At 59.5% G+C, this 57,671-nt stretch carries 55 protein-coding genes (2 of these 55 cut by a window edge); 10 read left to right on the forward strand and 45 right to left on the reverse strand.

The genetic code is table 11. The features are described from left to right. From AC54XV_RS17570 to hemN, 8 genes are all read left to right on the forward strand, one after another. Nucleotides 1-94 carry the final stretch of a type II toxin-antitoxin system prevent-host-death family antitoxin gene (locus AC54XV_RS17570; protein ID WP_003370228.1) on the forward strand. 158 nt of this gene lie to the left of the window's left edge, so only the last 94 of its 252 coding nucleotides appear in the window; the start codon falls outside the window, past its left edge; its stop codon occupies nt 92-94. Continuing rightward, nucleotides 94-546 carry a type II toxin-antitoxin system VapC family toxin gene (locus AC54XV_RS17575; protein WP_060405856.1) on the forward strand — a complete coding sequence of 151 codons (453 nt, stop codon included), beginning with the start codon at nt 94-96 and terminating at the stop codon, nt 544-546. The genes AC54XV_RS17570 and AC54XV_RS17575 overlap by 1 nt, the downstream gene beginning before the upstream one ends. 64 nt (nt 547-610) lie before the next feature. Beyond that, nucleotides 611-2,023 carry a cytochrome c oxidase accessory protein CcoG gene (gene ccoG, locus AC54XV_RS17580; protein ID WP_060409360.1) on the forward strand — a complete coding sequence of 471 codons (1,413 nt, stop codon included), beginning with the start codon at nt 611-613 and terminating at the stop codon, nt 2,021-2,023. A gap of 10 nt (nt 2,024-2,033) precedes the next feature. Then, nucleotides 2,034-2,570 (forward strand): FixH family protein, encoded by a 537-nt coding sequence (locus tag AC54XV_RS17585; protein WP_004408114.1) that lies wholly within the window; start codon nt 2,034-2,036, stop codon nt 2,568-2,570. Between the two features lie 2 nt (nt 2,571-2,572). Then, nucleotides 2,573-5,047 carry a heavy metal translocating P-type ATPase gene (locus tag AC54XV_RS17590; RefSeq protein ID WP_240845848.1) on the forward strand — a complete coding sequence of 825 codons (2,475 nt, stop codon included), beginning with the start codon at nt 2,573-2,575 and terminating at the stop codon, nt 5,045-5,047. After that, on the forward strand, nt 5,026-5,229 hold the full coding sequence (gene ccoS / locus AC54XV_RS17595; protein ID WP_004408106.1) for a cbb3-type cytochrome oxidase assembly protein CcoS: 204 nt from the start codon (nt 5,026-5,028) through the stop codon (nt 5,227-5,229). The genes AC54XV_RS17590 and ccoS overlap by 22 nt, the downstream gene beginning before the upstream one ends. Continuing rightward, the gene (locus AC54XV_RS17600) at nt 5,222-5,905 is read left to right on the forward strand and encodes a sulfite exporter TauE/SafE family protein (RefSeq protein WP_004408104.1); all 684 of its coding nucleotides are present in this window, start codon (nt 5,222-5,224) and stop codon (nt 5,903-5,905) included. The genes ccoS and AC54XV_RS17600 overlap by 8 nt, the downstream gene beginning before the upstream one ends. Before the next feature lie 95 nt (nt 5,906-6,000). After that, nucleotides 6,001-7,383: an oxygen-independent coproporphyrinogen III oxidase gene (gene hemN, locus AC54XV_RS17605; RefSeq protein ID WP_240851196.1), complete on the forward strand. Its 1,383-nt coding sequence runs from the start codon at nt 6,001-6,003 to the stop codon at nt 7,381-7,383. 14 nt (nt 7,384-7,397) lie between these two features. Here the strand turns inward: hemN and AC54XV_RS17610 are convergent, their stop codons facing one another. Continuing rightward, nucleotides 7,398-7,865 carry a chemotaxis protein gene (locus AC54XV_RS17610; protein ID WP_024640094.1) on the reverse strand — a complete coding sequence of 156 codons (468 nt, stop codon included), beginning with the start codon at nt 7,863-7,865 and terminating at the stop codon, nt 7,398-7,400. 152 nt (nt 7,866-8,017) lie between these two features. Here AC54XV_RS17610 and fnr point away from each other — a divergent pair, with 152 nt between their 5' ends. Continuing rightward, nucleotides 8,018-8,752, forward strand: a complete 735-nt coding sequence (gene fnr / locus AC54XV_RS17615; protein ID WP_004408100.1) for a fumarate/nitrate reduction transcriptional regulator Fnr — start codon at nt 8,018-8,020, stop codon at nt 8,750-8,752. A 61-nt stretch (nt 8,753-8,813) separates the two neighbouring features. Continuing rightward, nucleotides 8,814-9,362, forward strand: coding sequence for an adenine phosphoribosyltransferase (locus AC54XV_RS17620; protein ID WP_003412368.1), 549 nt, complete (start codon nt 8,814-8,816; stop codon nt 9,360-9,362). A 419-nt stretch (nt 9,363-9,781) separates the two neighbouring features. Here AC54XV_RS17620 and AC54XV_RS17625 read toward each other — a convergent pair whose 3' ends face one another. The 44 genes from AC54XV_RS17625 to AC54XV_RS17840 all read right to left on the reverse strand — a co-directional run. After that, nucleotides 9,782-10,183 (reverse strand): DUF2802 domain-containing protein, encoded by a 402-nt coding sequence (locus tag AC54XV_RS17625; protein ID WP_003316837.1) that lies wholly within the window; start codon nt 10,181-10,183, stop codon nt 9,782-9,784. Further along, a complete protein-coding gene (locus AC54XV_RS17630; protein WP_003370201.1) occupies nt 10,184-10,663 on the reverse strand; it encodes a chemotaxis protein CheW in 480 nt (159 codons plus the stop codon). Between the two features lie 57 nt (nt 10,664-10,720). Next, nucleotides 10,721-11,623 carry a CheW domain-containing protein gene (locus AC54XV_RS17635; protein WP_011268431.1) on the reverse strand — a complete coding sequence of 301 codons (903 nt, stop codon included), beginning with the start codon at nt 11,621-11,623 and terminating at the stop codon, nt 10,721-10,723. Between the two features lie 75 nt (nt 11,624-11,698). Next, a complete protein-coding gene (locus AC54XV_RS17640) occupies nt 11,699-12,487 on the reverse strand; it encodes a ParA family protein (protein ID WP_003316833.1) in 789 nt (262 codons plus the stop codon). Nucleotides 12,488-12,532: 45 nt separating this feature from the next. Continuing rightward, entirely contained in the window at nt 12,533-13,420 is an 888-nt protein-coding gene (gene motD / locus AC54XV_RS17645; RefSeq protein WP_004408098.1) for a flagellar motor protein MotD, read from the reverse strand. A 6-nt stretch (nt 13,421-13,426) separates the two neighbouring features. Continuing rightward, nucleotides 13,427-14,167: a flagellar motor protein gene (locus AC54XV_RS17650; protein WP_003436124.1), complete on the reverse strand. Its 741-nt coding sequence runs from the start codon at nt 14,165-14,167 to the stop codon at nt 13,427-13,429. After that, on the reverse strand, nt 14,167-15,327 hold the full coding sequence (locus tag AC54XV_RS17655) for a protein-glutamate methylesterase/protein-glutamine glutaminase (RefSeq protein ID WP_004408097.1): 1,161 nt from the start codon (nt 15,325-15,327) through the stop codon (nt 14,167-14,169). The genes AC54XV_RS17650 and AC54XV_RS17655 overlap by 1 nt, the downstream gene beginning before the upstream one ends. A gap of 50 nt (nt 15,328-15,377) precedes the next feature. After that, nucleotides 15,378-17,651 carry a chemotaxis protein CheA gene (locus AC54XV_RS17660; RefSeq protein WP_058399422.1) on the reverse strand — a complete coding sequence of 758 codons (2,274 nt, stop codon included), beginning with the start codon at nt 17,649-17,651 and terminating at the stop codon, nt 15,378-15,380. A gap of 33 nt (nt 17,652-17,684) precedes the next feature. Continuing rightward, complete coding sequence (locus AC54XV_RS17665) at nt 17,685-18,470, reverse strand: protein phosphatase CheZ (RefSeq protein ID WP_003316828.1); 786 nt, start codon at nt 18,468-18,470, stop codon at nt 17,685-17,687. Nucleotides 18,471-18,489: 19 nt separating this feature from the next. Beyond that, nucleotides 18,490-18,864: a chemotaxis response regulator CheY gene (locus AC54XV_RS17670; RefSeq protein WP_161420660.1), complete on the reverse strand. Its 375-nt coding sequence runs from the start codon at nt 18,862-18,864 to the stop codon at nt 18,490-18,492. A 256-nt stretch (nt 18,865-19,120) separates the two neighbouring features. Beyond that, on the reverse strand, nt 19,121-19,861 hold the full coding sequence (fliA, locus tag AC54XV_RS17675) for an RNA polymerase sigma factor FliA (protein WP_003378731.1): 741 nt from the start codon (nt 19,859-19,861) through the stop codon (nt 19,121-19,123). Beyond that, the gene (gene fleN, locus AC54XV_RS17680) at nt 19,858-20,691 is read right to left on the reverse strand and encodes a flagellar synthesis regulator FleN (protein ID WP_003412391.1); all 834 of its coding nucleotides are present in this window, start codon (nt 20,689-20,691) and stop codon (nt 19,858-19,860) included. Before fleN ends, fliA begins: the two co-directional genes overlap by 4 nt. Nucleotides 20,692-20,806: 115 nt before the next feature. Continuing rightward, on the reverse strand, nt 20,807-22,135 hold the full coding sequence (gene flhF, locus AC54XV_RS17685) for a flagellar biosynthesis GTPase FlhF (protein WP_004408091.1): 1,329 nt from the start codon (nt 22,133-22,135) through the stop codon (nt 20,807-20,809). A gap of 11 nt (nt 22,136-22,146) precedes the next feature. Beyond that, on the reverse strand, nt 22,147-24,276 hold the full coding sequence (gene flhA, locus AC54XV_RS17690) for a flagellar biosynthesis protein FlhA (protein ID WP_003412395.1): 2,130 nt from the start codon (nt 24,274-24,276) through the stop codon (nt 22,147-22,149). 330 nt (nt 24,277-24,606) lie between these two features. Next, nucleotides 24,607-25,743, reverse strand: coding sequence for a flagellar biosynthesis protein FlhB (flhB, locus tag AC54XV_RS17695; RefSeq protein ID WP_060400335.1), 1,137 nt, complete (start codon nt 25,741-25,743; stop codon nt 24,607-24,609). Beyond that, nucleotides 25,744-26,529: a flagellar biosynthetic protein FliR gene (gene fliR, locus AC54XV_RS17700; protein ID WP_011268436.1), complete on the reverse strand. Its 786-nt coding sequence runs from the start codon at nt 26,527-26,529 to the stop codon at nt 25,744-25,746. Nucleotides 26,530-26,535: 6 nt separating this feature from the next. Next, complete coding sequence (locus AC54XV_RS17705) at nt 26,536-26,805, reverse strand: flagellar biosynthetic protein FliQ (protein WP_002554277.1); 270 nt, start codon at nt 26,803-26,805, stop codon at nt 26,536-26,538. 25 nt (nt 26,806-26,830) lie between these two features. Continuing rightward, nucleotides 26,831-27,583, reverse strand: coding sequence for a flagellar type III secretion system pore protein FliP (gene fliP / locus AC54XV_RS17710; RefSeq protein WP_003316820.1), 753 nt, complete (start codon nt 27,581-27,583; stop codon nt 26,831-26,833). Next, a complete protein-coding gene (fliO, locus tag AC54XV_RS17715) occupies nt 27,583-28,023 on the reverse strand; it encodes a flagellar biosynthetic protein FliO (protein WP_003343990.1) in 441 nt (146 codons plus the stop codon). The genes fliP and fliO overlap by 1 nt, the downstream gene beginning before the upstream one ends. Next, on the reverse strand, nt 28,024-28,482 hold the full coding sequence (gene fliN / locus AC54XV_RS17720) for a flagellar motor switch protein FliN (protein WP_003316817.1): 459 nt from the start codon (nt 28,480-28,482) through the stop codon (nt 28,024-28,026). A 61-nt stretch (nt 28,483-28,543) separates the two neighbouring features. Beyond that, nucleotides 28,544-29,512: a flagellar motor switch protein FliM gene (gene fliM / locus AC54XV_RS17725; RefSeq protein ID WP_003422170.1), complete on the reverse strand. Its 969-nt coding sequence runs from the start codon at nt 29,510-29,512 to the stop codon at nt 28,544-28,546. Between the two features lie 9 nt (nt 29,513-29,521). Then, complete coding sequence (gene fliL / locus AC54XV_RS17730) at nt 29,522-30,034, reverse strand: flagellar basal body-associated protein FliL (protein ID WP_003343996.1); 513 nt, start codon at nt 30,032-30,034, stop codon at nt 29,522-29,524. Nucleotides 30,035-30,869: 835 nt separating this feature from the next. Then, nucleotides 30,870-32,273: a flagellar hook-length control protein FliK gene (locus AC54XV_RS17735; protein ID WP_011268437.1), complete on the reverse strand. Its 1,404-nt coding sequence runs from the start codon at nt 32,271-32,273 to the stop codon at nt 30,870-30,872. 112 nt (nt 32,274-32,385) lie between these two features. Then, the gene (locus AC54XV_RS17740; RefSeq protein WP_103714150.1) at nt 32,386-32,742 is read right to left on the reverse strand and encodes an Hpt domain-containing protein; all 357 of its coding nucleotides are present in this window, start codon (nt 32,740-32,742) and stop codon (nt 32,386-32,388) included. A 34-nt stretch (nt 32,743-32,776) separates the two neighbouring features. Further along, on the reverse strand, nt 32,777-34,483 hold the full coding sequence (locus tag AC54XV_RS17745; RefSeq protein ID WP_496717119.1) for a fused response regulator/phosphatase: 1,707 nt from the start codon (nt 34,481-34,483) through the stop codon (nt 32,777-32,779). Continuing rightward, entirely contained in the window at nt 34,443-34,790 is a 348-nt protein-coding gene (locus AC54XV_RS17750; RefSeq protein WP_004408073.1) for an STAS domain-containing protein, read from the reverse strand. Before AC54XV_RS17750 ends, AC54XV_RS17745 begins: the two co-directional genes overlap by 41 nt. 84 nt (nt 34,791-34,874) lie before the next feature. Next, nucleotides 34,875-35,324 (reverse strand): flagellar export protein FliJ, encoded by a 450-nt coding sequence (gene fliJ / locus AC54XV_RS17755; protein ID WP_002554288.1) that lies wholly within the window; start codon nt 35,322-35,324, stop codon nt 34,875-34,877. A 6-nt stretch (nt 35,325-35,330) separates the two neighbouring features. After that, entirely contained in the window at nt 35,331-36,689 is a 1,359-nt protein-coding gene (fliI, locus tag AC54XV_RS17760) for a flagellar protein export ATPase FliI (protein ID WP_011268440.1), read from the reverse strand. Further along, complete coding sequence (gene fliH, locus AC54XV_RS17765) at nt 36,679-37,497, reverse strand: flagellar assembly protein FliH (RefSeq protein ID WP_011268441.1); 819 nt, start codon at nt 37,495-37,497, stop codon at nt 36,679-36,681. The genes fliI and fliH overlap by 11 nt, the downstream gene beginning before the upstream one ends. Nucleotides 37,498-37,512: 15 nt before the next feature. Continuing rightward, nucleotides 37,513-38,529, reverse strand: coding sequence for a flagellar motor switch protein FliG (gene fliG / locus AC54XV_RS17770; protein WP_011268442.1), 1,017 nt, complete (start codon nt 38,527-38,529; stop codon nt 37,513-37,515). Then, the gene (gene fliF / locus AC54XV_RS17775; RefSeq protein ID WP_004408062.1) at nt 38,522-40,306 is read right to left on the reverse strand and encodes a flagellar basal-body MS-ring/collar protein FliF; all 1,785 of its coding nucleotides are present in this window, start codon (nt 40,304-40,306) and stop codon (nt 38,522-38,524) included. Before fliF ends, fliG begins: the two co-directional genes overlap by 8 nt. Nucleotides 40,307-40,321: 15 nt before the next feature. Next, nucleotides 40,322-40,651, reverse strand: a complete 330-nt coding sequence (gene fliE / locus AC54XV_RS17780) for a flagellar hook-basal body complex protein FliE (protein WP_003344011.1) — start codon at nt 40,649-40,651, stop codon at nt 40,322-40,324. Nucleotides 40,652-40,893: 242 nt separating this feature from the next. Beyond that, a complete protein-coding gene (locus AC54XV_RS17785; RefSeq protein WP_004408060.1) occupies nt 40,894-42,306 on the reverse strand; it encodes a sigma-54-dependent transcriptional regulator in 1,413 nt (470 codons plus the stop codon). Then, on the reverse strand, nt 42,306-43,520 hold the full coding sequence (locus AC54XV_RS17790) for a sensor histidine kinase (protein WP_024643116.1): 1,215 nt from the start codon (nt 43,518-43,520) through the stop codon (nt 42,306-42,308). Before AC54XV_RS17790 ends, AC54XV_RS17785 begins: the two co-directional genes overlap by 1 nt. A gap of 122 nt (nt 43,521-43,642) precedes the next feature. Continuing rightward, a complete protein-coding gene (fleQ, locus tag AC54XV_RS17795; protein ID WP_003316803.1) occupies nt 43,643-45,118 on the reverse strand; it encodes a transcriptional regulator FleQ in 1,476 nt (491 codons plus the stop codon). Between the two features lie 177 nt (nt 45,119-45,295). After that, the gene (fliT, locus tag AC54XV_RS17800; RefSeq protein ID WP_003316802.1) at nt 45,296-45,592 is read right to left on the reverse strand and encodes a flagellar protein FliT; all 297 of its coding nucleotides are present in this window, start codon (nt 45,590-45,592) and stop codon (nt 45,296-45,298) included. Nucleotides 45,593-45,616: 24 nt separating this feature from the next. Further along, nucleotides 45,617-46,006, reverse strand: coding sequence for a flagellar export chaperone FliS (fliS, locus tag AC54XV_RS17805; RefSeq protein ID WP_003316801.1), 390 nt, complete (start codon nt 46,004-46,006; stop codon nt 45,617-45,619). Between the two features lie 123 nt (nt 46,007-46,129). Further along, nucleotides 46,130-47,581 (reverse strand): flagellar filament capping protein FliD, encoded by a 1,452-nt coding sequence (gene fliD / locus AC54XV_RS17810; RefSeq protein WP_032656979.1) that lies wholly within the window; start codon nt 47,579-47,581, stop codon nt 46,130-46,132. Between the two features lie 83 nt (nt 47,582-47,664). After that, nucleotides 47,665-48,057 carry a flagellar protein FlaG gene (locus AC54XV_RS17815; protein WP_032656981.1) on the reverse strand — a complete coding sequence of 131 codons (393 nt, stop codon included), beginning with the start codon at nt 48,055-48,057 and terminating at the stop codon, nt 47,665-47,667. A 72-nt stretch (nt 48,058-48,129) separates the two neighbouring features. Next, nucleotides 48,130-48,978 carry a flagellin domain-containing protein gene (locus AC54XV_RS17820; protein ID WP_003316798.1) on the reverse strand — a complete coding sequence of 283 codons (849 nt, stop codon included), beginning with the start codon at nt 48,976-48,978 and terminating at the stop codon, nt 48,130-48,132. A 327-nt stretch (nt 48,979-49,305) separates the two neighbouring features. Beyond that, nucleotides 49,306-50,232: a ketoacyl-ACP synthase III gene (locus AC54XV_RS17825; protein WP_024648363.1), complete on the reverse strand. Its 927-nt coding sequence runs from the start codon at nt 50,230-50,232 to the stop codon at nt 49,306-49,308. Nucleotides 50,233-50,539: 307 nt separating this feature from the next. Next, on the reverse strand, nt 50,540-53,446 hold the full coding sequence (locus AC54XV_RS17830; RefSeq protein WP_496717120.1) for a glycosyltransferase family 2 protein: 2,907 nt from the start codon (nt 53,444-53,446) through the stop codon (nt 50,540-50,542). A gap of 114 nt (nt 53,447-53,560) precedes the next feature. Beyond that, nucleotides 53,561-57,133 carry a glycosyltransferase gene (locus tag AC54XV_RS17835; RefSeq protein ID WP_104652490.1) on the reverse strand — a complete coding sequence of 1,191 codons (3,573 nt, stop codon included), beginning with the start codon at nt 57,131-57,133 and terminating at the stop codon, nt 53,561-53,563. A gap of 89 nt (nt 57,134-57,222) precedes the next feature. After that, nucleotides 57,223-57,671, reverse strand: partial view of a flagellar hook-associated protein 3 gene (locus tag AC54XV_RS17840; RefSeq protein ID WP_003404348.1) — the end only. The gene runs 1,144 nt beyond the window's last position; only the last 449 of its 1,593 coding nucleotides appear in the window; its start codon lies beyond the right edge, outside the window; it ends in the stop codon at nt 57,223-57,225.

A 57,671-nucleotide genomic window follows, 5' to 3' on the forward strand; every position in this document is an offset into this window, starting at 1 on the left:
CATCGCCGACATGCTGATAATGCCCACTGACATCGATATCGAGTTCGAGCCTCAGCGCGCCGTGATCACGCCCCGACAGGTTGATCTGTCCTGATGTTCCTGCTCGACACCAACGTGGTTTCAGAGCTCAGAAAGCGCACTGCAGACGCCAATGTGCTGCGCTGGTCGCGAACACAAATGGCCTCCAGCCTGTTCATCTCGTCCATCACGATTCTTGAACTCGAAACAGGTATCCTGCGCATCGAACGCCGCGACCCGACACAAGGCGCAATATTGCGAATGTGGCTCGACCAGCATGTATTGAAGGCGTTCGCCGGGCGTATCCTGACCGTCGACACTCAAGTCGCTAGGCGCTGCGCTCAACTGCATGTTCCCGACTCGCGCAGCGAATGCGATGCGTTGATCGCTGCCACTGCGCTGGTGCATGGCATGACCGTAGTCACACGCAACACAATGGACTTTCAGTCGTGCGGGGTCGCGCTGCTCAATCCCTGGGTCAGCCAGTTGAATGAAGAAGCGGCCGTTTATTCACGTGCAGCACGTTGAACGCGGATGTGAACCTCCCTGACCTGTATCGGCCGGGGTCAGGCTACCGCCACTGGACTCATCGATGACCAAGCAGATTCCAGTACACGACATCACCCCGGCATCCGAAACAGGCGGCGAATTCACCGACCTCTATGCTTCGCGCGAGAAGATCCAGACCCGCGCGTTCAAAGGCCTGTTTCGAAACGTGCGGATGCTCGGCGGCGCCCTGTTGCTGCTGATCTTTTTCGGCACGGTCTGGCTGAATCGCAGCGGGCATCAGGCGGTCTGGTGGAACCTGCCGGAACGCAAGTTCTACATCTTCGGTGCAACGTTCTGGCCGCAGGATTTCATCCTCTTGTCCGGCATTCTGATCGTTGCAGCGTTCGGGCTGTTCTTCATCACCGTCTACGCCGGACGGGTCTGGTGTGGCTATACCTGCCCGCAGAGTGTCTGGACCTGGATCTTCATGTGGTGCGAGAAAGTCACCGAGGGCGACCGCAACCAGCGCATCAGGCTCGACCATGCCCCGATGAGTACCGACAAAATGCTGCGCAAGTGTGCCAAGCACAGCCTGTGGCTGCTGATCGGGTTTGCCACCGGCATGACCTTCGTGGGTTATTTTTCTCCCATCCGCGCGCTGTGCGTGGATCTGTTCACGGGCCAGGCGGATGGCTGGGCCTATTTCTGGGTCGGTTTCTTTACCTTGGCCACTTACCTTAATGCCGGCTGGCTGCGCGAGCAGGTATGCATTTACATGTGTCCCTATGCGCGGTTCCAGAGCGTGATGTTCGACAAGGACACGCTGATCATCTCCTACGACCAGAATCGTGGCGAAGCCCGAGGTCCGCGCAAGAAGGAGGCCGATCCTCAGGCACTGGGGCTGGGTGACTGCATCGACTGCACGATGTGCGTGCAGGTCTGCCCGACCGGCATCGACATTCGTGACGGCCTGCAGGTGGAGTGCATCAGCTGTGCGGCGTGCGTCGATGCCTGCGATACGGTCATGGACAAGATGGATTACCCTCGCGGCCTGATTCGCTACACCACCGAACACAATCTGTCCGGGCAACGCACCCGCACCCTGCGCCCGCGTCTGATCGGTTATGCGCTGGTCCTGCTGCTGATGATTGCGCTGTTGACCGCGGCGTTCTGCATGCGCACGCTGGTGGGTCTGGAGGTCAGCAAGGACCGCATGCTGTTCCGGGAAAACGCCGAAGGCCGGATCGAGAACGTCTACAGCCTGAAAGTGATGAACAAGGATCAGGTGGACCACGCCTATGTGCTGCAGGCAAGCGGCCTGCCCGACCTGAAACTGCAGGGCCGTCGGGAAATCAGCGTTCCGGCGGGCGAAATCATCAGCCTGCCGGTGGAGCTGTCCAGTGCGCCGGAAAAACTGCCGTCGCACAGCAACGAGGTCACCTTTACCCTCAAGGACATCGACAGCGATACGCAGGTCGAGACCCGAAGCCGCTTCCTCGGCCCACCTATTCGTTAAGAGCCCCGTCATGCCCGCTGCGACTGCTGCAAGCCCTTGGTACCGGCATCTCTGGCCATGGATCATCATCGCCATCCTCACCGGCTCGGTGACCTTGAGCCTGTCGATGGTGTTCATCGCCGTGACCCACCCGGACCCGCTGGTTACCGACAACTATTACGAGGCCGGCAAAGGCATCAATCGCTCGTTGAATCGCGAAGTGCTCGCCCAGACCCTCAAACTGTATGCGCGTCTGCACATGGATGAGCTGACCGGTGAAGTCGGGCTGCGCCTGAGCGGCAACAGCAACCCGGAGCGTCTGGAACTCAACCTCATTTCGCCCACCCGCCCTGACAGTGATCGCCGGGTGTTCCTGAGCCGCAGCCCCTCCGAACCGGGCCGTTACATCGGTCAGTTGCAGGACAAGGTCAATGGTCGGCGTTTTGTGGAACTGCTGGGTGTCGAAGGCGAGCAGACCTGGCGCCTGTTCGAGGAAGAACAGATTGGCAGTGACGACGTGACCCTCGGTGACGAACCCCTGCAAGCCGCGCAACGCCGGAAAGACTGAACGTGGCCAGGCCCTCCTCTCCCGCGCCGCTGCACTGCTACCACTGCGGTTTGCCGGTCCCGGCGGGCAGCCATTTCAACGCTGTAGTGCTCGGTGCATCCCGACGGCTGTGCTGCCCCGGTTGTCAGGCAGTGACCGAAGCCATCGTTGCGAGCGGTCTGGACAACTATTACCGCCATCGCAGTGAAACCTCGGCCAACCCGGAAAGCCTGCCCAGCCAATTGCTCGATGAACTGGCGCTCTACGACCGCCCCGACGTACAGGCGCCATTCGTGCGCCACGACGGCGACCTCTCAGAGGCCACGCTGCTTGTCGAAGGCATCAGTTGCGCGGCCTGCGGCTGGCTGATCGAGCAACGCCTGGGGCGGCTGCCTGCGGTGGCCGAAGCGCGTATGAACCTGTCCACTCATCGCCTGCTGGTGCGCTGGAACGCCGACCAGCTTGCCCTCAGCCAATTGCTCAACGAACTGCACGCGATTGGCTATGTCGCCCATCCATGGCAGGCCGACCGCGCTGCCGAACGCATGGCGAGTGACAATCGCCTGGCGTTGCGACAACTGGGCGTCGCCGGCCTGCTGTGGTTTCAGGCCATGATGGCAACCATGGCCACCTGGCCGGAGTTCAATATCGATCTCAGCCCGCAGATGCACACCATCCTGCGCTGGGTGGCGCTGTTTCTGACCACGCCGATCGTCTTCTACAGTTGCGCACCGTTCTTTCGCGGTGCCTTGCGCGACCTGCGCAGCCGCCACCTGACAATGGATGTGTCGGTGTCGCTGGCAATAGGCGCGGCCTACGCCGCAGGGATCTGGACCGCTGTCACCGGCGCTGGCGAACTGTATGTCGATGCCGTCGGCATGTTTGCACTGTTCCTGCTGGCCGGCCGCTACCTGGAGCGCCGGGCCCGCGAGCGCACGGCGGCGGCCACCGCCCAACTGGTCAACGTGCTGCCCGCCTCATGCCTGCGCCTCAGCGATGACGGCCAGAGCCAGCGCATCATGCTCAGCGAGCTGCACCTGGCTGACCGGGTGCTGGTGCAGCCCGGTGCAGTGATACCGGCTGATGGCAAAATCCTCGAAGGCCGCTCCAGTGTCGACGAGTCGCTGTTGACCGGCGAATACCTGCCACAGATGCGCAGTGTGGGCGATGCGGTCACCGCAGGAACGCTGAATGTCGAAAGCCCGCTGACCATCGGCGTGACGGCGCTGGGTCACGAAACCCGCCTTTCGGCCATTGTCCGACTGCTCGAACGTGCTCAGGCAGAAAAACCCCGACTCGCGCAGATCGCCGACCGGGCGGCACAGACCTTTCTGCTGTTATCGCTGATCGCAGCTGCGCTGATCGGGGTGATCTGGTGGCAGTTGGACGCATCGCGCGCGGTCTGGATCGTACTGGCCATGCTCGTCGCCACCTGCCCTTGCGCACTGTCGCTGGCGACGCCGACCGCCTTGACTGCGGCGACCGGCACTCTGCACAGACTCGGCCTGCTGCTGACCCGAGGTCACGTGCTCGAAGGCCTCAACCAGATCGACACGGTCATCTTCGACAAGACCGGCACCCTGACCGAAGGACGCCTGACGCTGCGCAGCATTCACCCATTGCGCGAGCTGGACGCCAATCGCTGCCTGGAGCTGGCGGCCGCCCTGGAAAACCGCTCCGAGCACCCCATCGCCCGCGCTTTCGGTCGAGCGCCGAGAGCTGCCGAGGAGGTGCTCAGCACACCGGGGCTGGGTCTGCAAGGTCGTGTTGACGGGCATCTGCTGCGCATCGGCGAGGCGGCTTTCGTCTGTGCGCTGAGCGGCGCTGAAACGCCCTTGCCAGCTGAAAGATCCGGCCAATGGCTGTTGCTGGGCGATGCGCAGGGCCCACTCGCATGGCTGGTGCTGGACGACCGGCTGCGCGAGGATGCAGCCATCCTGTTACACGCATGCCGGGCGCGAGGCTGGAAAACGCTGCTGTTGTCCGGTGACAGCTCGCCGATGGTTGGCAGTATCGGGCAGGCGCTGGGCATCGACGATGCGCGTGGCGGCATGCGCCCGGACGATAAGCTGGAGGTGCTGCGCCAGCTTCAGGCTCAGGGGCGCAAAGTGCTGATGATCGGTGACGGGGTGAACGACGTACCGGTCATGGCAGCAGCCGACATCAGCGTGGCGATGGGCTCGGCCACCGACCTCGCCAAAACCAGCGCTGACGCCGTGCTGCTGTGCAACCGCTTGCCGGTGCTGATCGACGCCCTGAATCTGGCCCGCCGCACGCGTAGCGTCATTATCGAAAACCTGCTCTGGGCCGGTCTGTACAATGGCCTCATGCTGCCCTTCGCGGCGCTGGGCTGGATCACTCCGGTGTGGGCGGCGATCGGCATGTCGCTCAGTTCGCTGACTGTGGTGCTCAACGCCTTGCGCCTGACCCGCCTGTCGCGTCGTGCGCCTGTCTCCCCATCTGCCCCGGAGGTTTCATGCCCGCGCTTTACATCATGATCCCTGCCGCTCTGCTGCTGGTGGGCGTGGCGATCTACGTGTTCTTCTGGGCAGTGGACAGCGGCCAGTACGACGACATGGAAGGTCCGGCACACAGCATATTGTTCGATGACACGCCGCCTGTGGAACATGTCCCGCCTGAGCCTCCCCAGTCGGGCGCGGACGAGAAACGCGATGTTTGAACTTGCTTCGATGCTGTTCTCGGCATTCATTCTCGGGCTGCTGGGCGGTGGTCACTGCCTGGGTATGTGTGGCGGCCTGATGGGTGCCCTGACGCTGGCCATCCCCAAAGAACAGCGCAGCCGCCGGTTTCGTCTGCTGCTGGCCTACAACCTGGGGCGCATTCTCAGCTACGGCGTTGCCGGCGTGTGTTCCGGACTGGTCGGCTGGGCGGTCGCGCAAAGTCCGCTGGCGACAGGCCTGCGCATCGTCGCCGCCGTGTTGCTGATCATGATGGGGTTGTACCTGGCCGGCTGGTGGAGCGGACTGACCTATATAGAGCGCCTTGGCCGAGGCCTGTGGCGTTATTTGCAACCCCTGGCCAGTCGCCTGTTGCCGGTGTCCAGTGTGCCGCGCGCCTTGTTGCTCGGCGCCCTGTGGGGCTGGCTGCCCTGCGGGCTGGTCTACAGCGCCCTGCTGTGGGCCGCCAGCCAGGGCAATCCTCTCGACAGCGCGCTGCTGATGCTGGCCTTCGGGCTGGGCACCTGGCCCGTGCTGCTGGCCACCGGCCTGGCTGCCGAACGCACCACGGCCTTGCTGCGCAAACGTGGTGTGCGCATGGCGGGAGGGCTGCTGGTGATAGTCTTCGGTATCTGGACCTTGCCAGGCCCGCATCAGCATTGGCTGATGGGGCATTGAGGCCGGTAACTCTTGCCATTTGATCCACATCAACGCCGCCCCTCGGCCTCCTGCGTATGCTCGCGACATCGCCAGCCGGACCGGGAAACGCGCGCATGCTTGACGCCATTCGTTGGGATTCAGACCTGATCCATCGCTACGATGTGGCAGGACCGCGCTACACGTCCTATCCGACAGCGGTGCAGTTTCATACCCAAGTGGGTGCCTTCGAGCTGCTGCACGCGCTACGCGAAAGCCGCAAGGCGTCACGTCCGTTGTCGCTCTACGTGCATCTGCCCTTCTGCGCGAATATTTGCTACTACTGCGCCTGCAACAAAGTCGTCACCAAGGATCGCGGACGCGCTCAGGCCTACCTGCAACGGCTCGAGCACGAGATACAAATGCTCGCCTGTCACCTGGCGCCCGGTCAGGTGGTGGAGCAACTGCACCTGGGCGGCGGTACGCCGACCTTTCTCAGCCATGCTGAACTGCGCCGCTTGATGGCGCAGTTGCGCTTGCATTTCAATCTGCTGGAAGACGACTCCGGCGACTATGGCATCGAGATCGATCCTCGCGAAGCGGACTGGTCGACGATGGGGCTGCTGCGCGAGCTGGGTTTCAACCGGGTCAGCCTGGGCGTTCAGGACCTCGACCCGACGGTGCAGCGGGCGATCAACCGCATGCAGAGCCTGGAAGAGACCCGCGCGATTGTTGAAGCAGCGCGCACGCTGCAATTTCGTTCGGTGAATATTGATCTGATCTACGGTCTGCCCGCGCAAAACCCGCAGACCTTCAGCCACACCGTGGACAAGGTCATCGATCTGCAGCCTGATCGGCTGTCGGTGTTCAACTATGCGCATCTGCCCGAGCGCTTCATGCCGCAGCGGCGCATCGACGCGGCGGATCTGCCGGATGCAGCGAGCAAACTGCTGATGCTGCAGCGCACCGTCGAACAATTGGGCAACGCCGGCTATCGCTACATCGGCATGGACCATTTCGCCCTGCCCGACGACGAGCTGGCCACCGCCCAGGAAGACCTGACCCTGCAGCGCAACTTTCAGGGCTATACCACGCATGGCCACTGCGATCTGATCGGGCTGGGGGTTTCGGCCATCAGCCAGGTCGGCAAGCTGTACAGCCAGAACAGCAGCGACCTGAGCGAATATTCAAGGCTGCTGGACAGCGATCAGCCCGCAACCAAACGCGGCCTGCTCTGCAACGATGACGACCGCATCAGGCGCGCGATCATTCAGCAGTTGATCTGCCACTTCACACTGGAGTTCGGCGAGATCGAAAAGACTTTCCGCATCGATTTCAGGGACTATTTCCGCGATGCGTGGCCGCAACTGCTTGGCATGGCCAGCGACGGGCTGATTACGCTGAGCGAGACGGGCATTGAAGTCAGACCGGCGGGCCGACTGCTGGTGCGCGCTGTGTGCATGGTCTTCGATGCCTACCTGACCCGGCAGAACAGACAGCAGTTCTCTCGGGTGATATGACCCGTTGCCAAGTGCTACATTTTGGCCAGAACCAGCATGCCCGCCTTGGTCTTGTCGCCGTCACTGGAGCCCAGGCTGTTCATGAGCGACGACAGATCGGCCGTGGAATTGCTCACCTGCGCCTGCAACGTGCTGAGCACGGTCTGTAGCGCCGCCGCCTTGGTCCTGCGCTCCTCGGGGCTCAGGCTGGGGTCATTCAGGGCCTTCTGGATCTGCTCCATGGTCTCCTCGATCCTGCGCTGAAGTTCGCGAATCGCCTTGAGGATCTTCTGCACGGAAGCCGGCAGGCCGCTCTGCTCGATATCAGCGTTTCTGGAAGACGATGACGCAGCCGCCTTGCCTTCTGCCGACAAATTGACCTGTACGCCCTTTGTCTCGCTCGCCGACGTCTCGGCAGTGCTTTGCCCGGCGCTACTGTAGGTGGTCTGCGAGGTCGCAGTGCGGATCGTAATGCTGTTGATCAACGGGAGTGTCGTTGACATGACGAGGCATCCTGGCTTGGCTGAAGGAATACGGGGTTATCGGCAGGCAACCTGAAACCTTGACGACGCCGACAGGTTTGCAGGCTGGCCCCGACAAGCCTGGGTGAGTTACCCTTACGGCTTATGTGTGATTTCCCACAAGGAATTAAGTGATGTCCGAGCCAGTCAAGTTGCGCGCTCAAACCCAGGCTCACTGCAAGGATTGCAGTCTCGCGCCGTTGTGCCTGCCCCTTTCGTTAAATACCGAAGACATGGACTGCCTTGACCAGATCGTCAAACGCGGCCGGCCACTGAAGAAAGGCGAGTTTCTGTTTCGCCAGGGTGACACCTTCGAGTCGGTCTACGCGGTGCGTTCCGGGGCGTTGAAAACCTTCAATATCAGTGACAGCGGTGAAGAACAGCTCACCGGCTTTCACCTGCCCAGCGAACTGGTAGGCATGTCCGGCATGGACGCCGAGGCTTACCCGGTCTCGGCGCAGGCACTGGAAACCACATCGGTCTGCGAAATCCCTTTCGAGCGCCTGGACGAGCTGTCCGTAAGACTGCCGCAACTGCGTCGGCAGTTGATGCGCGTCATGAGCCGTGAGATCCGTGACGATCAGCAAATGATGCTGCTGCTGTCGAAAAAGACCGCCGATGAGCGTATCGCCACGTTTCTGATCAATCTGTCTGCACGCTTTCGCGCCAGAGGCTTTTCGGCCAATCAGTTCCGCCTGAGCATGTCGCGCAATGAAATCGGTAATCACCTGGGTCTGGCAGTCGAGACGGTGTCCCGTGTATTTACCCGATTCCAGCAAAATCAGCTGATTTCTGCCGAGGGCAAAGAGATACACATCCTCGACCCCATCGAGCTGTGTGCGCTGGCTGGCGGGTCGATGCAAAGCTGAAACGTGCGATCTTTGGCGGGTCGGCTTAAACTGTCGGCCAAAACTGCCATGGAACCCCCTGATGACTTTCGATCAATCGAACTTCAAATCCCTCATCCGCCCGGTCGTGGACTTCCCCAAGCCGGGTGTGGTCTTCCGTGATATCACGCCGCTCTTCCAGTCGCCCAAGGCCACCCGTCAGGTGATTGACAGCTTCGTGCAGCGCTACATCGATGCCGAATTCAGCCACATCGGCGTGATGGACGCGCGGGGTTTTCTGATCGGTTCGGTGGTCGCGTATCAGCTGAACAAGCCGCTGGTGCTGTTTCGCAAACAAGGCAAGCTGCCCGCCGATGTACTGTCCGAGGCGTATCAGACCGAATACGGCGAAGCGTATCTGGAAGTGCATGCCGACAGTCTGTGCGAAGGCGACTCGGTCGTCATGTTCGATGACCTCATCGCGACGGGAGGCACGCTGATTGCCGCCGCCAACCTGATCCGCCGTATGGGTGCCGAAGTGTATGAGGCCGCTGCGATTATCGACCTGCCGGAACTGGGCGGCTCCAAGCGTCTTAACGACCTGAAGATCCCGACGTTCTGCCTGACCGAGTTTGCGCTGGACGAGCAGTAACGGCACAGGCACGAGAGTTACAGGTTCCAAACGGTCCAGCGCTCACGGCTATCGTAAATGCGCTTTTTTATCGCGATGGCACTGACGACGCAGAGTGCGACGTAAGTGACGGCTGAGTCCTGGCGCTGATCCGGGGGTAGCCTGGCAGGACGCCAGGCTAGCCGCACCGCGCCATGGATGGCGCGTTGCGGCGACCCCCGGATCAGTGACAGGGCGAAGGAACCCGACGAAGTCGGGCCGGAAACAGGAGCGAAGGACTTTGCTCACTTTGGTCCCTCAAAGTGAGTCGCCGAGGGGCGAAAAGGTGACTTGAGTCGAACCCCAATCTACCTGACATCACAGAACCACTGTGTGACGCGGAGCGTCACGAACTGCATTCCCACGCGGAGCATGGGAACGATAGCCATCCGAACGAGAAATTAGCTCGCTGTATTGCCGTGCAGTTTGGTCATCAGTTGCGCTTCGGCCTGGGTCAGGCCGCAGGACTGGGTCAGCTCATCGATACTGGCACCCATGCCGACCAGACGGGCGGCCTGGGCGAAGGACAGCGTGGAGGGATCGCGCTGCTCCAGCGCAGTGAGCTTGTCCGGTAACGGCGCAACGACGGCACGCAGCTCATGCAACGCTTCGCCCATGCGCACCGTACCGTTCTGGTAGTTGTCCAGGCGTCTGGCCAACTCCTTGATCCGCTGATCCCGCAAGGCAGCCGCCTCATCACGCTCGGCGTCGAGCTTGCGCTGACGCCTGGTATGGGCCAGGAACATAAACAGGGTGACAACCCAGAGAATGCCCAGAAAGACGACAGCTACCTCAAAGATCAATCAGATGTTCTCCAGCTCGGACCACTCTTCTTCGGACATCATTTTGTCCAGTTCAACCAGAATCAACAGCTCGCCGTTCTTGTTGCAAACGCCCTGAATGAACTTGGCCGATTCGTCGTTACCGACGTTAGGCGCAGTTTCAACTTCTGACTGACGCAAGTAAACCACTTCAGCCACGCTATCGACCAGGATACCGACCACTTGCTTGTCGGCTTCGATGATCACGATACGCGTATTGTCGCTGACTTCAACCGGGGCCAGGCCAAAACGCTGACGGGTATCGATCACGGTCACGACATTACCGCGCAGGTTGATGATGCCCAATACGTAGCTTGGCGCACCCGGCACCGGGGCGATTTCAGTGTAGCGCAGCACTTCCTGCACCTGCATTACGTTGATGCCGTAGGACTCGTTATCCAGGCGGAACGTGACCCATTGCAGAATAGGATCTTCGGAACCTTGTGCAGACGACTTATTCATAACCCCAACCCCTCACGTGTGTTCTTTGCAGGTGATGCCACTGGCATCGACCCATGATTATTTCGACTTGTTCAACTGCTTGACCGCGCCACTGGCTATCAGCTCGGCCAACTCTGCAACATCCAGCAACGCGCACATGTGCTCGATGACCGTACCCGCCAGCCATGGACGATGACCTCGCTGCGCGCGCCATTTGATCTCGTTCGGATCAAGACGCAACGAACGGCTGACCTGATGCACCGCCAGCCCCCACTCGTACCCCTGCACCGAAATCACGTACTGCAATCCCTGGCGAAAATCGTCGCGGTAGCGATCAGGCATGATCCAGCGCGCGGTATCCAACACTTTCAGGTTGCCTGCCTGGCACGGCAGGATCCCGAGAAACCAGTCCGGCTGACCGAACAGCGGCGTCAGCTCCTGCCCCGCCAGCGGATAAATCGACCCCAGGCACACCAGCGGCACCGCCAGTGTCAGACCGGCCACATCGAACAACAGGCATTCGAACGGCTCGGCAGCCCATGCCGGACGACCATCGCTGGTCGGCGGTGGCGTCGGAGTGCGCTGGGCTGCCAGCGTGCTCAACTCGGCGACAGGTTCCACCAGCGCAACGGTGGGCACTGCCTCTTCAACCTGAGCCACGTCAACCTGCACCGCTTCGGCAACGATCACCGGAGCGACTTCAACCACTGGCGCAGGCGCTGCGACCTGTACCTCGACAGCCACCGCAGCCGGTGCGGCGACCGCGACCGCCAGCGGTTTGATCTGCGCCTGCATCCGCGCATCAAAGGCCTGCTCTTCGAGCACAGCCGCCTGAAATTCATCGATGCTGCTGACGGGCTCTTCGAGCACTTCAGTCGCGTCGTACAGCAATGCGTCCAGATAGGACTGCAAAGCCATTTTGGGTCTCGTTGCTACTTCTACAGGGCGGTTCATACCGGGGCCCAACAAAAAATGGAGCATGTGCAGCCTGATAGAGTTATCGGCCGCATTGAGGCATCACTTGAGCAAACAATGTAGAAAGAGTAGGCGTTCACGTCAGGCCACCTGCGCATTGAGCTGCTCGGCGAGCATATGCTTGAGCAATGCCCGGTAAGCGATCACACCACGACTCTTGCTGTCGTTCTGCGACGGCGTAAGACCCAGACGGCTGGCATCGCGCAGTCGGGTATCGACCGGCACATAGGCTTGCCAGACATGCTCGGGGAAGCTGTCACGCAACAGTTTCAAGGTGCCCATCGAGGCCTGGGTACGGCGGTCGAACAAGGTCGGCACGATGGTGTAAGGCAGCGGCACCTTGCGCGAACGGTTGATCATGGTCAGCGTATTGACCATGCGCTCCAGACCTTTCACGGCCAGAAACTCGGTCTGCACCGGAATCGCCAGTTGCTGGCTGGCCGCCAGTGCATTGACCATGAGAACGCCCAGCAGCGGCGGACTGTCGATCAACGCATAGTCAAAATCCTGCCACAACTGAGCCAGGCTTTTCGCGACAACCAGGCCCAGGCCGCTCTGGCCGGGTGACTGGCGTTCCAGCGTGGCGAGTGCAGTGCTGGACGGTATCAGCGAGATACGTTTGTCGCTGGTAGGCAGCAGCAACTGGCCGGGAAGACCGTCCGGCACCGCGCCCTTATGCAGGAACAGATCGAAAGCACTGTGTTCCAGCTCGTCCGGGTTATGCCCGAAATAACTGGTCATGGAGCCGTGAGGGTCCAGATCGACCACCACCACGCGCTTGCCTGAATCGGCCAGCAAACCGGCCAGGGCAATGGTCGTGGTGGTCTTTCCGACTCCACCTTTCTGGTTGGCTACTGCCCAGACTCTCATTAATTGTTTTCCTTCCGTACAGCGACGACCATACCGATACGATGTTTAGGGGGCGGGTGACGGAGAATTGACGGCGTTCGCGCGTACCGGCGGCTTTGCTGGCACCGGTGCAGTTTGTGTGCCAGCACGCCGCAATGCAGCATCCGGCTGCACATTGGCCGATCCGGCGCTGGTCAGGCTGCGGCGAATATCCAGATTCCGGGAGATAACCAGCACTACACGGCGGTTCTTGGCGCGTCCGGCGGTGCTGGTGTTGGGAACGATCGGCTGAAACTCACCGTAGCCCACCGAGGCGAGTCGCGCCGGATTGACGCCGTCCATGGCCAGCATGCGCACAATGCTGGCAGAACGCGCCGAAGACAGTTCCCAGTTGGTCGGAAACTGTGCAGTACTGATCGGCTGGTCGTCGGTAAAACCCTCGACATGGATCGGGTTGTCAAAGCGTTTGACGATCCCGGCGACCTTTTCAATGATGGTGAAGGCCTTGTCGCTGGGCATCGCATCGCCGCTGCCGAAAAGCATGCTGGAGTTAAGCTCGATCTCGATCCACAGTTCGTTGCCGCGCACAGTCATCTGGTCGGACTTGATCAGGTCACCGAAGGCATCGCGCACGTCCTGGGCGATGGTCTGCAACGGGTCATCGGACGCCTGACCTATGCCGGCGTCAGTCTGCTCGCTGTCCTTGACCAGCGGCTCGGCGGGCTTGATCGAGACCGGGCGCTGCTCACCAATGGGGATCGGCTTCATGGTGCGCTCGGTGTCGTTGAACACGCCGACCAATGCCTGGGACAGAATCTTGTACTTGCCTTCGTTGACCGAGGAAATCGAGTACATCACCACGAAAAACGCGAACAGTAAGGTAATGAAGTCGGCATACGACACCAGCCAGCGTTCGTGATTTTCGTGTTCTTCGACCTGACGACGGCGAGCCATGCGCTGTTACTCCATGAAGCCTTGCAGCTTGAGTTCGATGGAGCGCGGGTTTTCACCCTCGGCGATGGACAAAAGACCTTCAAGCAACATTTCGCGATAGCGCGCCTGACGGTGGGCAATGGCCTTGAGCTTGTTCGCCACTGGCAGAAGGATCAGGTTGGCCATGGCCACGCCATAGATCGTGGCGACAAAGGCCACCGCAATACCGCTGCCCAGTTGACTGGGGTCAGCCAGGTTGCCCATGACATGAATCAGGCCCATGACTGCGCCGATGATACCCACGGTCGGCGCGTAGCCGCCCATGCTTTCGAATACTTTCGCAGCCTGAATATCGCGGGTTTCCTGAGTGATGAAATCCACTTCGAGAATGCTGCGAATCGCTGCCGGCTCGGCACCATCGACCAACAGTTGCAAACCTTTGCGGGCATAACCGTCGGGCTCGGAATCGGCTACGGTTTCCAGACCCAGCAAGCCCTCTTTGCGGGCAGTCATGCTCCAGCCGATGACCCGGTCGACACCACCGGGCAGGTCGATACGTGGCGGGAAAATGATCCAGTGGATGATCTTCATGGCACGCATGAACGCGCTCATCGGCGACTGCAACAGCGAAGCACCGAGCGTACCGCCCAGCACGATCAGCGCCGCCGGGCCATTGAGCAAGGCACCGAGGTGCCCGCCTTCGAGAAAATTGCCACCAATGATTGCGACAAACGCCAGAATCAGACCGATAAGACTCAGTACATCCATCAGAGACAAGCCTCTACCAGGTGCCGACCGATGTCGTCGAGACTGTAGATCGCGTCCGCAAGCTCAGCCTTGACGATGGCCATCGGCATGCCATAAATCACGCAGCTCGCTTCATCCTGAGCCCACACGGTACTGCCGGCCTGCTTGAGCAGACGCGCGCCCTCACGGCCGTCAGCGCCCATGCCGGTCAAGACCACCGAAAGCACCTTGTCGCCGTAGGACTTGGCGGCAGAGCCAAAGGTGATGTCGACACAGGGCTTGTAATTGAGGCGCTCGTCGCCCGGCAGAATCTTCACCGTACCGCGTCCGTCAACCATCATCTGCTTGCCACCCGGCGCCAGCAGCGCCAGACCAGGACGCAATACGTCGCCGTCTTCGGCTTCCTTGACGCTGATCTTGCACAGCTTGTCGAGACGCTCGGCAAATGCCTTGGTAAACGCCGCAGGCATGTGCTGAATCAGCACCAGTGGTGCCGGGAAATTGGCTGGCAGTTGGGTCAGCACCCGTTGCAGCGCAACCGGGCCGCCCGTTGAGGTGCCGATGGCCACCAGCTTGTAGGCCTTGCGCTTGGCCGTGCCGGAAGTCGTCGGGTGCGCCGGCGCATGACTGGCCGGGGCGGCTGGAGCCGCAGCAGGTGTCGCAGTGCGTGACGGCACCGCCCTGGCAGGTGCCGGGGCTGGCGCAGAGGCGCGGCTGGACAACGTCGACGGCGCCGGCGCGGCCGGAGCTGCACTGGCTGAACCGAACCCGCTGGAACGACGGTTGCTGCGTGAAATACTGTTGATTTTCTCGCACAGCAGTTGCTTGACCTTCTGCGGATTGCGCGAGATATCTTCGAAATTCTTGGGCAGAAAATCCACCGCACCGGCATCAAGAGCATCCAGCGTCACGCGCGCACCTTCGTGCGTCAGCGACGAGAACATCAATACCGGGGTGGGGATACGCTGCATGATATGGCGAACTGCCGTAATGCCATCCATCATCGGCATTTCGTAGTCCATGGTGATGACATCCGGCTTGAGCGCCAGCGCCTGCTCAATCGCTTCCTTGCCGTTGGTGGCGGTGCCGACCACTACAATGTTGGGGTCCGAAGAAAGAATTTCCGTAACGCGGCGGCGGAAAAAACCGGAATCATCCACCACCAGGACCTTGACTGCCATAAACACTCCAATAGGTGTCGCAGGCAGCCAGGCTGCCCGCAACCCCGGGTTCAGATACGCCGTGCGGCGTAACGCTTGAGCATGCTGGGTACATCGAGAATCAAGGCGATGCGACCGTCACCGGTGATGGTGGCGCCCGACATGCCCGGCGTACCTTGCAGCATCTTGCCCAGCGGTTTGATAACCACTTCTTCCTGACCAACCAGTTGATCGACGACAAAGCCGATGCGCTGGGTACCGACTGTGAGGATCACCACGTGCCCTTCGCGCTGCTCCTCGTGAGCCGCTGAACTGACCAGCCAGCGCTTGAGGTAGAACAGCGGCAAGGCCTTGTCACGTACGATCACTACTTCCTGGCCATCAACCACGTTGGTAGTCGACAGGTTCAGGTGGAAGATTTCGTTGACGTTGACCAGCGGGAAAGCGAAGGCCTGGTTGCCCAGCATCACCATCAGGGTCGGCATGATCGCCAGGGTCAGCGGCACCTTGATGACGATCTTCGAACCCTGGCCCTTGGTCGAGTAGATATTGATCGAACCGTTGAGCTGGGAGATCTTGGTCTTGACCACGTCCATGCCCACACCGCGACCCGACACATCGGAAATCTCGGTCTTGGTCGAGAAACCCGGCGCGAAGATCAGGTTGTAGCAGTCGGTGTCACTCAACCGATCGGCTGCATCCTTGTCCATGACGCCACGCTTCACAGCAATGGAGCGCAGGACGTTAGGGTCCATGCCCTTGCCGTCATCGGAGATCGACAGCAGGATATGGTCGCCCTCCTGCTCTGCCGAAAGGATTACCCGACCGCCGCGGGATTTGCCCGTGGCTTCGCGCTCTTCCGGCGTTTCGATACCGTGGTCGACCGCGTTACGCACCAAGTGGACCAGCGGATCGGCAAGCGCCTCTACGAGGTTCTTGTCGAGGTCGGTCTCTTCACCGACCAGTTCCAGGTTGATCTCTTTCTTGAGCTGACGAGCCAGGTCACGAACCAGACGCGGAAAACGACCGAAGACCTTCTTGATCGGCTGCATGCGGGTTTTCATCACCGCAGTCTGCAGATCGGCAGTCACCACATCCAGGTTGGAAACTGCCTTGGACATGGCTTCATCGCCGCTGTTGAGACCCAACCGCACCAGGCGGTTACGCACCAGAACCAGCTCGCCGACCATGTTCATGATCTCGTCCAGTCGGGCGGTATCGACACGAACCGTGGTTTCAGCCTCTGTAGCCACCGGCTTTTCGCCGCTGGGTGCAGGAGCGCGCGCAGCGGCCGGAGCCGCAGCGGGTTTGGCCGGCTCGGCTTTCGCAGCAGGCGCCGGAGCAGGCTTGGCAACAGGAGGCGGCGGTGGCGGAGCAGCCGCTGCGGCTGCCGGAGCAGGCGCCTTGGCAACAATCGCCTCAGGCTCGAACTTGCCCTTGCCGTGCAATTCGTCGAGCAGGCTTTCGAATTCGTGATCGGTGATTTCGTCCGATGCAGCCGCAGCAGCGGGTGCCTTGGCAGCAACGGCTACAGGTGCCGCAGCTACGGGAGCCGCTACAGCGCCATCAAACGAGCCTTTGCCGTGCAGTTGATCGAGCAACGCTTCGAATTCGTCGTCGGTGATTTCATCACTGGCAGGCGCTGCACTGCCCTGCGCCACAGGTGCAGGGGCCGGAGCGGTTGCGGCATCGGCCGCAAATTTGCCCTTGCCATGCAGCTGATCAAGCAGGGATTCAAATTCCTGATCGGTGATCTCATCACCCGCCGGCGCAGCCGCTGCTGCTGGCGTCTGTGCAGGCGCTGCAGACACCGGGCTGGAGCCGTGCAGCGAATCGAGCAACTGCTCGAATTCATCATCGGTAATCTCGTCGCCAGCCGCCGGTTCTGCAACCGGAGCAGCAGCCTGTACTTCAACCACCGGCTCCGGCTCAGGGGCAACGGCCTCGTCGGCGGATTGTGGCTCGGCCAGCCGCGCAAGTGCGGCCAGCAGTTCTGGCGTCGCCGGGGTTACGTCAGTCCGTTCACGTACCTGACCAAACATGCTGTTGACGGTGTCCAGTGCTTCCAGGACCACGTCCATCAGTTCGGAATCAACGCGACGTTCACCCTTGCGCAGGATGTCGAACACGTTTTCGGCGATGTGGCAGCACTCCACCAGCTCATGGAGCTGGAGGAAGCCGGCGCCCCCTTTTACAGTGTGAAAACCGCGAAAAATTGCATTGAGCAGGTCAGCATCATCCGGTCGGCTTTCCAGCTCGACCAATTGCTCTGACAACTGCTCCAGAATTTCGCCGGCCTCTACCAGAAAATCCTGAAGGATTTCTTCATCGGCGCCGAAGCTCATGGGGTGCTCCCTAAAATTAACCGTCAACAGACCTTAGAAGCCGAGGCTCGATAGCAGATCGTCTACATCATCCTGTCCGGATACGACGTCTTCACGTTTATCGGCATGAATCTGCGGACCTTCACCCTGCGCGAGATGTTTTTTAGGATCTTTTTCATCGAGGATGGATTGTTCGTCATGTTCGATGCCTGCGAAGCGATCGACATGACTGGCCATGAGCACCAGTTTGAGCAGATTGCTCTCGACTTCAGTGACCAGTTGCGTCACACGCTTGATGACCTGACCGGTAAGGTCCTGGTAATCCTGGGCGAGCAGAATGTCATTCAGATGTGCGGAAACCTGATGGGTTTCCTTCTCGGTACGCGTCAGAAAACCATCGACCCGCTTGGCCAGCTCGCGGAACTCTTCGGCACCGATTTCGCGGCGCATGAAACGTCCCCAGTCGTCGCTCAACGCCTTGGCGTCGGAACTCAGGCCGTTCATGACCGGCGTACTCTCCTCCACCAGGTCCATGGTGCGGTTGGCCGCATTCTCGGTCAGCCTCACCACATACGACAGGCGTTCGGTAGCATCCGTGATCTGCGACACTTCCTCGGCTTGAGGCATGTGCGGATCAATGTGAAAGTTTACGATTGCACTGTGCAGCTCACGAGTCAGCTTGCCCACTTCCTGATAAAGGCCGCGGTCGCGTGTCTGATTGAGTTCGTGGATCAGTTGCACAGCGTCACCGAAACGACCCTTTTCAAGGCTGGTGACAAGTTCCTGCGCGTGTCTTTTTAAGGTCGACTCAAAGTCGGCCATCGAATCATTGTTATCCATAGCGCCCTCGCGGCTTGCATCAGCTATTGACGCGTTCAAAGATCTTGTCGATCTTGTCTTTCAGGGCTTGGGCAGTGAATGGCTTGACTACATAACCGTTCACCCCAGCCTGGGCAGCTTCAATGATCTGCTCACGCTTGGCTTCGGCAGTGACCATCAGCACGGGAAGGCTCTTGAGGCGTTCGTCCTTGCGGACTTCGCGCAGCAGATCGATACCGGACATGCCAGGCATGTTCCAGTCCGTCACCAGAAAGTCAAAGGCACCGCTCTGCAGCATCGGCAATGCGGTCAGACCATCATCCGCTTCCGATGTGTTGGTAAACCCCAGATCACGCAAAAGGTTCTTGATGATCCGCCGCATCGTTGAGAAGTCATCAACGATGAGGATTTTCATGTTCTTGTCCAATTCGACCTCCAAGCAGTCTTTAACGCGTTCAGCACCTGAACACGCTGTTCACTCAATACTGGCACAGCACACCCCCGGCTGTACGAAACGACGACGGGCTTGGCACAACAACAGGCAAAGACCTGAGAAACAAGCCCATCAAGGCAATGCCTGACAGGCTTCTGACGGGTCCATCCTGTTACCACGTAACGCTCTGCACAGCCGGCTTGCAGTCAACGCGCGGCCATAGACCGCACATTGCCTGTCAACGCGCTCGCCACTCCCCCAAACGCCCTCGCAAACGAGCTGCGCACTGGCTGTGTAACTGACTGACCCGAGATTCGCTGACCCCCAGAACCTCTCCGATTTCCTTGAGGTTCAGCTCTTCGTCGTAGTACAGCGCCAACACCAGACGCTCACGCTCTGGCAGATTGGCAATTGCATCGGCCAACGCAGCCTGGAAGCGCTCGTCTTCCAGGTCGCGCGACGGCTCAAGCGAACCGCTTGCGCCATCCTCGTGCAGCCCTTCATGATCGCCGTCCTGCAGCAGGTCGTCGAAACTGAAGAGGCGGCTGCCCAAGGTATCGTTCAAAATCCCGTAGTAATCATCGAGACTTAACTGGAGTTCGGCCGCAACCTCGTGATCTTTAGCGTCACGGCCGGTTTTAGCTTCAATTGCCCGAATTGCGTCACTCACCATGCGCGTATTGCGGTGTACCGAGCGTGGCGCCCAGTCCCCCTTGCGCACTTCATCGAGCATCGCACCACGGATGCGGATGCCGGCATAGGTCTCGAAACTCGCACCCTTGGTGGAATCATACTTGGTGGAGACTTCAAGCAGGCCGATCATGCCGGCCTGGATCAGATCCTCGACCTGCACGCTGGCCGGCAAGCGCGCCAGCAGATGATAAGCGATACGCTTGACCAAGGGCGCATAGCGCTCGATCAACTCGTATTGTGAATTACGGGAAGTCTTGCTGTACATCTGGTAGCCGCTCGCAGTCATTGCACAGGCCCTGCACTGGTCTGGTGAACGAGTCGCTCAACGAAGAACTCGAGATGACCCCGCGGGTTGGCTGGCAACGGCCAGGTATCAACCTTCTGGGCAATGGCCTTGAAGGCCAGTGCACATTTGGAACGCGGGAATGCTTCGTAAACGGCGCGCTGTTTCTGTACAGCCTTGCGTACGCATTCGTCGTACGGCACGGCACCTACATACTGCAGCGCAACATCGAGAAAACGATCCGTCACTTTGGTCAGTTTGGCGAACAGGTTGCGCCCTTCCTGCGGGCTCTGTGCCATGTTGGCCAGCACCCGGAAGCGGTTCATGCCGTAATCGCGGTTGAGCAGTTTGATCAGGGCGTAGGCATCGGTGATCGACGTGGGCTCGTCGCACACCACCAGCAGCACTTCCTGAGCGGCGCGCACGAAGCTGACCACCGACTCGCCGATACCGGCGGCTGTGTCGATCACCAACACATCGAGGTTGTCGCCAATCTCGCTGAACGCCTGGATCAGGCCGGCATGCTGAGCGGGCGACAGATGCACCATGCTCTGGGTGCCGGACGCAGCGGGTACGATCCGAACCCCGCCCGGCCCCTGCAACAGCACGTCGCGCAACTCACAACGCCCCTCGATGACATCGGCAAGCGTGCGCTTGGGCGTCAACCCAAGCAGCACGTCGACATTGGCCAGACCCAGATCGGCGTCCAGCAGCATGACGCGACGGCCGAGCTCGGCGAGGGCCAGTGAAAGGTTCACTGACACGTTAGTCTTACCGACGCCACCTTTGCCACCGGTCACCGCGATAACCTGTACGGGATGCATGCTGCCCATGTTATTTCTTTACCTTGTCTTGCGTAGACCGAAACCACATCGAGGGCTGCACGTGCGCAAATGAACACCGCATGGCAGACCGTTGACGCAGGGACATTCCAATAATATCCATCACTTAACCCACTCTCTTGCCAGGGGTGTGATAGAGGTCAGCAAACATATCAGCCATTGCTTCTTCACTAGGCTCATCCTGCATTTGCACACTCACCGCGCGGCTTACCAGTTGATGACGACGCGGGGTATGCAGGTCATCAGGAATGCGTGGTCCGTCCGTGAGGTAGGCCACAGGTAATTCGTGACTGATCGCCAGGCTCAGGACTTCACCGAGGCTGGCTGTTTCATCAAGCTTGGTCAGAATGCATCCGGCCAGGCCACAACGTTTGTAACTGTGATACGCGGCTGTCAGCACCTGCTTCTGGCTGGTGGTTGCCAGTACCAGATAGTTGCGCGACTTGATGCCACGACCCGCGAGGCTTTCCAGCTGCATGCGCAGCGCAGGATCACTGGCCTGCAGGCCGGCGGTGTCAATCAGCACCACGCGCTTGCGCAGCAGCGGTTCCAGCGCCTGAACCAGAGACTGGCCAGGATCGATATGGGTGACCGGTACGTTGAGGATGCGCCCAAGGGTCTTGAGCTGCTCCTGCGCGCCGATGCGGAAACTGTCCATGCTGACCAGTGCGATATTCTGCGGGCCGTACTTCAACACGTAACGTGCTGCCAGTTTGGCCAGCGTGGTGGTCTTGCCCATGCCGGCAGGACCGACCATTGCAATCACGCCGCCCTCTTCGAGCGGCTCGACTTCAGGGACGGCGATCATGCGGGCCAGGTGCGCCAGCAGCATGCGCCAGGCCTGACGAGGCTCGTCGATCTCCGGAATCATCGACAGCAGGTCGCGTGACAGCGGGCCGGACAGGCCGACACGTTGCAGGCGTCGCCACAGGTTGGCCTGCTGCGGACGAGTGCCCTGCAGCTGGTTCCAGGCCAGCGAGCCGAGCTGGACTTCCAGCAGCTCACGCAGGCCGTTCAATTCGGAGCGCATCGAGTCATAGGCGCGCTGGCCAATGGCAGGCTCGGCGGCCTGTGGCGGTGCATACGCGAATGGACGCGGCGGCTCTTCGAGTGTCGGCTCGATGTGCGTCTCGGCAGGGTTGCCCGGCTTGCCGGAAAACAGCTGCAGGTTGATCGATGCATCGCTGTCGCTGCGGTTGTTCAATTCGGCCTGGGCGGAAACGATACGCGACTGAGTCTTGCGCAACTCGTCTTCCAGCTCCATGTTCGGCACACGCGGTGCCAGGGCGGACAGCTTGTAATCCAGAGCGGCAGTCAGCTCTACGCCACCGGCAATGCGCCGGTTACCGATGATGGCCGCTTCAGCGCCCAGCTCATCGCGAACCAGCTTCATGGCTTGACGCATATCGGCGGCGAAAAATCGCTTAACTTGCATGACTCACTACCTCAGCCGTTTGGCCCGACAGTCGCTACGATGGTTACTTGCTTGTTGTCCGGAATTTCCTGATACGCCAGAACATGCATGTTCGGTACAGCCAATCGTCCAAATCGTGACAGCATCGCCCGGACAGGCCCTGCTACCAGAAGAATTACCGGCAACCCTTGCATCTCCTGACGCTGGGCGGCCTCGATCAACGAACGCTGGAGCTTCTCAGCCATGCTTGGCTCAAGAAGAACGCCTTCTTCCTGACCCTGACCAGCCTTCTGCAAACTATTGAGCAATATCTGTTCCAACCTTGGCTCCAGAGTGATAACAGGCAGCTCCGGCTCAACGCCTACAATGCTTTGGACGATTGCGCGGCTCAGACCCACGCGCACTGCGGCCACCAAAGCGGCGGTATCTTGACTCTTCCCGGCGTTGTTGGCGATAGCCTCTGCAATGCTGCGAATATCCCGCACAGGTACGTGTTCAGCCAGCAGCGCCTGCAGCACGTTGAGCAGCGAGGACAGCGACAGCACGCCCGGTACCAGCTCTTCAGCCAGCTTGGGCGAGCTTTTGGCCAGCAATTGCATCAATTGCTGGACTTCCTCGTGGCCGATCAGCTCATGCGAATGTTTGTAGAGAATCTGGTTCAGGTGGGTTGCCACTACCGTACTGGCATCGACCACGGTGTAACCCAGTGACTGCGCCTGACTGCGCTGGCTGATTTCGATCCACACGGCTTCCAGACCAAACGCCGGGTCTCTGGCGGTAATGCCGTTCAGGGTGCCGAACACTTGACCGGGGTTGATCGCCAGTTCGCGATCCGGGTAGATCTCGGCCTCGGCCAGAATCACACCCATCAGCGTCAGACGATAGGCGCTTGGCGCCAGATCGAGGTTGTCGCGAATGTGCACGGTAGGCATCAGGAAACCGAGCTCTTGCGAGAGCTTCTTGCGCACACCCTTGATACGCGCCAGCAACTGGCCACCTTGATTGCGATCCACCAGCGGAATCAGGCGATAACCCACTTCCAGGCCAATGATATCGATGGGCGTCACGTCATCCCAACCCAGTTCTTTGGCATCCTGAACACGGGTCGGCGAAGGCAGCAGGTCTTGCTGGCGCTGCACTTCGGCGATGGCCTCGACCTTCACCTGATTTTCTTTTTTCCACAACAGGTAGGCGCCGCCTGCGGCAACCAGCCCGAGACTGATAAAGGAAAAGTGCGGCATGCCCGGGACAAGGCCCATGACGATCATGATTGCAGCGGAAACCCCCAGCGCCTTGGGCGAGGCGAACATCTGACGATTGATCAGCTTGCCCATCTCTTCCGAACCGGAAGCACGGGTCACCATGATCGCTGCGGCGGTGGACAGCAGCAGTGATGGCAATTGCGCCACCAAACCGTCACCGATGGTCAACAGGGTATAAACACGGCCGGCGTCGGCGAAAGTCATGTTGTGTTGCAGGATACCGACCAGCATGCCGCCGATCAGGTTGATGAACAGAATCAGCAGACCGGCAATCGCATCGCCGCGCACGAATTTACTGGCACCGTCCATGGAACCGTAGAACTCGGCTTCCTGGGCGACTTCGGCACGGCGGCGCTTGGCTTCCGGCTGATCGATGAGGCCGGCGTTGAGGTCGGCGTCGATCGCCATCTGTTTGCCGGGCATCGCGTCGAGGGTAAAGCGTGCGCTCACCTCGGAAATACGGCCGGCACCCTTGGTGATAACCACGAAGTTGATGATCATCAGAATCGCGAACACCACGATACCGACGACGTAGTTGCCACCGATCACCACTTCACCGAAGGCCTGAATCACCTTGCCCGCCGCGGCGTGGCCGTCCTGACCGTGAAGCATCACCACCCGGGTGGAAGCCACGTTCAGCGCCAGACGCAGCAACGTGGCGACCAGCAGAATGGTCGGAAACACAGAAAAATCCAGCGGCCGCAGGGCGTACACGCAGACCAGCAGTACGACGATGGACAGTGCAATGTTGAACGTGAAGAACACGTCCAGCAGGAACGGCGGCATCGGCAACATCATCATTGCCATCATGACCAGCAACAACAACGGAACGCCCAACTGACCACGGCCCAGGCCTGTGATGTTGCTGCGTGCGCTACTGAGTAATTGAGAGCGATCCACTGATTCGTTACCTGCGCACTAGATCAAAACATTGACGCCGATGGCGCCCTGTATCGACCCTGTTGCAAAAATCTGTCCAACTTTTACAAAGCCAGTGGCGGTAAGGCTTTAGGCACAGAAGTCACGTAAATCCGGTGCGCTGAGCGCAGTCAGAAAATCTTCTCGTTTACCTGTGCAAGAACGGACGCGGAGCGTCCGGAACGGCATGCCCGCGCGGAGCATGGGCAGGTGTCTGCCGGAGAAATCTCGCTCCTCACGCTCCAGCGCGGGAAGGCCGTGGGTGACGCTCTGCGTCACAAACCTGCGCCGCACCACGCGTCCAGGAGCAGACTACGCGTCGCGCTGCAGGTCGGGCGGGATCTTGATGTCGCCCAGAGGGTCGGGGCGCTTGCCCTGACCGGCGCGGAACTGGCGGATCTGGTAGACGTAGGCCAGCACCTGGGCGACTGCCAGATACAGCCCGGCAGGGATCTCCTGATCAAGCTCGGTGCTGTAGTAGATAGAACGCGCCAGTGCCGCAGACTCCAGAATCAGGATCTCGTTATGCGCGCCGATTTCACGAATTTTAAGCGCCACCAGATCCGTACCCTTGGCCAGCAACATCGGCGCCCCGCCCTGCTCGGGATCGTATTTGAGGGCGACGGCGAAGTGTGTCGGGTTGGTGATGATCACGTCTGCTTCGGGAACGGAGGCCATCATGCGCCGCTGCGACATTTCACGCTGCAACTGACGAATACGTTGCTTGACCTCCGGGCTGCCCTCGCTGTTCTTGTGCTCGTCGCGCACCTCCTGCTTGGTCATCAACAGCTTCTTGTGCGCTTCATACAACACGAACGGCACGTCCGCTGCCGCGATGAATATCAGGCCGCACGCCATCCAGAAACTGCTCCAGCCCACCACCAACAGGCTGTGGATCATGGCCTGCTCGAGCGGCTCGTGAGCAATCGCGACCAGATCCTTGCGCTCATTGTTCAGGACCACCAGCGCCACTGCCAGAGTGATCAGGAATTTTCCGAAGGACTTGAGCAACTCGACCAGCGCATGCGGCGAGAACATGCGCTTGAGCCCTGCTGCCGGGTTCATGCGGCTGAACTTGGGCATCAACGATTTGGTTGCGAACAACCAGCCACCGAGCATGATCGGCCCCACCAGTGCGGCAACCAGCATGGCGATCAGAAACGGCAGGACCACGACCAGCGCATGCATCCCGGAACTGAGCAGCGCCTTGCCCATGTAGGACTGGTCCATCAGGGTTTCACGGGATATCGTGAAATTGTCACGCATCAGTTCGGACATCATCAGGGCGATATCAGAGCCGAACATCAGTAACCCGCCCGCCCCCATCAGCATCACCACCAGCGTGGTCAGCTCCTTGGAGCGCGCGATCTGGCCGTCAGCCCGTGAGTCCTTGACCTTTTTTTCCGTGGGGTCTTCTGTCTTGTCCTGGCCATTCTCGTTTTCTGCCATTCAACGAGCCCTCACCATATCGCGCAACGCCTGCAATGCCTGCGTTGCGATCGGTTGATACTGATTGAGCATGTCACCCATCGTCATCCACAGAATGACCATGCCCAACACCAGCGTAAGCGGGAAGCCGATGGAAAAGATGTTGAGTTGCGGCGCGGCGCGAGTCATGACCCCGAAGGCGATGTTGATGATCAGCAGCGCGGTGATCGCAGGCAATACCAGTCGCAGACCCGAAGCCAGTACCCAGCCCAGCCCGTTGGCCAGCTCCCAGAAGTTATTGACCAGCAAACCACTGCCGACCGGCATCGTGGTAAAGCTCTCGACGAGAACCTCCAGCACCACCAGATGGCCGTTCATGGCCAGGAACAACAGGGTGACCAGCATCGTGAAGAACTGACCAATGGTGGCGGAGGAAACACCGTTGGTAGGGTCGACCATTGACGCAAAGCCCATCCCCATCTGCGTCGAGATGATCTGTCCCGCGATGACAAAGATATGGAAGAACAACTGCAACGACAAGCCCATCCCGGCGCCGATGATGATCTGTTCACCGATCAGCAACAGCGCGCTCAGGTCGAGCGCCTGCACGGGCGGCATGGCTGGGAGCGCAGGCGCGACCACTACGGTGATCGCCACGGCGAGATACATGCGCACGCGACGCGGGACCAGCGTGGTGCCGATGATCGGCATGGTCATCAGCAACGCGATGATGCGAAACAGCGGCAGCATGAAGCTGGCTACCCAGGTACTGATCTGGGTATCGGTCAGCGCAAGCATCGGCTGCATGCGGTGCTAGCCGATCAGGGTCGGAATACTGGTGTACAACGACAGCATGTATTCCATGAATATTTTCAACAGCCACGGGCCGATGACGATAAGGGTGACGAGCATCACCAGCAGACGCGGCAGGAAGCTCAAGGTCTGTTCGTTGATCTGCGTGGCCGCCTGAAACATGGCCACCAGCAGACCGCACAACAGGCTCGGCACCACAAGAATCGCGACCAGCACAGTGGTCAGCCACAGCGCCTCGCGGAACAGATCGACGGCTACTTCCGGCGTCATCGGGCAGACTCCTCAGTAAAACGGCTCATACGCCACCAAAACTGCCAGCCAGGGTGCCGACAATCAGCGCCCAGCCGTCCACCAGTACAAACAGCATGATCTTGAACGGCAGAGAAATGATCAGCGGCGACAGCATCATCATACCCATCGCCATCAGCACACTGGCCACCACCAGATCGATGATCAGAAACGGAATGAAGATCATGAAGCCGATCTGAAACGCCGTCTTGAGTTCCGAAATCACGAACGCCGGAACCAGAATGGTCAATGGCGCGGCATCCGGGGTCGGAATGTCGGTACGCTTGGACAGGCGCATGAACAGCTCGAGATCGCTGGTGCGCGTCTGGGCCAGCATGAAGTCCTTGATCGGCACTTGCGCCTTGGCCACCGCATCCTGCGCGGAAAGTTTCTCCGCCAGGTAAGGCTGCAAGGCGTCCTGATTCACCCGATCGAAGACCGGCGCCATGATGAACATGGTCAGAAACAGCGCCATGCCGGTGAGGATCTGGTTCGACGGCGCCTGCTGCAGGCCGAGGGCCTGACGCAGGATCGAGAAGACGATGATGATTCGCGTGAAGCTGGTCATCAACATGACAAACGCCGGAATGAAGCTCAGCGCGGTCATGATCAGCAGAATCTGCAGGCTGACCGAATACTCCTGCTGACCATCGGCACCGTTGGACAGCGTGATCGCCGGAATCGACAGCGGATCGGCCGCCAGCGCAGCAGGCGTCACCATGACCAGCAACAGCAGTATCAGGAAACGCAAGGCGCCCATCACTTCTTGTCCTTATCCTTGCCCATCAGCTCCATCAGGCGCTGAGCGAATTCAGGGGTGGCCTGCTCGCGCACCGGCACCTGCACCGGCTCCTTGAGCACATGCAGAGGCGTGATTCGCCCGGGCGTAATGCCCAGCAGCACCTGTTCATTGCCGATCTGCACCAGCACCAGCCGATCACGCGGCCCCAGCGCGCGCGAACTCACCAGCTCGATCACCTGATTGCTGTTCGGCCCGACGCGCTGCACCCGGCGCATCAGCCAGGCGAGCACGAAGATCAGACCAATCACCAGGATCAGACCGAACAGCAGTTGCACCACCTGCCCGCCCATGCCGCCGGAGACCGTGTTGGCCACCTGCGCAGGCGCCGCCTGAGCGGCGGGTTCGGCGGCCCAGGCCAGCGATGGCAGGGTCAGCAGAACACTCAGCCAGCGCCTCACTTAGCGCAGCTTCTTGATGCGTTCGCTCGGGCTGATCACGTCGGTCAGACGGATGCCGAACTTTTCGTTGACCACCACCACTTCGCCATGCGCGATCAGTGTGCCGTTGACCAGCACATCCAGCGGTTCGCCCGCCAGACGATCCAGCTCGATCACCGAGCCCTGGTTGAGCTGCAACAGGTTGCGAATGTTAATGTCGGTGCTGCCCACTTCCATGGAGATCGATACCGGAATGTCGAGAATCACATCCAGATTGGGACCATCCAGAGAAACCGGACCAGTGCTTTTCGGCACGCTGCCAAACTCTTCCATGGCCATCCGGCTACCCGAATTCCCGGCGTCCGCAGCCAGCAACGCATCAATATCAGCCTGACTGTCGCCAGCTTCGCCCAAGGCAGCAGCCCATTCATCGGCCAATGCCTGGTCTTCAGCAGACGTCATATCGTTTTCATCAGCCATCGGTTGTCCTCTGCACGCAGTATTTCAGTTACGCAACAATTTCCGACGCAGACCAGAAAGGTCAGCGTCGCGCTATGGGTTCGATTACTTGCAGGGCCATCTTGCCCTTGTGCGAGCCAAGCTTGACCTTGAATGAAGGTACGCCATTGGCTCGCATGACCAGCGAGTCGCTCAGTTCCACCGGGATCACATCACCAGGGCGCATGTGCAGAATGTCCCGCAACGGCAACTGGCGCTGGGCGATGGTCGTCGTGAGCGGCACGTTGACGTCCAGCACGTCTTCCTTGAGCGCGTTGACCCAACGCTCATCCTGGTCGTCCAGATCGGACTGGAAACCGGCATCGAGCATTTCGCGGATCGGCTCAATCATCGAGTACGGCATGGTCACGTGCAGATCGCCACCACCGCCATCGAGTTCGATGTGGAAGGTGGAAATAACTACAGCCTCGCTCGGCCCTACGATGTTGGCCATGGCCGGGTTCACTTCCGAGTTGATGTACTCGAAATTCACTTCCATGATCGCCTGCCAGGCCTCCTTGAGGTCGACAAACGCCTGATCCAGCACCATGCGCACGACACGCAGTTCGGTCGGCGTGAACTCCCGGCCTTCGATCTTGGCGTGACGCCCGTCACCGCCGAAAAAGTTGTCCACCAGCTTGAACACCAGCTTGGCATCGAGAATGAACAGCGCGGTGCCACGCAGCGGCTTGATCTTGGCCAGGTTAAGGCTGGTCGGCACGTACAGGGAATGCACGTACTCACCGAACTTCATGACCTGGACACCGCCCACCGCCACGTCCGCAGAGCGGCGCAGCAGGTTGAACATGCTGATACGCGTGTAGCGGGCGAATCGCTCGTTGATCATTTCCAGCGTCGGCATGCGTCCGCGGACGATCCGGTCCTGGCTGGTCAGGTCGTAACTTTTGACGCTGCCAGGTTCGCTGTTGTTGTCGGTCTGGACCATCCCATCGTCGACGCCATGCAGCAGCGCATCGATCTCATCCTGGGAGAGCAGGTCTTGCACGGCCATGGGAGAGTCCTACTGCAATACGAAGTTAGTGAAGAGCAGCTGTTCGATCACAGTCTTGCCGAGTTCTTTCTGTGCGACTTCCTGAATGCTGGCGGTCGCTTTCTGGCGCAGCATTTCCTGGCCGATCGGCGAAGCCAGCGATTCGAAGGGAATGGCTGCAAACAGCATGACCAGATTATTGCGGATCAATGGCATGTGTACCTTCAGCGCTTCCATGTCGGCTGCGTTACGGCCCAGCATGGTAATACTCACCTGCATGTAGCGTTGGCGACCGTTGGCGTTGAAGTTGACGACGAAGGCCGGGGTCATCGGTTCGAACACCGCCACTGGCTTGACGTTCGCTGCCGCGGCAGCCGCCGCTGGATCTACCTTGCTTTCGCTCTTGTGCATGAGGAACCAGGTCGCGCCCACCGACAAGCCTACCGCCAGCAGCAACGCCACGACGGCGATGATAATGAGCTTGAGTTTGCCTTTACCTTTGCCTGTGGTCGCGGGGTCTTTAACTTCTTCGCTCTGCGCCATGCCAATAATCCGTCACTATTCAAGAGGTTCTTCAATACGTGACAGAGGCAGAGCAAGTGTTATGCCAGAGTTGTACGAAACGGGGATGTATCGGACACAACCGGTTACGCGCCAGGGCGCGCAGGGATCGTGATTCTTGTGCCAGCGCTGAGGGCCCGGCCCGGGAGTTGATGACTATCGCCCCCACGCTCCGCGTGGCAATGCCGTTCGTGACGTCGCGTCGCGGCTGCCACGACTATCGTTCCTCACGCTCCAGCGTGGGAATGCAGTTCGTGACGCTCTGCGTCACACGGCGGTTTTTCTTTGTCAGGTGGATTGAGGTTCGACTCAGGGGACCTTTTCGCCCCTCGGCGACTCACTTTGAGGGACCAAAGTGAGCAAAGTCCTTCGCTCCTGTTTCCGGCCCGACTTCGTCGGGTTCCTTCGTCCTGACACTGATCCGGGGGTCGCCGCAACGGGCCCTCCATGGCCCGGTGCGGCTAGCCTGGCGTCCTGCCAGGCTACCCCCGGATCAGCGCCAGGACTCAGCCGTCACTAACGTCGCACTCTGCGTCGTCAGTGCCATCGTGCTCGAAAAGCACTTTAGAGTAGTCGGGCTAGAGGCACGGCCCGGTAGCTGATGACTATCGTTCCTCACGCTCCAGCGTGGGAATGCAGTTCGTGACGCTCTGCGTCACACAACGGTTCTGTGATATCAGGCTAATTAGCGTTTGGCTCAAATCACCTTTTCGCCCCTCGACTTCATCAGTGCCATCGCGCTCAAAAAGCATTTCTGCGCCAAGACGTGAAGACAATGCATGACATCGTGTAGCGACTGCCATGTGACGCAGGAGCCTCACGCGTAATAATCGATCTCACTGGTGCCGATCACACGTGCTGCTGGCTGGCTGACCGGGATGGCCGCATCGACGCCTGCGATTTCATCGGAGCTATCGCCGGAGCTCATGCCACCGCCACGACCGCTGCGCTGGGAGCGGCTGGCCTGTTCCTGAGCCTGTTGCTGGGCCTGCTGTTGCGACTGATCGGAGACATTGACGTCGACGTTGCCAAGCCCCTGCTGCACGAACGATTCACGCAGCTTCGACATCTGGCTTTCCAGCGCATCACGTACGCCCATGTGCGCGCTCATGAATGTCACCTGGGTCTGCTGCTCAGGCGCCATGTTGATACGGATATCAAGACGACCGAGTTCGGCAGGTTCCAGCTTGATATCGGCGGTCTTGAGGTTCTGGCTCGACAGGTACATGACGCGATCGACGATGCCTTCGGTCCAGCCGCTTTGATGCATGGCCAACGGTTGGTTCATCAAGGGTGCGGCAGGTGCAGCCGCTGCGCGTGCAGGTTGCGCGGCCTGACTGAGCGCTGCGAGGCGATCGGCAAAGTTGTCGACGCGAGTATCACCGGCGGCGCCTTTGACATCCTTCAGCCCCTCGCCGATCAAACCGCTGAACGACTTGTCACTGCTTTCGGTGCTGCCGCCTTCGGACGGAAGCTGCTCGCTCAGGACCGACAGGTTATTGACGATATTCTGATTCGGGTCAGCTTCAGCATTGCTCGGCGTCGCCTTGTTGGCAGCCTGGGCATTCTGCGCAGCCAGTTGAGTCTTGGCAGTGGCGTTTTCCAGCGCCAGCTGCACAGCATCCAGACCATCAAGCGGATCGGCGTCCGGATCGAAGGCTTCTTTAGCCACTGCTGGCGGGGCCGCCTGCGTAGTGGTGAGCGCCGAGACCGCTGGCGCAGTGACAACTTGTGCACTTGGCGCCTTGGCTACAACAGGTGCCGCGGGAGCCTGTGCGGTCATTGCCTGCAATGCCGGATCAAGGACGGGATCGACGATCGCCTGGCCGTCATTCAGCGCCGGATCGGCAGAGGCCTGCGCATCATCCTGCTTCGAGTCAGAATGGGCTGCGTCATCATCTGCAGCAGCCGGCCTGGCTGGCAAATCATTGCCGCTATCGGCAACGCCAGACTTGTCGGCGGCATTTGCCTGATCGCTTGCAGGCTTGTCCTTGCCGGCGGCAACCTTGTCCTTGTCAGGCGCGGTCTTGTCGCGGGCTGGCTTTACTGGCGCATCTTCGCGCGCAGGCACGGTGTCTTTCGCCTGCTTTGCATAGACATTGGAAAAGCTGGAGGCCCCGTCCTTGCTGCTGTCAGCAGACTTGACCGCATTGTTGGCCACACCGGACCTGGCGGTCACAGAGGTTGTGGCCTGAAGAAGCGCATTGGTAGCAAGGGGCATTTCGGTCTCCGCATCAGCTGCTGGTTATCGCCTTACCGAAATAGCTAGCAATATACGGGCCAGTTATCTAATGATTCCCCATAGCGGGGATCGGGGGCATGACTCTAAGGGCTCAGATGACGAACAGCTGCCGCTCGGAATTGAACAGCCCGCGAATCGTCATGTATTCGCTATCGATCGTGCCAATCAATTCTGCCAGACCTGCGAACTGCTCCTGACGGGCCTGCTCCTCGAGCTGACGGCACAGCTCGGAAAGCTGCAAGGCCCCCATGTTGCTGCTGCTGCCCTTGAAACTGTGAGCGGTAAGGCTCAACTCCTGAAAGTCAGGATTGCGGGACCCGGCAGCCAGACGCAGCTGCGCGATACGCTGCTCGGAATCCTTGATAAAAACATCCAGCAAGGTTGGATATTCGTCTTCCATGACCTCCTGCAAGGTATTCAACACGCTGTAATCCAGATGAATCGACACTTGTTCACTCCTTGATCAAGACTCCAGGCGGGGATTATGCCACTCCCTCCCAGGAAAATTCCACGCAGGCGGTCCTGCCATCCCTGGACCACCTGGCCTCGCGGCTCAACTCACAGACCAGATGCAGCCCGCGACCATACAGTTCATTGCCGGCAGGCGTCAGCGTCCGGGTCTTTTCCACATCAAATCCCTGGCCGCTGTCCTCGACGCCGAGGGTCAGCCGACCGCCCTGCGCGACCGTTTCAACCTGCAGGGTCATGCGGATGAAGCCGGACTGCAGCCTGTCGAGGCGTTCTGCCCGCTGCTGATAATAGAGCGCGAAGCCTGCTGCGTCGTGCTTGAGCGCCGAATCCAACCCTAGCACACCATGCTCCAGCGCATTGCTGTACAGCTCGCCGAGCACCATATGCAGTGCAGCGCCCTGATCACGCAGACCGTGAACCTCCAGCAGCAATTGCAGTACGTAAGGCAGGGGGTTGAAACGCTTGAGGGTCGAGGCGCGAAACTCGAAGCTGGCCGACCAGTCCAGCGGGCTGGAGGCGCCGCTGTCCGAATACATCATGGCAGGCAGACTTTGCAGCGGCGCTTCGACAGCGCTGACTTCCAGCAGACTGACATCGTCACGCGCCTTGCCGCCAAATTCGTTGAGCGCCTCGAGGATCTCTTCGATCAGCAACTGCGGTTCGCGATTGGCCGACAGAACCTGTCGCAGACGCTGCGCACCGAACAGCTCCTCCTGACTGTTACTGGTGTCGAGCACGCCGTCGGACAACAGAAATATGCGGTCACCCGGCGCCAACGGATACACGTCGGTGCGCGCGTCGAAGGCATCGACGCTCAATACGCCCAAGGGCAGATGATTCGAGGCCAGCGGCACATGCTCGCCCTGTGCGCCGCGCAGCAGGTAGCCGTCCGGCAAGCCACCGCTCCAGACCTCGACCTGCCGCTGCGGCAGATTGATACACAGCAGCGTCGCACAACAAAACATGTCGACCGGGAGGATGCGTTTGAGCTTGGCGTTCATTTCACGGAGGATTTCAACCAGGCCATAGCCCTTGGCTGTCATGCCATAGAACACTTCTGCAAGCGGCATCGCGCCAACGGCAGCCGGCAAGCCATGTCCGGTGAAATCGCCGAGCAGCACCTGCATGTGCCCGGCGGGGGTGTAAGCAGCCAGCATCAGGTCGCCGTTGAACAGTGCGTAGGGGGACTGCAGGTAGCGAATGTTACTCGCCCCCAGGCAACCGGCGTGGGCGATCTGATCAAACACCGCCTTGGCGACACGCTGCTCATTGAGCAGATATTCATGGTGCCTGGCGATCTGGTCACGCTGCTGGCGAACAGTTTCGTGCAATACCCGCAAACGATTCATGGCGTTGAGCTTGGCGGCCAATACCAGCGGGTTGTAAGGCTTGGACATAAAGTCGTCACCACCGGCGTCCAGGCAGCGTGCAAGCGCCTCGCCTTCGGTGAGCGAGGTCAGGAAGATGATCGGCACCAGCGATTCGCCGGCCATCGCCTTGATCCTTCGCGCGGCCTCAAAACCATCCATGACCGGCATCATGGCGTCCATCAGAATCAACTGCGGGCTTTCGGCCTTGAAGATGGCAACCGCTTCGACACCGTTGCACGCGCTGAGGACCCGGTGACCCTGCCGCGCCACGATGGTTGACAGCAGCAAGCGGTCACTGGTGCTGTCATCAGCGATCAGAATGCACAGTTTGTTCGGGGCTGGCTGCACTGGGTATGCTCAATTCGAACAGCTTCGAGAAATTGGAAATGGCCAGAATCTTCAGCACATCAGGCGTGCAGTTGACCAGGCGTACCAATGCCTTGTCACCTCCGGCGTGATCGCGCAGCAGCAACAGCATGCCCAGCGCAGAACTGTCCAGATAATGCGTACCGCGCAGGTCGACCACGTAGTTCAGCGACTGCGGATAGTCCTCATAGGCAGTGCGAAACGCCTGATGGGAATTGAAATCGAAACGCCCTTCGATATAAAGGGTCAGCGTCTGGCCATCGGCAGAACGTTCGGAAGTGACAGTCATGGGAACCTCGAGGTGTTTCATCACCGAGACATTGATAGCGTAGACCAGCCAGAGAGATCACTGCGGGTCTGATTGAGTCAAACGTCAGAATTGTTCATGACGAGGCAGGCGCTGCGACAACTCGTCGAGCAATTTCTGCTCGCGCTTGTCTTCCAGCCTGCGCGCCTCGTCCATGTACCGCTGCACCAGCTTGCGCAAGCCCTCTACCCGCGCGTAGCAATCCTGCCAGGCGCTGCGCGCCCGATCCAGATTGGCTTTGTGCCATTCAAGACTTTTGTATTGCTGGGCAACGGCGACATCGAGCTGACTGAGAAAGCGTTGATAACCCAGCAGCCACTGCCCGGAAACCCCGGCACTGCCGCGCTGCAACCATTGTTGCTGATAATCCTGACGAAACTGGTCAAGTTCCTGCAGCTTGTTGTTGGCAAGATTGACCTGCCCCTGGAAGTGCCCAAGGCGCTGGGCGGCAGTTCGCTCGGCAGCCTCTGCCATCTCGACCACCGGCGCCAGACGCGCCGCTCGACTCTGCGCCATGGGTTATCAGCCGCCAGGCGCTGGTGCGAAGATCGACGCCAGCGCCTCGCTGCTGCCCTGCATGCTTTCGTTCTCGCGCAACGCCTGACGCTGATAGCGCACCAGTACCGGATGCAGCGCGATCGCCATGTCCGTCTCGCGATCACCACCGGCCACGTAGGCGCCGACGCTGATCAGATCGCGCGTCTGCTGATAACGCGACCACAACTGTTTGAAATGCTGCGCACGCGCCATGTGTTCGGGGCTGACCACGGCGGGCATGACCCGGCTGATCGACGCTTCGATATCGATAGCCGGGTAATGCCCCTCTTCGGCCAGACGCCGGGACAACACGATGTGACCGTCCAGCACACCGCGCGCCGAGTCGGCAATCGGGTCCTGCTGGTCATCGCCTTCGGAGAGCACGGTGTAAAACGCGGTAATAGAACCACCGCCCTTTTCAGCGTTGCCGGCGCGCTCGACCAGTTTGGGCAAGCGGGCAAACACTGATGGAGGATAGCCCTTGGTGGCCGGCGGCTCGCCAATGGCCAGCGCGATTTCCCGCTGAGCCTGAGCAAAACGGGTCAGGGAATCCATCAGCAACAGGACATTCTTGCCCTTGTCACGAAAGTATTCGGCGATTCGCGTGCAATACATCGCTGCGCGCAAACGCATCAGAGGCGCATCATCGGCTGGCGAAGCGACCACCACCGAACGCTTCAGGCCCTCCTCGCCGAGGATGTGCTCGATGAACTCCTTGACCTCACGGCCCCGCTCCCCGATCAGGCCGACGACGATGATGTCCGCTTCGGTGAAGCGCGTCATCATGCCGAGCAGCACACTCTTGCCCACGCCCGTACCGGCAAACAGCCCGAGACGCTGACCGCGACCCACCGTCAATAAACCGTTGATGCACCGAATGCCGACATCCAGTGGCTGACTGATGGGGTCACGCTTGAGCGGGTTGATGGTCGGGCCATCCATCGGCACCCAGTCTTCAGCCTTGATCGGCGAGCGACCATCCAGCGGACGACCGGCACCATCAAGCACCCGGCCCAGCATGCTCATGCCCATCGGCAGACGACCGGTATCGGCCAGCGGCACAACCCGCGCCCCAGGCGCGATGCCGGCCACGCTGCCGACCGGCATGAGAAACACCTTGCCACCGGAAAAACCCATCACTTCAGCTTCGACTTCCACCGGGTGATGGCTGTCGTCATTGATAACTACACACCGGCTGCCCATTGCCGCGCGCAGGCCCTCGGCCTCAAGCGTCAGACCCACCATGCGCAGCAGCCGACCTTCCACTACGGGCTGGGCAGGCAGGCTGATCGACTCGGCATAGGAACCGAGGCGCTTGGCGAAACTGGTGCGATCAAGGCGCATCGAGGGTGTCCGCGTCAGATTCTTCAGCATTGGAGGCTTTGCCTGGCGAAACATCCAGATCAACGCTCAGATCCGCTGCAGCAGGATGAGTGACCTGTTCATGCAACTGGTCGTGCATCTTGGAAATCGCCAGGGCAATGCGTGTTTCGACGCTGGCGTCGATACGGCTATGCTCGGTTTCGATGCGGCAACCGCCCGGCAGCAGGTCTTCGTCTTCGACGATCTTCCACGACTCCTCGTGACGTTCACGCATGGCCTTGACCAGCAGGAAGTCCTGAGGGTTTATGAAAATTCGCACATTCTGCGCGCCCATCGGCAATAGCTTGAGGGCATCGCGCAGCACGCTGGCAATCTGTGCCGAGTCCGTGACCAGCTCGCGCTGAATGACCTTACGCGCGATGTGCTCGACGAGGTAAATGACGGCCTTTTCGATCTGGGTGTCCTGCTCGGCGATAGGTGCCAGCAGGTTACCCATCAGTTGTTCCAGGCTGGCAACTTTTGCCGCAAGAACGACCTCCGCCTCCTGACGCACTTTTAGTTGAGTGCTGTGAAAACCTTCCTTTTCACCGGTGGCGAAGCCTTCGTTCCAAGCCTCCTGGCGGATGCTTTCCAGCTCTTCCAGAGTCAGTGGCTGAACTTCATCCAGCGGCACTTCTTCCATCTCGGCCGGTTCGTCGACCAGCTCGGGTTCCGGTTCAGGTTCGGGCTCCACGTGTGGATCGAAGCTGGGCAGCGCCCAGATGTCGAGCAACGCGGCGTCCTTGGCGCGAATGAGGTCGCTGGCCGATTCTTTATTGGAACTGGACATGAGTCGGCTGAATCCTTAGATCATTTCCTCGCCACCCTTGCCACCGAGTACGATCTCGCCGGCCTCGGCCATACGACGCGCAATGGTGAGGATTTCTTTCTGGGCGGTTTCCACATCGCTGACACGCACCGGACCTTTTGCTTCCAGATCGTCGCGCAACAGCTCAGAGGCACGCTTGGACATGTTCTTGAAGATTTTTTCCTTGATGCCTTCGTCCGAGCCCTTGAGCGCGAGTACCAGCACGTCCGAGGATACTTCGCGCAGCAGCGCCTGGATACCACGGTCGTCGACATCGGAAAGATTGTTGAAGACGAACATGAGGTCCTCGATCTGCACCGAGAGGTCTTCGTCGACCTCGCGGATCGAGTCCATGAGCGAACCTTCGATCGAGCTGTCGAGGAAGTTCATGATATCGGCCGCACGCTTGATACCACCCAGTGTGGTACGCGACGTGTTGGCGTTACCGGAGAACTGCTTCTCGAGAATCTGGTTCAATTCCTTGAGAGCCGCTGGCTGTACGGTGTTGAGCGATGACACGCGCAGGATGATATCGAGGCGGACCTTGTGATCGAAATGCCCAAGCACCTCGCCCGCCTGATCGGCGTCGAGGTAGGCGACCACGATGGCCTGAATCTGCGGGTGCTCGAAACGGATCACGTCGGCGACGGCACGCGGCTCCATCCACTTGAGGCTGTCCAGACCGCTGGTATTGCCACCCAGCAGGATCCGGTCGATCAGGCCGTTGGCCTTGTCCTCGCCCAGTGCCTGGGTCAGCATCTTGCGGATATAGCCATCGGAACCGACGCCAAGGCTGGTCTGATCACCGACGATGTCGACGAACTCGCTCATGACCTCTTCGACCTGCTCGCGATGCACGTTGCGCATCTGCGCCATCGCTACGCCCACTTTCTGGACTTCCTTGGGGCCCATGTGCCGGAGCACCTGAGCCGCATCGGTTTCGCCCAGCGAGAGCAACAGTACAGCCGCTTTTTCAACTTTGGAGAGTTTGGCTACCATGGCTCGTTCATTCATCAGTGTTGATCCACTCTTTCACAACCTGAGCCACACGGCCAGGATCCTCAGCCACCAAACTCTTGATTGCGTTCAGCTGTGCGTCATAGCCTTCGGTCGGGCTCGGCAGCAGAATGCTCTGCGGGCCGCCCAGGCTTACGCGATCGTTGGACAATTCGCCGTCCAGACCGCCCATGCCACCCAGTTCGGCGTCGCCACCGAAACCTGCCAGTTCCTTGCGCTTGCCGTTGGTGATGTTGTTCAACACCGGGCGCAGTACACCGAACACCAGGATCAGGATGAAAATCACACCCACCGCCTGCTTGACGATGTCCCAGAACCAGGGTTGCGAATAGAACGACGCCTCAGGCAGCACTTCAGCGCGTTCGCTGGAGAACGGCACGTTGATCACGCTGACGCTGTCACCGCGGCTGGCGTCGAAACCCACGGCATCCTGTACCAGACGCGTGAAGCGAGCCAGATCCGCCGCGCTCCACGGAGCACGCGTCACTTCGCCATTGGCCGCGTTGGTCTTGACCATGTCGTCGACCACCACGGCGACCGACAGGCGGGTCAGACGGCCCTGCTGCTGCTTGGTGTGACTGATCGAACGGTCCAGCTCGAAGTTCTTGGTCGACTGCACGCGCTTGTCGGCGGGGTATGGCGCCAACGCGGGCTGACCGGTGGCCGGGTCCATGATCTGCTGACCATTGGCATCCAGCAGTGGCTGGCCTGGCGCGATGGGGCCGGCAGCACCGGCGGCACCACCGCCTGCAGTCTGCGGAGCCGTCGCCGGGCCGGGTGGCTGGTTGCTCAGCGCACCTGGAACGCCGCCCGAGCTTGAGCTGCTGGAACGTTGTTCATTGACCGACTGCTCGCTACGCAAGGCAGGCTGGTCGGGGTTGAAGCTTTCGGCAGTCGATTCGACAGCGCTGAAATCAACCACTGCCGAGACCTCGGCCTTGTAGCGATCATTGCCCAGAATCGGCTGCAGAATGTTCTGCACGCGCTGGGTCAGCATGCCTTCCATGCGACGGCTGTAGTCGAATTGCTTGCCGGCCATGGTCAGTTCGGAGTTTTCCGCCTGATCGGAAAGCAGAGTGCCCTTCTGGTCGACGACGGTAATCTGCGACTTGCTCAGCTCGGGAACACTGGTGGCCACCAGATTGATGATGGCCATGACCTGACTCGGCTCCAGCGAACGACCGGCGTACAACTCGACCAGTACCGATGCACTTGGCTTGCGGTCATCACGGACGAACACCGAGCTCTTCGGAATGGCCAGGTGCACGCGGGCACCCTTGACGTTGTTCAACGCAGAAATGGTACGCGCCAATTCGCCTTCCAGCCCGCGACGATAACGCGTGGCTTCCATGAACTGGCTGGTGCCAAGGCCCTGATCCTTGTCGAGGATTTCGAAGCCGATGTTAGCGTCGTTCTGTACCACACCCGCCTGGGCCAGTTGGATACGCGCACGCTGCACATCATCGGACTTGACCAGCAGCGCACCGGAGTTCGGCTCGACGGTGTAGTTGATGTTCGCCGCAGTCAGGGTGTCCATGATCTGCTTGCTGTCCATGCCCGCCAGACTGCCATAAAGCGGACGATAGTCAGGCTGCTGGGACCAGAGCACCACGGCGAAGCCGATGGCCACGCTCGCGGCAAGACCGACCATGAGGCCGATCTGACGCAGCATGGTCATTTCGGAAAGATTTTCCAGAAAAGACATACCGAACAACGGTTTTCTTTCGGAATCGCCCGTTCTTGCAGGAACGGTATCGGCAGCTGCTTCGGCCATGACTCAGTACGTCCCTTAAACCGGCATCTGCATGATGTCTTGGTAAGCTTGAACCAGCTTGTTACGCACCTGGGTCAACGCCTGAAAAGACACGCTGGCTTTCTGCGACGAAATCATGACGTCGGTCAGATCCACGCCGCTCTTGCCGACTTCAAATGCATTGGCCAACTGGCTGGAAGCCTGCTGGGTCTGCGCGACCTTGTTGACGGCCTGACCAAGCATGTCAGCGAAGCTGCTGGCACCGGCTTCCTGCGCACCGGACACGGGCTTGGGCGCAGACATCGCATCCATCTGCATGGCCCGCATATCCAACATCAAGCGATTAAATTCAACACCTTGGCTCATGGACATATCTCTCGTAAGGCCCGCAAATTTTTGACACTGATTCAGCGGGTACAGAAGGTATAGCAACAACGATGCCAGCTAGATGGCGGCTATTTGCCACACCAGATGAGTGCATCATGTCGCTTGACACGAGTTCGCGCCGGGCCGCCCGTATCTACGGGGCGCCGGGATTATTTCAGGCTTGTATCACAGCAAAAATATTCAGTGACCGCCGATCGGGAGCGGCAATCAGTGTGCCTGGCTCACGTGGCAAACAGATAGGCTTCCACATCCATTCCGGCGTCACGCATCTGCGCCAGCTTGTAGCGCAATGTACGCGGGCTGATACCCAGGCGTTCTGCAGCCTCCTTGCGACGTCCCCGTTCAGAACGCAGGGTGTCGATGATCATTTGAAACTCGTGACGCCTGAGGTCATCGCCCAGCGCGCCGACAGATTCCGGACTGACGCCGGCACCTGCATTCTCCGCGGTGGTGCCAGTCACTGCCCCTGCAGCCTCGACAGAGGCAGCAACAGGCAGGCTGGTAACCGGCCCGGACAGACAGAAATCCTGTGCCTGAATCACCCCGCCCTGCTGCAGAATCAAGGCCCGCTGTACTGCGTTATCCAGCTCCCGCACATTCCCGGGCCATGGATAGCTCACCAGACACTGCTGCGCTTCGGCGGAAAGACGAACCGGCGCGTGCTTCATTTTATTGACGTGCTTGGCCAGAAGCCGCTCGGCCAACGGCAGAATATCGGCAGTCCTTTGACGCAACGCCTGCCATGCCAATGGAAATACCGACAGGCGATAAAACAGATCTTCACGAAAGCGCCCCGCCGCCACTTCACCCGCCAGATCGCGGTTGGTGGTCGCCACGACGCGGATATCCAGAACGATCGGCTTGCGCGCCCCTACGCGTTCGACTTCGCGTTCCTGCAACACACGTAGCAATTTGGCTTGCAGTCCCAGCGGCATTTCGGAAATCTCGTCCAGCAGGATCGTCCCGCCGTCAGCCTGCTCGAACTTGCCGGCCTGCGCCGCAATGGCGCCGGTAAACGAACCCTTTTCATGGCCGAATAACGTGGCTTCCAGCATATTGTCCGGAATCGCTGCACAATTGATCGCAATAAAAGGCTTATCGGCACGCGGCGAGTTTTGATGAATGAAACGCGCCAAAACCTCTTTACCGGTCCCGGACTCGCCGGAGATCAGCACGGTGGAGTCGCTTTTCGCCACGCGGCTGGCAAGGTTCAGTAACTGGATACTGGCGGGCTCGACCGCAATCGGCCCGTCGCGCTCGGCAGGCTCCAGACGACCCAGTGCATGCCGCGCAACCAGCGCGATCAGCGCCTTGGGCTCGAAGGGTTTGACCAGGTAATCCGCAGCCCCCTGGCGCATGGCATCGACAGCGCGCTCGACTGCGCCATGCGCCGTCATCAGCAGCACCGGCAATTGCGGATGCCGGCTGCGTAACAGACTCAGCAATTGGTGGCCGTCCATGCCCGGCATGTTGACGTCACTGATCACCAGGCTAAAGGGCGTTGCCTCGGCAGCCACCAGTGCTTCTTCGGCGGAACCGACCGCCTGATAGTCATAACCGGCCAGCTCGAGGGTTTCCCCAAGCGCTTCCCGGAGCGAACGGTCATCCTCGACCAGCAGCACATTGATCGGCATCAGTGATTACCTGTCGAACTGGAAGCCGGGATCAACGGCAGACTGACAATGGCGCAGGTACCACGGCCGACCCGCGACAAATAATCCACTCGCCCCTGATGCGCACGCGACACCGCCGTCACCACGGCCAGGCCAAGCCCTGTGCCGGTGGTCTTGGTCGTAAAGAACGGCTCACCGATGCGCGCCAGCGCGGCCTTGTCAATGCCGCTGCCGTTATCGCTGAAGCAGATTCGCAGTTGGTTGCCGCGACTGTAGGCGTGAATTTTCAGCAGCGTCCGGCCAGCGCTGGCCTGGACGGCGTTTTCAATCAGATTGAGCAGTGCGCCGACCAGTGTGTCGCGATTGCACAGCAGCTCGCCATCGATGCTGTCGCACTGCCAGCGCACCGCCACGCCCTGAACATGCGTCGCAGCCGCATTTTGCAGCGCCTGAAACAGAGCACCGGGCGTCAGGCGATCCGTCAGCGGCAGTTCGCCGCGGGCGAACACCAGCATGTCGCGAACCTGATGCTCCAGCTCATGTAAACGATCCTTGAGCCGCGCGGCGAAACGCTGCTGGGTTTCCACCGGCAGTTCCTGCTCGGTCAAATGGCTGGCGTAGATCATGGCAGCGGACAACGGCGTACGAATCTGATGCGCCAGAGAGGCTACCATACGCCCCAGTGAAGACAGGCGCTCGTGACGGGCCAGCTGTTCCTGAAGATGACGGGTTTCGGTCAGGTCATTGAGCAATACCAACTGACCCGGCTCGGCATCCAGCGAGCGTGTGGCAATCGAGAGCCTGCGACCGTCCTTGAGGGAGACTTCGTGGCCGTCGTCCTCTCGGGGTGCAAAGCAGCGGCTGATCACATGACGCCAGAGCATGCCCAGCAGCGGCTGCCCGAGCAGATCGATTGCAGCGGGATTGGCCTCGCGCACGACGCCCATGCCATCAATGACGATCACCCCGCCGGGCAGCAGATCAAGCAGATTCTGCAGGCGGTTGGCCAGGCGTTCTTTTTCCGCCAGCTCCTGAAGACGCTGGGCGCCGGCATGTGCCAGTTCGCCCTTGAGTTCGGTGACGCGTGCTTCAAGCACCCCGTAGGAATCGGTCAATTGCGCCGACATTTGATTGAACAGCGAGAATGCGTGCTCAAGCCCCTGACGACTTTCCAGCTCCGGGGAGTACGGAGCCTGAACAGATAGGGCGGAAGTCAGTTGGGCGGCCTGGGACATGATTCATCTCTCTCGTGGCGAACCGTCAGTAAACGGTGTGTTAAGAGAGACTTAGCAATCCCCGTGCCTAAAAAAAACCCCTGAAAAATCAGGGGCTTGGTTTTTGGCACAAAAAACCGGCGTCAATCATCTGCCTGTTCATCGCCCTCACGACGGCTCATACCGTACTTGCGCATCTTCTCGACCAGCGTCGTACGACGAATGCGCAAGCGCTCCGCTGCGCGGGCAACGATACCGTTGGCATCGTCGAGCGCCTGCTGAATCAGGCCCTGTTCCAGACCACCGAGGTAGTCTTTCAGATCAAGCCCCTCAGGCGGCAGCATCGCGCCAGAGGCGAAGTTCGGCGTATTGCTGTTGATCGCCACACGCTCTTCGATCTCGCTGCGCATGCTGTCGACCATCTGCTCGTCTTCGTCGTCGACGTAGCGAAACTTCTTTGGCAGCTCAGCCACGCCAATCACGCCGTACGGGTGCATGATCGCCATGCGCTCGACCAGGTTGGCCAGCTCACGGACGTTGCCCGGCCAGGCATGGCGACACAGCGACATAATGGCTGCGGAGTTGAAGCGAATCGAACCGCGCTTCTCGTGCTCCATGCGCGAAATCAATTCGTTCATGAGCAGCGGGATATCTTCGACACGCTCGCGCAACGGCGCCATTTCGATCGGGAACACATTGAGACGGTAGTAAAGATCTTCGCGGAAGCTGCCCAGCTCGATCATGGTCTCGAGATTCTTGTGCGTCGCGGCGATGATGCGCACATCGATGCTTTGCGTCTTGTTGCTGCCCACACGCTCAAAGGTGCGTTCCTGCAGGACGCGCAGCAGCTTGACCTGCATCGGCAGTGGCATGTCGCCGATTTCGTCGAGAAACAATGTGCCGCCGTTGGCCAGCTCGAAGCGCCCGGCACGGCTGGTGATCGCACCGGTAAACGCGCCCTTCTCGTGTCCGAACAGCTCGCTTTCGAGCAGCTCGGCCGGAATGGCACCGCAGTTGACCGGCACGAACGGCGCATCACGACGCTTGGAGTGGTAGTGCAGGTTACGCGCAACCACTTCCTTGCCAGTGCCCGACTCGCCCAGAATCAGTACGCTCGCATCGGTGTCGGCGACCTGCTGCATCATCTGCCGCACGTGCTGAATCGCGCGGCTGGTACCTACCAGACTGCGGAACAGGTTCGGTTCACGATGACGGCCGCGCTCGCGGGCCTGATCGTACATCTCGCGATAGACCTGGGCACGGTGCAGCGAATCGAGCAGCTTGCTGTAGCTGGGCGGCATTTCGAGTGCAGAAAGGACTCGCCTGCGCAAATCCTCGGGCAATTCGACAGAGGAATTTTCGCTCATCAGCAGCACAGGAAGGAACTCATCCCATGCTGCGATGGTCTTAAGAAGCCCTTGCAGGCTGCCCGGCGCGTTTACGCTGCCGACCAGTACGCAGAGTACTTCTCGTGGAGACGCCAGAGAGCCGACCACCTGCTGCCAGTCCTGACTGGAACAGGAGAGATTTTCTTCGCCAAGAAAATTCAGGATAACCGCCAGATCCCGGCGGCGCTGGCTATCGTCATCGATTAGCAGAATCTTGATTTCACGCCACATGCAATAGCAACTTCCCTAGTCAACTCAATGCCCATGATTGGGGGGCAGCTTGGCTTCTCAGCTGTATAAACCTTGAGACGCCAGAAAATAGTAAACATCACTAGTTAAGTCAAAAAAACGGACACAGTCAAATTTATGGCGAAATTCTTGTCGAACAATAAAAATGACAATTAAACATTAACCAAACAGATGGTATACCTTCGTCGCGCTCTTCGCATTCTGGATTTGAGTCATTTCTTCGACAACCGCTTGACGCTCACCGGTTGCAACATCAATCAGCTGCCTGTAGACACCCAATAACTCCTCAAGGTTGCTGCGCAGTGCAGGTTCGTCGTCGGGCGCTTCGCTGACCACCGCGTCAACACACTCGCGACACGCCAGATCCAGCTTGACGATAGCCTCCCAGTCACGATCTGCCAGCGCGCCTACCAAGGCTTCGCGGGTTTCTTCGATACGCTTGAGCGCAGCACTCATTATTGTTCTCCTCAGGCCAGCAGATTATTGCAAGGTGCCGATAGCGTCCCAGCCTTCCTTGACGGTGATCAACAGGCCGGCGACTTCATCGAGCATCTTCTGATCATTACGGGCGTTGGCTTCCGCCAGACGCGTCATCATGTAGTGATAGAGGCTGTCCTGCCTGACCAGCGCATCGCTGGGCGAGTTTTCCAGATCCAGCCCCTCACGCAGGCCGCCCACGATGTCGATGGCCTTGCTGATGAGCACGCCCTTGCTGGCGATATCCCTGCGCGCCATGGCGCCCTTGGCCTGAGCAATGCGGTCGAGGCCACCTTCCATCAACATTTGAACCAGACGATGAGGACTGGCCTCCGAGGTCTGAGCCTGGGAGCCGATCTTCTGATACTGCCGCAACGCTAACATCGGATTCATAATGGGCCTCGTAACAAATCCAGAATACTGATACTCAAGCTATCGACGCAGTGCGCAGAAACTTTAGCCCAAAAGCAAGAACCCGACACAGCGTCGGGTTCCTGGTACTTCTGCACTGGTTTTTTACGAGGCGTTTTTCTGCGCGTTCATCGCTTCAAAAATCGAAGTAATGCTTGAAGCAGTTGCCTTTAACTGCCCGACGACCAGGTCCATTGCGTTGTATTTCTTGGTGAGGGTTGCCGTCAATGTCGTAATACGACGGTTGAGCGCCTCCTGATCACTGGCCAGTCGCGTCTGCACCTTATTAAGACTGGTGGTCTTGCCAGCCAGAACGCCGTCAGCTTTCGTGTATGGCTCAAGCGCCTTGTTCATGCGCGCAATCAAACCATCCGAGGTTGTGCCATCAGCATTGGTCACACCGGTGAACATCGCCTGAATCTGGCTGCCCAGCTTCTTGTCGCTCAGCGCTGTTGTGAGTTCGGTCGTGCTCAACGTCAACTTGCCGTCAGACTGTTGAGTCTTGATCCCCAACTGCGCCAGGGAACTCAAACCGGCATTCGACGTAGCCGTGGAAATCTGGTCGCGTATCGTTGCCAGCAGTGCACGCGGGGTGGAGTCGCCGGTCAACGCAGCGGCAGCGTAAGTGCCATCACTGCCGACAGTACCCTTGGTCAACGACGACACCAGTGAAACCAGCGTGTTGTAAGAGTCGACGAATGACTGCAATGAGGTTTTCAGACCATCGGTGTTGGTGGCTACCGTGACCGTGGTCGATGCCGAAGCAGCAGAAGAAGCGCTGGGCGCGACCAATTCGAATGTCAGACCGGAAATCGCCGTACTTACGGTATTGGTCTTGCTGGTCAGACTCAAGCCATCGACCGTGAATGCGGCGTCCTTGGCTACAGCGGTAATCGCACCAGCGCCGGTACTGGATTCACTCATCAACTTGGTGCCATCGATGTTAAGTGCTTCCTGGCCGGAAGCACCCGTCACCGAAATGTCACTGCCCTTGCCGGTGGTCGTCGAACTGAACACCAGCCTGGAACCGTTGTTGTCGTTGATGATGTTGGCGGTGATGCCTTTACCCTGCAGCGTCGAGTTTACCTTGTCGCGCACTTCCTGCAGCGTCGAGGTCTTGTCGATCGCCACGTTGTAATCAGTGCCATTTTGAGTGATTTTCAGAGTACCACTCGGAATAGCACTCGCCTGCGTCGAGTCCAGCGCGGCGGTAGCCACCTTCGAAGGTGTTGCCAGCTGGCTTATGTTAATCGCGTAGGTGCCGTTGACTGCCGTGTTGCCCGCTGTGGCCTTGACCACTGCTTCATTGGCAGACGTGGCAGCAAAGCCCTGAAAGGCAGGCGTGGTGGAACTGGCCAGGGTGTCCAGTGTTTTCTGGAACGCAGCCAGTGCAGACGTCAACTGACTGACACCCGACAGGGATGCAGTCGTGGAAGCGCTCTGCTTGTCGATCTGGTTTTGCTTGGGCGCTTTTTCAGCACCGACAAGACCTTCGACGATGGCGGAAATTGCCAGACCCGAACCCAGGCCTGTTGAAGATGTAATCGGACTTGCCATGGTGCTTCTCCCTTCAAGAATGCCGCGGGGCTCTCCGCCCTTTCAAAAGGCGAATGACCCGACAACACATACCATACCGGCGATCAGGCCTTGGCGCGGAACAACAAACTGTTCGCATCACTCAGGCTATCGGCCAGCTTCAGGATTTCTGCATTGGGAATCTGTCGTACTACTTCACCGGAATCGCTTGCAATCACTTTGACAATGACTTTGCCAGAATCTTCGTCGATCGAAAACTCGAGATTGCGCTTTACCTCGTGAAAGAACTTCTGGATGTCCTCAGCGGCGGCCTTGACTTTGGCATCGTCTTTGGAATCATCCTTGTGCAGACCGGAGCCTTTACTTTCAGCCGTGGCGGCAACACGCTCGACGGGCGCCTTATCGGCAGGCTTGTCAACAGACGCGTCCGGCACCGGGGCCTGACTCGCCGGTTGAACGGCCGGATAAGTCACGCTCAACTTCACACTCATATCCATGACCATCACCTCAGAAAGTAAAAAAGCGAGAGAGCACTGTTAAGTACTCCCCCGCTAAAACTCACGCTGATATTACTGAAGCAGTTTCAGTACAGCGGATGGCAGCTGGTTAGCCTGAGCCAGAACAGAGGTGGAAGCCTGTTGCAGAGTCTGTTGCTTGGTCAGCTGTGCAGTTTCAGCAGCGAAGTCGGTATCCTGGATACGACCCAGTGCAGCACTGGCGTTTTCGTTGATGTTCTGCAGGTTGGAGATGGTGCTGGTCAGACGGTTTTGTGCAGCACCGAGATCAGAACGCGTGTTGTTGATGGTCTGCAGAGCCGAGTCGATAGCGGCCATTGCAGCAGAGAAGTTGGTCTCTGCAGCAGCACTGTCGGAACCGACGATGGTGATTGCCGAACCGACACCCAGGGTGTTTGCGTCAAAGCTGGCGCTCAGAGTCAGAGTGATCTGGTTCGAGGCGCCGGAGTTGGAGCCAACCTGGAAAGTCATGGTGCTGGCAGAACCGTCGATCAGGTTTTTGCCGTTCAGGTTGGTACTGTTGGCGATACGGGTCAGTTCCGAACTCATCTGGGTGAATTCTTTGTTCAGCGCAACGCGGTCAGTAGCGCTGTTGCTGTCGTTTCGCGACTGAACAGCCAGTTCACGCATACGTTGCAGAATGTTGGTCGACTCTTGCAGCGCGCCTTCAGCGGTCTGAGCAATGGACATACCGTCGTTGGCGTTTTTGATCGCCATGGTCTGACCTTTGATCTGCGAGTTGATCTTGGTGGCGATGTTCAGGCCAGCAGCGTCGTCTTTGGCGCTGTTGATTTTCAGACCGGAAGACAGACGAGTCATCGAGGTCGAAAGGGCGTCGGAAGCGCGACCCAGGTTCTTCTGGACGTTCAACGATGCTACGTTGGTGTTTACTGTTAAAGCCATGATGAATTCCTCGTTGGTTTGGTACTACGTGGCTTCCGGCCCCTGCAAGCGCCGGGTGTGCCTAGAGAACCTTCGTAATAGTTATCGTCGCGATGGCAGGTTGCTTGAGTGTTTTTTTTTAATATTTTGCCATCATCGTGACACCCCTTATAAAACAAGGGTTTGGGGCGTAAACCCACGGCGGGAAAGAGGGGAATTCACGGCAGTCAGAAGTGGCGGCAGGCGAGCGCATTGCACCACGAAGTTCAAAGTGTGACGCAGATCACTATTTAATTTAAAAACGCCTGGGGTTTTATCCGCAGGCGTTCTTTGTAAGGCGAGGTGAACTCAGTCTTTATAGATAATTGCAGAGCCCCAGGACAACCCCACACCAAAACCACTCAAGGCAACCCGCTTCCATGAAGAACCGAGCACATGCTTTTCGATCAGCAGCGGAATGCTGGATGACACGGTGTTGCCGGTTTCGACCATGTCCTTGAGAAACTTCTCGGGTTTGTCTTCGAAGCGCCGCGCGACCGCATCGACGATCGCCGCACTGCCCTGGTGAATACAGAAGGCATCGATATCGTCCGGGGTCAGATCCGACTCGGCCAGTAGCTCATGCAAATGCGCCGGGACTTTCAACAGTGCAAAGTTGAACACCTGGCGACCGTTCATGAAGAAAACGCCGTTGCTGACCTTCAGATGTGGCGCACCGGAACCATCGGTACCGAACTTCGCCTTGCCCAATTGCCATTCGGCACCCTCGCCCATCCAGGTGGCTGTCGCCGCGTCACCGAACAGCATGGTGGTGTTGCGGTCTTCCTGATCGACAATTTTCGAATACGGATCGGCAGTGATCAACAGGCCATTTTTCAAGCCTGCCGCCTCCATGAAGCCCTTGATCGCATAAATGCCGTACACATAGCCGGAACAGCCCAGCGAAATGTCGAATGCGGCAACGTTGGTCGACAGCCCCAGCTTGTCCTGAACGATGGCTGCGGTATGCGGCAGCCCTTCCTCGTCGCCATTCTGGGTGACGACGATCAGCACATCGATGCTTTCGCGCTTGAGCTGCGGGTTATTGGCAAACAGCGTGTTGGCCGCCTCAACGCACAGATCCGAGGTTTCCTGGCCGGCGTCTTTGCGCGGCAGGAAGGTGGAGCCGATTTTCCCAAGGATGAATTCTTCATCCTTGCCGAATCTGGCGCCTTGAGCGTAGTTATCAACACCTGCAACAGGCACGTAACTCGCTATGCTTTTAATGCCAATCATCATGGCTTCCCGATGAGTAAACAGGTCATTTTTCGTCCCGACGAAATCGGGGCGCTACCGAATAGGGGTGATTTACGGACATTTTCAGGGCGCTTGGCAGGTTAAAGCAAGTCAGGCGCATGTCGCTCCCTGTAAAACAATACAGTGGAGATGCACTTTATGACCCGCAGGTCACTCCCGTGTGCATGCTTTAGGATAATTTGCGTCGAGGGAACATGCACTTGATGCTTGCCGGCAGCTTCCTGCGAAGAAGCCTTCAAAGTGACTAACCGGCCGCGAAGCAGCCGGTTTTACGGGGGTGAACGACTCAAACGGCCAGAGTGAAGCCTTTGCCGTGGAGATCCAGATTGACGCTGTAGGCTTCATCCTGCGCGAACTGCGCTGACCACTTGTCCATCAATGCTTCGCGCGCCTGCTGCGGGGCATGCAGCACACCGGAATGCACCACCTGCACATGCGGCGTCCATACGGTCAGGTAGCCGGCCTGCGCAGCCTTGAGGCACAGGTCGACATCGCCCAGCGCTTCGGCGAATGCCTCCTCATCAAGACCACCCACTGTGTTGTATAGCTCCTTGGCAATCATCAGGCAGGCCGATGACACGGCAGAGTAGTTTTGCTCGACCACCAGACGCTGCATGTAGCCGGTGGCGGTCTTGGGCTCACCGACAAACCCCGAACCCACACCGCCATTGAGGCCCAGCACCAGACCGGCCTGAGTCACTGCGCCTTCGCCATCCACCAGCTTGGCGCCTACCACGCCCACTTCCGGGCGTTGCGCCTGGTTGAGCAGTGATTCGATCCAGCCGACATTGACGATCTGACTTTCAGCATCCAGCAGGATCAGGTATTCGCCACCGGCTTCCTGGCTGATCAGATTGCGCAGGGTCGCGGGACTCATGCGTTGTTCGGTACGGAATACCCGCACGCGACCCGACACCTGCTCCTGCCGGTCAAGCCAGGTCGACAGTTCGGCAGAAGTGCTGGCGTTGTCACCGATCAGCACTTCATAACGCTGATAGCGGGTGCGTTGCAGAATGCTTTGCAGGCAGCGCTGCAATTCGGGGAGGTTGTCTTGGCTGTGCAGCAGGATCGAAACCACCGGCCGGTGGGCGTGGCGATAATCGATCTTGTAGGTGCCAGGCTGTGCCGAGCTGACTTCCGCCTGATAACCGCGCTTGCCAAGGTGGCGCTTGAGCGCTTTCTGTTCGTCCGGATTGTCTTTCAGCTCGGGCGCCTCACAGATCAGCAACGGTTCGCTCAGATGGGCCAGGCCGCTCATGCCGTCCTGCTCGATCAGGCGCAGCAACAGATCGAATTCCAGCGCCTCGGGAAACTCGCGCGAGTATCCACCCGCCTCGACCAGCAACTCACGGCGCACCAGCCAGTGACGAGCCATCAGTGCCGGCAGGCTTTGCAGCAGATCAAGGTTGAAGCCGGGACGAAACACCGGCGTGAGCGTGCCATTGGCTTGACGCTGAATCTCGTCCACGGCAACGGCCCGGCACTGCGCGGCATCGATCAGCTCGGCGCTGGCCAGCAACAGACCGCTGCGGGTGAACTCTTCGCCGGCCTGCGCGAGCATCAGCCAGTCGCTGGGCGACTGTTTGACGACCTGGTTGATCTTGTCGACGTAATTGCTTTCGGTGACCTTCACAAAGTGCAGGGTATTGTGCAGCGTAGTCACGGCTGGCAACTCTCCGGTGGTGAACACCACCACCCTGAACGCCTTGTAATGACTGTTGATCAGGCTGTCGAACGTGGCCTGCAGCTTGAATACATCCGCTTCCAGGTCCAGCAACAGGATACCGATCTGCGACCCGGCCGGTTTGCTGGCGAGCTTGTCGCTGATCTGCTTGAGGGCCTCAGGCGCCGGATCGCGCGAATCGAGCCAGTTGAGCAGTTGACCGGAAGCCATGCCATCGAGCAGCCGACCATTGTCGAAAGCGGATGCCGCCTGCAGACGCTGGCTCCAGGCCGAAACCTGTTCGATCTGCTTTTCGCTGTCCTTGCCTTTGCCGCTGATCAATTCCGCGATCAGGCTCTTCACGACGCCCAGATTGAAGGCGTAGGTTTCGTAGGCGTACCACAGGCGGCTGATGCGCGCTTCGGCGTCCGGGTTGCTCTGCTCGCGCAATAACTCGGCCTGCTTGAGCAGCGCTGCTTCCAGCCCTTCCAGCTGCAAACGGCCCGCTGGCATCAGATGGATGAGGAATTCGATTCTGGCCAGCTCATCGAACAGTGCCTGGTTGTAAAACGGCATTTCGACGAACTGGCGAGGCTCGAAGAGCGCGTCCGATTGCTCAAGGCCGACATTCCACACCGCGCTGATGATTTTCTCATCGCCCTGGAAGCCCTGGGTCTTGAGGCACTCGCCCATGGCGGCAAGACCGGCCTGAATCTTCTGTTCACCCTGCGCGCCGTCGAAGCCCGAGCCCTCACCGAGCAGCGCGACCAGTTTTTTGGCGAACGCATCGCGGACGGCCCTGGCCTTGGGATCAGTGTGCCTGACGGCGGCGGCAATGGCCGCGCCATGGCGTAGCTCGGCCTGCTTGCCCGAGGTGAAGTGCAGTGCATAAGCGATTGGCAGGATGCGCAGGCGGGCCGCCGCAACCAGATAGTTCATATGGCCGATTTCCTGCCAGTGCGGCTCGGTGTCATCGGTAACCGAAGTGAACCACTGCTGCGCCAGCTCCGTGCGCGTCACTGCGCTGAGCAGCGACAGGCTTTCACTCATGAAACCCAGAATCCGCTCACCCGCGTCATCCGCGGCATAGTCTTCGCAGGTTTTGCGATCGCGACGGAAATAGTCCACCTGACCGACCTGCGCCTGATAGCTCAGGCTGTAGCCCTGACAGGCGCCGTAGGTGGGGTTGGCCTCAAGAAAGCTCAGCGCTGCGCTCAGTGCATCAGGCAGCAGAAAACTGTCGACCGGAGCCTGAACCACGAAGGGCGTGGTCACCTGCTTGAGCCCCTCGGCGATCCTGACGCCAAGGCTGGCACTGGCCAGCGCGTCACTGTGCAGGTAATGCAGGCCGGCTGTGCCGGCAATCTCCGCATCAGGCTGGGCTGACGCATCGACCACTATGAGGGTGCACGGAAACTGGCTGTAATACTTCAAGGCGCGGCGCAGGAAGTCTGGCTGGTCCCTGGCCATCAACAGCAGGGTCAGACGCTGATTCAAAGCGGTGTGTTCATTTCCCGAATGGCTTTGCATGATCTTTCCTTATAACGAATCGATTGCGCCTTCAACCGCAGCGGGCGTTGAAGCAAGAGCGTAGCGTGACCGTGCCAGCGGGCAACCCGCTGGTGCGTGTTCAAACGGATCGGATCAGTCCGGCAACCAGCCGTTGGCCCAATACTGCAGGTTTTCGCCGCGCAACATGAAGTCACGCAGTACTGTCTCGCGCAACTCGTCGCCCATGCGGTAGCTGGCATTGGGGTCGGACAAGTGCATGCGGATCGCCTGCAACCATTCTTCGGAGCTGTTGGTGTACACCCGGGTCGCCGGCAGATGGCCGCGATACGCCTCGGTGTCGGAACAGATCACCGGATAGCCGCAGGCGCCGTACTCCAGCAACCTGAGGTTGCTTTTGCAGTCATTGAAAATATGGAATTCCAGCGGTGCCAAGGCCAGATCAAGGTTCAGGCTGGCGAGCTTGGCCGGGTAGGTTTTCAGGCTGACCCCTGGATGGAACTCATGGATGTAGGGCTTGAGCAGATCCGGGCACATGCCGAAGAACACCCACTCGACTTCATCAGCCAGTTCGCGCACCACATCGGCAATCAGCTCCAGGTCCCCCCGATGGCTGGTGCCGCCGCCCCAGCCGATACGCGGCTTGTCCGAGCTGCGACGCTGGGTCCTGAGGTTACTCCACAAGTGGGTCGCCAGCATGTTCGGCACGACGCGAATGTCGCTGTGCATGCTCGACAGCGCCTCGGCCAGCGGGTGAGTCGATACCACCACACGGTCACACAGGCCTATACCCTTGCGCAGCATGGCGCCGATGTTGTCCGGCATGTTGCGCTTGTGCTCGTTGCGCTCGGGGACATCGGCGATGTAGTCATCAAGCTCGAAAATACGCATGGCATTGGAGTAGTTCTTTGCCAGCTCGATGTCCGGGACCTTGGCTTCTGTGTAACGCCCCTGGAAAACGATGACATCTGGCGACTGGCGCTCTATTTCGACCGGCGTTGCGGTCTCGTAAGTCATCCGGCCAACCACCCGCCCGGCCGCCATCAACTCCAGGAGTGGCTGGCTGACCCGGTAGTGACCCACCGCCGAGGAGTTGACCGCCATACCGAAAATGGACGGCAGATGCCGGGTGCAGAACGGGCTCCAGCCCGCCAGCAGACCAGGGTCCAGGGTGAACGACAGCGCCTCGTTGAGGTACAGGTTGGGGTTGTAGGCCTGATCCCTGGCCATCTTCGGCAGCCACTTCTGGAAGAATGATTTCTGCTCGTTGTCGAGTACCTGACGAGACGTCTCGTTACGTTCGGCGGCAGCAGGCTCGGCCAGTACCAGCGATGAATCCGGGGTACCGACGATCAGGTAACCCTCGTGCCCGACACGCATGCACAGGTCCAGATCCTGCAGCCCCTGCGTGAAGGTCGCCGCCTCCAGTGCGCCGACGGCGTCGAACACGTCCTTGCGCACCATCAGGCAATTGCCGCTGACCGCACTCCAGTTCTGGGTCAATTGCAGGCGCTGCATGTAGCCACTGGCACCTGCAGGGAAATTGATGAACGGCCGACCGGCCAGACCATCCATGCCCATGACCATGCCTGCGTACAGAATATTGCCTTGTGGATTGAGGATACGTGGACCGACGATCCCGACCTCGGGGCGCTGGGCATGGTGCATCAGCCCCTGCAGCCAGTCCGCCTGATGGATCAGCGCATAGGCGCTGAGCATCAGCAGATAATCGCCACGCGCCTGACCGGCGGCATGATTCTGGGCGGCTGCCTCGCTGCCTGTTGCGGACAGGGAAAAAATCCGCAACTTGTCGCTGCCCAGCTCACTCATCGCCGTGAACCATGCCCGCGCTTCGGCGCTTTCGCTGGCGTTGTCGACGATCAGGACTTCGTAATTCGGGTAGGTGGTGTTGCTGAGCAGACTGTCTATGCAGCGCTCCAGGGCGCCCAGTTGATCCCTGGCGGTGATGATGATCGAGACCAGAGGCAGTGATGGGTGAACGTACTCGATGCGATTGAGCAACGGCAACTGATCGTGATGAATCACGTGTTCTCTGCCGATCCGTGACAGGTGGGCTGCAACCAGAGGCTCGCTGTGCTCGATAACACCAGGCAGCGACAGCCAGTCCGCGAACGCCAGACGCGACTCGACCTGAACTTCGGCAATGTGCTCGATGCTCTGCGGCCCGGCCCCTTCGACCAGACGCCAGATCACATCGTGCGGGGCGAGTTCATCGAAGGCCGGATCGAAACCGCCCATGTCGAGCAGATTTCGACGTTCGAACGCCAGCGTGCGCCCGACATAAGGGTAGGCACGCAGCAGGTCCAGGTTGAAGCCGGGTTTGAAAATCGGCTCTCTGGACTCGTCCTCGACCAGCGCGCCTTCGTCGCTGTAGACACACAGCAGCCCGGGGATCTGGGCGATACGCTCGGCCAGAATCAGCAGCGCTGGCTGCGTCAGCCGGTCACCAGCGCGCAACAGGTAGACCCAGTCGGCACTGTCCAGCAGTGGCAATACTTCGTTCAGTTGCCGAGCCCAGTCCGGCTGCAGAGAAAAACGCAGCACCTGAGGGTCGTCGACACTGGCGTTGGTCAGCACCACCACCGAGTCTGCGGCATAGTCCTGTTCGGCCAGGCTGCGCAAGGTGATATCGAGGGCCTCGGCATCGCCATCCGCATCGATGATCACCGGCACGATACGTGGCTGCCAGGCCCAACTGACAATGCGCTGTTCCAGCAGCTTTTTTTGCGGCTCGGAAAACCGGCGGCAGGACAGCCATTCGGCGTAAAGCTCTGCATAGCTGTCACTGCTGCTGCCAACGCGGCTCATCATGATGCCCTGGCGACCAGCCATCACCCCGTAAAGGCCGACCTCATCCCACTCGCGCGGCTCTTCGTGCGCGCGGCGCAGAGGCAGAAAACGCACCCAGCCCTGAGCCGGTGCGTCTTCGCCGCTACGCGCCTTGAGCATTTCGTTCAGCCAGCCCCATTCGGTGGTGGCTTTCTGGTGCATATCGCCCTGACTGCTGAAGCGCCCCGGGTGCAGGCGTTCGGTGCTCTGGATGCTGTGCAGCACCACGAGATTGCCGCGTCGCAGCAGGCAGATAAACAACGTGAAATCCAGCAGCGCAACGAAACCCTGCGGCAGCGCAATGGACGGCAGGTATTCCTGGACATCGGCGCGACGCATCAGCGCGCCACTGAAACCGCCCAGATAATTGCGCGGCGTGCGCTCGAAAATCGCCAGCATGTCCTCGCCCTTGAACACGGCGTCGTAGGGCACGAGGCCGACGTTTTCCATGCGGGCCGGCAAGACATAATCATCGACATCCACCAGATGGCGCTTGCTGACGACGAGTTGGACGTCCTGGTAGGTATCAAGGGTTTGCGCCTGATGCGCAATGCAGTAGTTATAGAGGCGGTCGTCATCACAGAGAAACTTGATGTACTCGCCGCTCGCCTGCTCCAGCCCCTTGAGCAGGTTGCCCTGAAACCCCAGGCGCTGAGGATTGCGCAGGTAACGGGCCCGGTCGCTGTCGGGAGCCACCAGTTCGTCGAAAATCGCCTTGATCTCGTCGCTACGGCAATCGTCACAGACGATGATTTCGAGATTGTCGTAGACCTGGTCGAGCGCACTTTGCAGCGCTGCGCGGAAAAAACGCGGATTGAAGGCGGGAATGACGATACTGACGAGGGGGACTGAATTCACTATGACTGACTCGCGAGCGGCTGGGGACCCATCAGTCGAGTGGCCCCCCTCACCGCTGAAAAAAGACGGCGGATGCTCAACGTCAGAACTCAAAGCTGACTGAACAGGTTCAACTTGGATAGCATGGTAAACACCTGCTGAGAAGCGTCCAGCATGGTTTTCTGTAATGTCAGGCGGGTGGTCGCCTCGACGATGTCGGCGTTTACGTAAGTGCCTTGCTCAGTGGTGTTGTTGCCTTTGAGCAGATCGTTGGTCGTGCCTTGGGCGGTTGCCGCCAGCTGACGCGCACCGCCGTTTGAGCGTGCCGTAGAGGCCTGCTCGATGGCGCTGCTCATGTTGCCCAGCGCAGAGTTCAGCGCTGCCGTCATATTCTGCGAGGCCACCAGGTTGCCATCGGTGGGCGTCGACAGGGCTTTGATCGCCGCTGTCAGCGTATTGAGAATGTTCTCGGTCTGGTGCGTGCCAGACTCGACGATGAACTGGTCGCCGGCAGCCGGCGTGCCGCTGATATTGAAGTTCACCCCTGAAGCATTGGCCG

It is taken from the genome of Pseudomonas fragariae (ex Marin et al. 2024), assembly GCF_059621105.1.

What these genes read in the sequence shown, in the direction of transcription:
- fliR (WP_011268436.1), bottom strand. Translation starts at nt 26,529, where the DNA reads ATGCAGCCGATGCTTGCGCTGACCGATACCCAGATCAGTACCTGGGTA.
- flhF (WP_004408091.1), bottom strand. Translation starts at nt 22,135, where the DNA reads ATGCAAGTTAAGCGATTTTTCGCCGCCGATATGCGTCAAGCCATGAAG.
- fliI (WP_011268440.1), bottom strand. Translation starts at nt 36,689, where the DNA reads ATGCGCCTTGATCGCACCAGTTTCGCCAAGCGCCTCGGTTCCTATGCC.
- hemN (WP_240851196.1), top strand. Translation starts at nt 6,001, where the DNA reads ATGCTTGACGCCATTCGTTGGGATTCAGACCTGATCCATCGCTACGAT.
- AC54XV_RS17815 (WP_032656981.1), bottom strand. Translation starts at nt 48,057, where the DNA reads ATGGATATGAGTGTGAAGTTGAGCGTGACTTATCCGGCCGTTCAACCG.
- fliP (WP_003316820.1), bottom strand. Translation starts at nt 27,583, where the DNA reads ATGGGCGCCTTGCGTTTCCTGATACTGCTGTTGCTGGTCATGGTGACG.
- fnr (WP_004408100.1), top strand. Translation starts at nt 8,018, where the DNA reads ATGTCCGAGCCAGTCAAGTTGCGCGCTCAAACCCAGGCTCACTGCAAG.
- AC54XV_RS17750 (WP_004408073.1), bottom strand. Translation starts at nt 34,790, where the DNA reads ATGACTGTCACTTCCGAACGTTCTGCCGATGGCCAGACGCTGACCCTT.
- fliN (WP_003316817.1), bottom strand. Translation starts at nt 28,482, where the DNA reads ATGGCTGATGAAAACGATATGACGTCTGCTGAAGACCAGGCATTGGCC.
- AC54XV_RS17610 (WP_024640094.1), bottom strand. Translation starts at nt 7,865, where the DNA reads ATGTCAACGACACTCCCGTTGATCAACAGCATTACGATCCGCACTGCG.
- AC54XV_RS17620 (WP_003412368.1), top strand. Translation starts at nt 8,814, where the DNA reads ATGACTTTCGATCAATCGAACTTCAAATCCCTCATCCGCCCGGTCGTG.
- AC54XV_RS17665 (WP_003316828.1), bottom strand. Translation starts at nt 18,470, where the DNA reads ATGGATAACAATGATTCGATGGCCGACTTTGAGTCGACCTTAAAAAGA.
- fleQ (WP_003316803.1), bottom strand. Translation starts at nt 45,118, where the DNA reads ATGTGGCGTGAAATCAAGATTCTGCTAATCGATGACGATAGCCAGCGC.
- AC54XV_RS17785 (WP_004408060.1), bottom strand. Translation starts at nt 42,306, where the DNA reads ATGCCGATCAATGTGCTGCTGGTCGAGGATGACCGTTCGCTCCGGGAA.
- AC54XV_RS17820 (WP_003316798.1), bottom strand. Translation starts at nt 48,978, where the DNA reads ATGGCTTTAACAGTAAACACCAACGTAGCATCGTTGAACGTCCAGAAG.
- fliA (WP_003378731.1), bottom strand. Translation starts at nt 19,861, where the DNA reads ATGACTGCGAGCGGCTACCAGATGTACAGCAAGACTTCCCGTAATTCA.
- AC54XV_RS17640 (WP_003316833.1), bottom strand. Translation starts at nt 12,487, where the DNA reads ATGAGAGTCTGGGCAGTAGCCAACCAGAAAGGTGGAGTCGGAAAGACC.
- AC54XV_RS17790 (WP_024643116.1), bottom strand. Translation starts at nt 43,520, where the DNA reads ATGTCCCAGGCCGCCCAACTGACTTCCGCCCTATCTGTTCAGGCTCCG.
- fliJ (WP_002554288.1), bottom strand. Translation starts at nt 35,324, where the DNA reads ATGGCGCAGAGTCGAGCGGCGCGTCTGGCGCCGGTGGTCGAGATGGCA.
- AC54XV_RS17650 (WP_003436124.1), bottom strand. Translation starts at nt 14,167, where the DNA reads ATGGATGTACTGAGTCTTATCGGTCTGATTCTGGCGTTTGTCGCAATC.
- fliE (WP_003344011.1), bottom strand. Translation starts at nt 40,651, where the DNA reads ATGAGCCAAGGTGTTGAATTTAATCGCTTGATGTTGGATATGCGGGCC.
- AC54XV_RS17585 (WP_004408114.1), top strand. Translation starts at nt 2,034, where the DNA reads ATGCCCGCTGCGACTGCTGCAAGCCCTTGGTACCGGCATCTCTGGCCA.
- AC54XV_RS17660 (WP_058399422.1), bottom strand. Translation starts at nt 17,651, where the DNA reads ATGAGCTTCGGCGCCGATGAAGAAATCCTTCAGGATTTTCTGGTAGAG.
- fliM (WP_003422170.1), bottom strand. Translation starts at nt 29,512, where the DNA reads ATGGCCGTGCAAGACCTGCTCTCCCAGGATGAGATCGATGCGCTGCTG.
- fliL (WP_003343996.1), bottom strand. Translation starts at nt 30,034, where the DNA reads ATGGCGCAGAGCGAAGAAGTTAAAGACCCCGCGACCACAGGCAAAGGT.
- fleN (WP_003412391.1), bottom strand. Translation starts at nt 20,691, where the DNA reads ATGGGCAGCATGCATCCCGTACAGGTTATCGCGGTGACCGGTGGCAAA.
- AC54XV_RS17670 (WP_161420660.1), bottom strand. Translation starts at nt 18,864, where the DNA reads ATGAAAATCCTCATCGTTGATGACTTCTCAACGATGCGGCGGATCATC.
- fliH (WP_011268441.1), bottom strand. Translation starts at nt 37,497, where the DNA reads ATGTCCAGTTCCAATAAAGAATCGGCCAGCGACCTCATTCGCGCCAAG.
- fliT (WP_003316802.1), bottom strand. Translation starts at nt 45,592, where the DNA reads ATGAGTGCTGCGCTCAAGCGTATCGAAGAAACCCGCGAAGCCTTGGTA.
- flhB (WP_060400335.1), bottom strand. Translation starts at nt 25,743, where the DNA reads ATGGCAGAAAACGAGAATGGCCAGGACAAGACAGAAGACCCCACGGAA.
- AC54XV_RS17830 (WP_496717120.1), bottom strand. Translation starts at nt 53,446, where the DNA reads ATGCAAAGCCATTCGGGAAATGAACACACCGCTTTGAATCAGCGTCTG.
- AC54XV_RS17635 (WP_011268431.1), bottom strand. Translation starts at nt 11,623, where the DNA reads ATGCTCCATTTTTTGTTGGGCCCCGGTATGAACCGCCCTGTAGAAGTA.
- AC54XV_RS17630 (WP_003370201.1), bottom strand. Translation starts at nt 10,663, where the DNA reads ATGAATAAGTCGTCTGCACAAGGTTCCGAAGATCCTATTCTGCAATGG.
- fliG (WP_011268442.1), bottom strand. Translation starts at nt 38,529, where the DNA reads ATGAATGAACGAGCCATGGTAGCCAAACTCTCCAAAGTTGAAAAAGCG.
- AC54XV_RS17735 (WP_011268437.1), bottom strand. Translation starts at nt 32,273, where the DNA reads ATGCCCCTTGCTACCAATGCGCTTCTTCAGGCCACAACCTCTGTGACC.
- AC54XV_RS17705 (WP_002554277.1), bottom strand. Translation starts at nt 26,805, where the DNA reads ATGACGCCGGAAGTAGCCGTCGATCTGTTCCGCGAGGCGCTGTGGCTG.
- motD (WP_004408098.1), bottom strand. Translation starts at nt 13,420, where the DNA reads ATGGCTCGCCGTCGTCAGGTCGAAGAACACGAAAATCACGAACGCTGG.
- ccoG (WP_060409360.1), top strand. Translation starts at nt 611, where the DNA reads ATGACCAAGCAGATTCCAGTACACGACATCACCCCGGCATCCGAAACA.
- ccoS (WP_004408106.1), top strand. Translation starts at nt 5,026, where the DNA reads ATGCCCGCGCTTTACATCATGATCCCTGCCGCTCTGCTGCTGGTGGGC.
- AC54XV_RS17655 (WP_004408097.1), bottom strand. Translation starts at nt 15,327, where the DNA reads ATGGCAGTCAAGGTCCTGGTGGTGGATGATTCCGGTTTTTTCCGCCGC.
- fliD (WP_032656979.1), bottom strand. Translation starts at nt 47,581, where the DNA reads ATGGCAAGTCCGATTACATCTTCAACAGGCCTGGGTTCGGGTCTGGCA.
- AC54XV_RS17575 (WP_060405856.1), top strand. Translation starts at nt 94, where the DNA reads ATGTTCCTGCTCGACACCAACGTGGTTTCAGAGCTCAGAAAGCGCACT.
- AC54XV_RS17600 (WP_004408104.1), top strand. Translation starts at nt 5,222, where the DNA reads ATGTTTGAACTTGCTTCGATGCTGTTCTCGGCATTCATTCTCGGGCTG.
- fliF (WP_004408062.1), bottom strand. Translation starts at nt 40,306, where the DNA reads ATGGCCGAAGCAGCTGCCGATACCGTTCCTGCAAGAACGGGCGATTCC.
- fliS (WP_003316801.1), bottom strand. Translation starts at nt 46,006, where the DNA reads ATGAATCCGATGTTAGCGTTGCGGCAGTATCAGAAGATCGGCTCCCAG.
- AC54XV_RS17825 (WP_024648363.1), bottom strand. Translation starts at nt 50,232, where the DNA reads ATGATTGGCATTAAAAGCATAGCGAGTTACGTGCCTGTTGCAGGTGTT.